Source organism: Pseudomonas sp. B6(2017) (assembly GCF_002112765.1).
In the GTDB taxonomy this organism is placed as follows: Bacteria; Pseudomonadota; Gammaproteobacteria; order Pseudomonadales; family Pseudomonadaceae; genus Aquipseudomonas; species Aquipseudomonas piscis.
Genome location: NZ_NEIQ01000005.1, coordinates 342,257 through 385,156 on the forward strand (window position 1 = coordinate 342,257; position 42,900 = coordinate 385,156).

Genomic DNA, 42,900 nt, shown 5'->3' on the forward strand with positions numbered 1-42,900 from the left:
CCCGCGCACGGCATCGTTGACCGCAGAGTATTCAGCGTTCTGATTCATCATTGGAGCTCGATTGAGAGGGGGGAAAGCATCGAGCCGATCATAGTCGATCGGCTCGCTTTTTCACCTGTCCTGGAGGACACGGCGCCCGGCGCGGATCAGCGGCGGACGGGGCGCTTCTGCAGCTTGCGCTGCAAGGTACGGCGGTGCATGCCCAGGGCCCGGGCAGTGGCGGAGATGTTGCCTTCGTGCTCGGTCAGCACCCGCTGGATGTGCTCCCACTGCAGGCGGTCCACCGACATCGGGTTTTCCGGCACCAGGGTGTCGAGGTCGGCATGCTCGGACAGCAGCGCCGCCAGTACATCGTCGGCGTCCGCCGGCTTGCACAGGTAATTGCAGGCGCCGCGCTTGATCGCCTCCACCGCGGTGGCGATGCTCGAGTAGCCGGTGAGGATCAGCACGCGCATCTCCGGGTCCAGCTCCAGCAGCTTGGGCAGCAGCACCAGGCCGGAATCGCCGTCCATCTTCAGGTCCAGCGCGGCATAGTCCGGCAGGTCCTGCTGGGCCAGCGCCAGGCCCTCTTCGGCGGAACCCGCGGTACTGACGCGAAAGCCTCGACGGCTCATGGCTCGCGCCATCACGCGGGTAAAGGTAGCGTCATCATCCACCAGCAACAGGTGCGGCAGTTCCTCGCCTTCGACTTGGTTCTCTTCACTCATGGTCGTCTCCTCGGGCGGCACGGGGCAGGCGCAGCTCGGTGAGCGTACCGCCTTCCTCATGACTGTAGAGTTTTACTGAGCCACCAGCGCGGGTCACGCTGGCCTTGCTCAAGAACAGGCCCAGGCCGAAACCTTTGCCCTTGGTGGTAAAAAACGGTTTGCCAATCTGCTCGGCGATGGCCAAGGGTACTCCGGCGCCATGGTCGCGGATACTGATGGTCAGGTCGTCCGCATTCCAGTCCAGGCGCACCTCCAGGCCTTCGGGGCAGGCATCGGCGGCATTGTTGAGCAAGTTCAGCAGCGCCTGGGTCAGGTCCGGCGGCGGTGCCAGGCGTGGCATCGGGCCCTGGCCCAGCAGGTGGAAACGATAGCTGGCCTCAGGACGCATCAAGTGCCAACGGTTCAGGGCTTCGTCGAGCCACTGGGTCACATCCTGCATCTCTACCGCCATCCGCCGATTGGCTTCGGCGGCACGTACCAGTTGCTGCAAGGTTTCCTTGCACAGCTTGACCTGGTCCTGGAGCACGCTGAGGTCCTCCTGCAACAACGGATCGGGATGGTCCTGGCGCATTTCCTTGAGCAACACACTCATGGTCGCCAGCGGCGTACCCAGCTCATGGGCGGCGCCGGCGGCCTGGGTGGCCACGGCCAGCAACTGCTGGTCGCGCAGCCCTTCCTCGCGGCGGATCGCCCGCAGTTCTTCCTGGCGCCGCAGCTCCTCGGCCATCCGTGCGGCAAAGAAGGTGATCACCGCCGCGGCCAGGGCAAAGCTCAGCCACATGCCGTAGACCTGCAGGTTCTCGCGGGCGATGGGCAGGGTCTGCAAGGGATAGAACCACGCCAGCAACAGGGTATAGAGGGCCAGGGCAATCCCGGAAAGTGCCACCGAATAGCGCCAGGGCAGGGTCACCGCGGCGATGGTCAGGGGCACCAGGTAATAGGAGACGAAAGGATTGGTGGAGCCGCCGGAGAAATACAGCAGCACGCTGTGGATAAATAGATCGCAAGCCAGTTGCAGGGCATATTCGAGCTCCGTCACCGGCCATGAGGTGCGCAAACGGATGGCGGTGAAGGCACACAGCACCATGGAGAACACCAGGGTGATGCCCAGTTGCAACCAGGGCAGCGGCAGCAGGTCGAGCCAGTAGGCAAGCCCCACCGAACCGGCCTGAGCGGCCAGAACCAGGGTGCGGATGAAGGTCAGGCGCCAGAGGTTCTGGCGAGTTGCAGACAGCAATTTTACGGGGGCGAGCATGAGCTCTCCTGATGAGCGCTCCAGGGCAATCGGCGGGAGTATAACCAAGCAGCCCCCAACGCAGGCAAACTGCGGCAAAGCGCCACAGGAAAAGCAGCGGCAAGCGGCAAGCTTTGAGCTACAAGCACAAGTCCCGGAATAAGGGAGGCCAAGGTGTATCAAAGTTGTAATGGGTGCAACTGGGAATAAAAGCTAGAGTCATATCGCTCACGCAGGCGCGAACTTTCGGCTTGCGGACTGCACTCAAGGAGATCCCATGCAGCCTTTCACTCGCAGCGTCGCCCTTCTGGCCCTTGGCGCCGGCACCCTCACCAGCCTGCCTGCCCTGGCCGCCGATGAATTGCATTACAACCAGGTTTCCCTGCGCGCCGAAGCCAGCCAGGAAGTGGCCCGGGACCTGATGATCGTGACCCTCTACAGCGAGTCGCAGAACTCCGATCCAGCCAAGCTGGCGGCAGAAATCAGCACCACCATGAACAAGGCCCTGGAACAGGCGCGCCAGGTCAAGGAAGTGACCCTGAGCCAGGGTAGCCGCAACAGCTACCCGATCTACGACAGCAAGGGCCAGAAGATCACCGGCTGGCGCGAGCGCGCGGAACTGCGCCTGGAAAGCTCCAACTTCGCCGCCCTGTCCAAGCTGACCGGCGAACTCTTGACCGACCTGAAGATGGACGGCATGGACTTCGCCATCGCCCCTGCGACCCGCAAGGCCAGCGAGGATGCCCTGCTCAAGGACGCGGTCCAGGCATTCAAGGCCCGGGCCCAGCTGGCGACCGAGGCCCTGGGTGGCAAGGGCTACAAGATCGTCAACCTGAACCTCAACAGCAACGGCTATCCACAGCCCTACCTGCGCGCACCGATGATGAAGGCCGCCAGCGCGGACTTCGCTTCCTCTTCCGTCACCCCGGAAGTCGAAGCCGGCACCAGCAAGGTCAACATGACCGCCGACGGCGCCATCGAAGTGCTGATGCAATAAGCCACGCATCAACCACGCAAAACGGCGACCCCGGGCAAACGTGGTCGCCGTTTTGCGTTTCTACCTGTCGTCTGGCGAATTAGAAAAACTCGCGTCGTTGTGTATGAATCCAACCAGCAAGGTGATGTTACAGTGACGCCCCGTCATGGATCTGTCATACGTTGCTGACGTCCGCCAGATACACGCCGGGTATTTTTACTGCAGCTTTCCAATAAGAGTCTCTTCAATGACCGCAGATCGCATCGGCGAACGCCTGCGCCGCTATCGCCGCGCCGCCAAGAAAACCCTGCGTCAGATTGCCAGCGAGTCCGGTCTGACTGCCAGCTTTCTCTCCCAGGCAGAACGCAATCTCACCGGCGTGTCCATTTCATCCCTGGTCAACATCGCCAAGTCCCTGAATGTTCCACTGAACGCCCTGTTCGACCAGCCAATCCAGGCACAGCCCGACTCCCACGACGGCGAACGGGTGCGCTACACCATCGAGGGCCAGCCGCTGGCCTATGAACGACTGTCCAGTTCATTTCCCGGAAACATGATCAACGCGGTGAAGATGAACATCTCAGTGGGATATCAATCAGAACTCATCTCCCATGATGGGTCGGAGTTTTCCTACGTTCTCTCTGGACAGATCGTATACACCATCGAAGGCCGGCAATACCCCCTGGGTCCCGGCGACTCGGTGCACTTCGATGCTACCAAGGCCCACTTCCTGGCCAATGTCGGCGACGGTCCGGCGGAAGTCCTGACCGTCACCACCATGGGCCTGTTCGACGACCTCCCCGCCTCCTGAAACCCATTCCCGCCATGCCTGCCGAGCCTCAAGGACGAGGCTTTGCGCAGGAGAAAAGTTAGTCATGCTTAATTTTCGTTGACCGCAATTTCAGCATGACTTAATTTCGGCATCGGCGAGTGACCACGCAAACACATGACAGGCACTCGCCATCGCCGCAAAGGCTCCATGGGTTCATCCATTCCCCATGGCAAGGCGAGTTGCCACGGCCCACAAGGCCACCCTCAGGTAAGCCCTAGAAAAAGAAAAAATGAGGTTTGCATGTGTAAGTTCCACCCATTCCAGGTTTGGCAAGCCGCCGGTCTGAGCCTCGGCTCCCCGCTGCCCCACGCCGTTGGCAACCATTACCCCGCGTCTTTCCTTCCGGCCGCCATGGCGTTGCAGTTCTCCTGCAGGGCCGCCCGTGCACCGGAAAATCCGCTGCGCAAGTCGCTCGCCGCCCGCCCAAGGCATGCACCATTACGGGGCTCAATCGCCCATGCATGCCCACAAAAAAGGCGGCAAATGCACCATAAAGAACCGACGCAAACGATCAAATGCGTCAAGTTTTATACAAATGCGTCATTCCTGTACGTTCGTTCCACTCTTTGATACCTGCGCCGGCCCCACATCTTGCATTGGGTATGGGGCCTGCATAAGTATCGGCGGGTCGACTCACAAGGTCGCCCTCAACACAAACAATGACAACAAATCATGAGGCCACCATGTTCAAACAAGCAGTCATTCCGTTTTTAGTCAGCGCCGGTCTGCTGGCCAGCGCCCCCATCGCCCAGGCGGCGACTAATCTGGTGTTCTGCTCCGAGGGCAGCCCTGCCGGTTTCGACCCGGGCCAGTACACCACCGGAACCGACTTCGACGCCTCGGCCGAGACCCTGTTCAACCGTCTCAGCCAGTTCGAACGTGGCGGCACCGCGGTCATCCCGGGCCTGGCCACCAGCTGGGACATCTCCGAAGACGGCCTGACCTACACCTTCCACCTGCGTGAAGGCGTCAAGTTCCATACCACGCCCTACTTCACCCCGACCCGCAACTTCAATGCCGACGACGTGGTGTTCACCTTCACCCGGATGATCGACAAGGACATGCCGTTCCGTAAGGCATACCCGACCGAATTCCCGTACTTCACCGACATGGGGATGGACACCAACATCACCAAGATCGAGAAACTCGACGACAAGACCGTGCGTTTCTCGCTGAAGAGCGTCGACGCCGCGTTCATCCAGAACCTGGCCATGAGCTTCGCCTCCATCCAGTCCGCCGAATACGCCGACAAGCTGCTCAAGGAAGGCAAGACCAGCGACATCAACCAGAAGCCGATCGGTACCGGCCCATTCGTGTTCAAGAGCTACCAGAAAGACTCGAACATCCGCTACACCGGCAACAAGGACTACTGGAAACCTGAAGACGTGAAGATCGACAACCTGATCTTCGCCATCACCACCGACCCATCGGTGCGTATCCAGAAGCTGAAGAAGAACGAATGCCAGGTCACCCTCTTCCCACGTCCGGCCGACCTCAAGGCCCTCAAGGAAGACAAGGACCTGAAGATGCCTGAACAGGCCGGCTTCAACCTGGGTTATGTCGCCTACAACGTGATGCCGGTCCTCAAGGGCCGCACCGACGCCAACCCTCTGGCCGACCTCAAGGTACGCCAGGCCCTGGACATGGCGGTGAACAAGCCGCAGATCATCGATTCGGTGTACCAGGGCGCCGGCCAGCTGGCGGTCAACGCCATGCCGCCGACCGAGTGGTCCTACGACACCACCATCAAGGACGCCAAGTACGATCCCGAGAAAGCCCGCCAACTGCTCAAGGAAGCCGGCGTCAAGGAAGGTACCCAGATCACCCTGTGGGCCATGCCGGTACAGCGTCCCTACAACCCCAACGCCAAGCTGATGGCAGAAATGCTGCAGTCAGACTGGGCGAAGATCGGCCTGAAGGTGAACATCGTCAGCTATGAGTGGGGCGAGTACATCAAGCGTTCCAAGGGCGGCGAGAACCAGGCGATGATCATCGGCTGGAGCGGTGACAACGGTGACCCCGACAACTGGCTGGGCACCCTGTTCGGCTGCGACTCCATGAACGGCAACAACTTCTCGAAATGGTGTGACAAGCCTTACGACGCTTTGATCAAGCAAGCCAAGGCCACATCGGATGTCGCTAAACGCACCGAGCTGTACAAGCAGGCGCAGCACATCCTCAAAGACGCAGTCCCGATGACACCTATCGCACACTCGACGGTGTTCCAACCCATGCGCGCCAACGTGCAGGACTTCAAGATCAGCCCGTTCGGCTTGAACTCCTTCTACGGCGTGAGCATCAGCAAGTAACTTGCGACGACGGTGGCGTCCTGACGCCACCGTCGCCTTGCCCCCCGAAAGAGTCCGCCCCGGCATCGACGCAACTGCGCTACCTCGCAGCCGCGCGATCCCGGAGCCGTACCCGAAAAGACTTGCAGAGCCCGCGCCGGATACGGCCCTGGCCTTCAACTTGCAAGGGCGACGGTGGGCATTTTTGCAACCATGGTTTGGCATCAATGGCCTGTACAGGCTCCAGGAAGGAGCCATGGTCCCTTGATCATCACAACAAAAAATGGAGATGGATCGTCATGCGTCACTCCTTGATCATCCCGGTATTGCTGGGCAGCAGCTTGTTGGTCGCCAGTTCGTTGGGCCAGGCTGCCGATCGCAGCCTGGTGTTCTGCTCCGAAGGCAGCCCGGCCGGCTTCGACACCGCGCAATACACCACCGCCACCGACAACGATGCCGCCGAGCCGTTGTACAACCGCCTGGTGGAGTTCGAGCGAGGCGCGACCAACGTCCTGCCCGCCCTCGCCACGCGCTGGGACATCTCCGAGGATGGCCTGAAGTACAGCTTCCACCTGCGCGAGGGCGTGAAGTTCCACGGCACCTCGTACTTCAAGCCAACCCGTGACTTCAATGCCGACGACGTGCTGTTCACCTTCAACCGCATGCTCGACGCCGACCATCCGTTCCGCCGTGCCTACCCGACGGAGTTCCCCTACTTCAACGGCATGAGCCTGAACAAGAACATCGCCAAGGTCGAGAAGACCGACCCGCTGACCGTGGTCATCACCCTGAATACCGTGGATGCGGCGTTCATCCAGAACCTGGCCATGAGCTTCGCCTCGATCCTTTCCGCCGAATACGCCGAGCACCTGCTCAAGGCCGGCACCCCGAGCCAGATCAACCAGAAACCCATCGGCACCGGTCCCTTCGTCTTCCAGCGCTACCAGAAGGATTCGCAGATCCGCTACACCGCCAACCCGCACTACTGGGACCCGAGCCGGGTCAAGCTCGACCGCCTGATCTTCGCCATCAACACCGATGCCTCGGTGCGGGTGCAGAAGCTGCGCGCCGGCGAATGCCAGGTCACCCTGCACCCGCGCCCGGCGGATGTCGAGGCCCTGAAGAGCGATCCGAAACTGCAAGTGATCGAGAAGCCCGGATTCAACCTCGGCTACATCGCCTACAACGTGCAGCACAAGCCGTTCGACCGCCTGGAAGTGCGCCAGGCGCTGGACATGGCGGTGAACAAGCCGGCCATCCTCAATGCCGTGTACCAGGGTGCCGGCCAGTTGGCGGTCAACGCCATGCCGCCGACCCAGTGGTCCTACGACGACAGCATCAAGGATGCCGCCTACAACCCGGACAAGGCCCGCGAGCTGCTCAAGGCCGCCGGAGTCAAGGAAGGCACGGAGATCAACCTGTGGGCCATGCCTGTGCAGCGCCCTTACAACCCCAACGCCAAGCTGATGGCCGAGATGCTGCAAGCGGACTGGGCGAAGATCGGCCTCAAGGTGAAGATCGTCAGCTACGAATGGGGCGAATACATCAAGCGCACCAAGAACGGCGAGCACGACGTCAGCCTGATCGGCTGGACTGGCGACAACGGTGACCCGGACAACTGGCTGGGCACCCTGTACAGCTGCGATGCCATTGGCGGCAACAACTATTCGATGTGGTGCGACCCGCAGTACGACAAGCTGATCAAGCAGGCCAAGATCGTCACCGACCGCGACCAGCGCACCTTGTTGTACAAGCAGGCCCAGCAACTGCTCAAGCAACAGGTGCCGATCACCCCTATCGCCCATTCGACGATCAACCAGCCGTTGAGCGCGAAAGTCGAGGGCTTCAAGGTCAGCCCCTTTGGCCGCAACTCCTTTTCCGGGGTCGGCCTGACCCCATAACCGATGAGCTTAGAACCCTGAGGGCGTTGCTCGCCCTCATGCAGGCGTATTGCCTGGATTCAGAGAATGAGCCCTCTGCAAACGTTTGCGATGCCTTGAATGAGTTCCAAAAAGCCAGCCGGCCGAAAAAAACCGGCAAGTAAAAAAACAAAACAAAGGAGCATCACCCATGAAACTGAGCAGCAGCGCATTGTTAGCCCTGGCCATCAGTAGCATCACTGCTACGGCCTATGCAGAGAGCGTCAGCCAGGACTTCGTCCCGACTGAACTGAACAGCAAGAATGCCCAGGCCGAGTCCAAGGGGTTCATCGAAGGCCAGAGCCTGTCCGGGAGCACCCGTAACTGGTACGCCAACGAGTTGAAGCGTCGTAACGACCGTTTCTCCTACAACCACAACGGCCAGCCGACCTCCACATCACGCCGTATCAACTGGGTGCAGGGCACCATCCTCAACTACACCTCCGGCTTCACCGAAGGCACCGTTGGGGTCAGTACCGAAGTCGCCGCCTACAACGCCATTGCCCTGGATCGTGACCGCAAGGACATCGCCGGCAAGAACAACCGTACCCTGACCCACTCCGACGGCGACGCCGTGGGCCAGTGGAGCAAGCTGGGCCTGGCCAACGTCAAGTTTCGCGTATCCAACACCACCCTGACCGTCGGCCGGCAGAACGTCAGCACGCCGATCGTCGATGTCATCGGCAACCGTCCGCTGCCTTCGAGCTTCGAAGGGGCCAGTATCCACAGCGAAGAATTCAACAACCTGTCGTTCGACGCGGGCACCTATGACCGGGTATCGCCACGGACCGAACAGAGCCTGTCGAAATTCCGCTCCGAATACACCAACAACACCGCCGAGACCGACCGCGTCAGCGTGATCGGCGCCAACTACCAGCCGCTCAAGAGCCTGAAGACCAGCCTCTACGCCTCCAAGGTGGAAGACTTCTGGAACCAGTACTACTTCGGCTTCACCCACGAACTGGGCGACAGCTCGGTGCTGGGCCTGACCACCGGCCTGAACTACTACAAGACCGTCGATACCGGCAAGAAAGAGATGGGCGAGATCGACAACGATACCTACTCGCTGTCCCTGGGCCTGGCCCACCAAGCCCACAGCCTGACCTTCTCCTACCAGGCGGTGAACGGTAACGAGTACTTCGACTACCTGCACGAAACCAACGGCATCTACCTGGCCAACTCCCTGCTCTCGGACTTCAACGGCCCGAACGAGAAGTCGTTCCAGATCGCCTACGGCCTGAACATGGCCGAGTACGGCGTGCCCGGCCTCAAGTTCAACATCTACCAGGCCCGTGGCTGGGGCATCGACGGTACCCACTACAAGGGCACCGCCTACGGTGGCTTGAACTCCGAAGGCAAATTGGTCGGCGTCAGCACCATGGACGGCGAAACCCACTACGAATACGGCATCGGCGCCAGCTACGCGGTGCAGAGCGGCCCGCTCAAGGCCACCGCGATCCGCGCGACCTACACCACCCACCGCGCCAGCAAGTACCAGGCCGACGGCAACATCAACGAGTTCCGCCTGGTCACCACGGTTCCATTCAATATCCTATAACCCACCAGTCGAACGGCGGACTCATGACGAGTCCGCCCTTCAAGCTACGCTGGTTCCATCGTTCGAAAGGGGTTCTCGATGAAAATGCTACCCATGAAAGCGGCCTTGAGCGCCGCATTGCTGAGCGTCGCCCTGGGCGCCGCGGCCAAACCCTTGGTGGTCTGTACCGAAGCCAGCCCGGAAGGCTTCGATATGGTCCAGTACACGACCGCGGTGACTGCCGACGCAGTGGCGGAAACCATTTTCAACCGCCTGGTGGACTTCAAGCCGGGCACCACGGACATCGAGCCGGCCCTGGCCGAGTCCTGGGAAATCAGCCCTGACGGCCTGCAATACACCTTCCACCTGCGCAAGGGCGTCAAGTTCCACAGCACCGACTACTTCACCCCGACCCGCGACATGAACGCCGACGACGTGCTCTGGAGCTTCCAGCGCCAGTTGGACCCGAAACACCCCTGGCATGACAAGTCCAGCGTGGGTTTCCCCTATTTCGAAAGCATGGGCTTCAAGGAACTGCTCAAGAGCGTAGAGAAAGTCGACGACCACACCGTGGTCTTCACACTGACCCGCCGCGAAGCTCCGTTCCTGGCCGACGTGGCCATGGCCTTCTCGTCGATCTTCCCGGCCGAATACGCCGACAAGCTGCTCAAGGAAGGCAAGACCGCCGAGCTCAATAGCAAGCCGATCGGCACCGGCCCGTTCATCTTCATCCGCTATGCCAAGGACGCCCAGGTGCGGTTCAAGGCCAACCCGGACTATTTCCGTGGCAAGCCACCGGCTGAAGCACTGATCCTGGCGATCACCACCGACAACAACGTACGGCTGCAGAAGCTCAAGGCCAACGAGTGCCAGGTCGCCCTGTATCCCAAGCCCGACGACATTCCCAGCATCAAGGCCGACCCGAACCTGCAGGTACATGAACTGGCGGCCATGACCACCGGCTACATCGCCATGAACACCACCCGCAAGTACATGAGCGACGTGCGGGTCCGCAAGGCGATCGATATCGCCTTCGACAAGGAAGCCTACGTCAACAGCCTGTATGGACCGGGCAACGCCCTGGTCGGCACCGGCCCGTACCCACCGACCCTGCTGGGCTTCAACACCAGCCTGAAGAACCCGCCCCGCGACCTGGACAAGGCCCGCGCCCTGCTCAAGGAAGCCGGGGTGCCCGAAGGCACCGTGATCACCCTGTTCACCCGCAACGGCGGCGGCCCGACCAACCCCAACCCGCTGCTGGGCGCACAGATGATGCAGGCCGACCTGGCCAAGATCGGCCTCAAGCTGGATATCCGCGTGATGGAATGGGGCGAAATGCTCAAGCGCGCGAAGAACGGCGAGCACGACATGGTGTCCGCTGGCTGGGCCGGGGATAACGGTGACCCGGACAACTTCCTGACCCCGAACCTGAGTTGTGACGCGGCGAAAAACGGCGAAAACTACGCCCGCTGGTGCAACAAGACCTTCCAGGACCTGATCGACCAGGCCCGCGCCGAGGCTGAACCTGCCAAGCGTGCCGAACTCTATGAAAAGGCCCTGCTGGTCTTTGAGCAGGATCAACCCTGGATTCCCATGGCCTATCCGAAAATGTTCACCGCCATGCGCAAGAACGTCGAGGGGTATCACCAGAGCCCCCTGACCACCAACAACTTCGCTACCACCCAGGTGAAGTAATAAGAAACGCCCACCGCTCCCGACCCGGGAGCGGCGGACACGCCTAACCGGCTGATTGAGGTACTTCAGAAGATGTTTAGTTTTATTGCCCGCCGTGTGGGGTTGTTGATTCCCACATTCTTCGGCATCACCTTGTTGACCTTCGCCTTGATCCGCATGATTCCCGGCGATCCCGTGGAAGTCATGATGGGCGAGCGCCGGGTCGACCCCGAGATGCATGCCCAGGCAATGGAACGCCTTGGATTGAACAAACCGCTGTATGCCCAGTACCTGGACTACATCGGCAAGCTTGCCCATGGCGATCTGGGCGAGTCCCTGCGCACCCGCACCAGCGTTTGGAGCGAGTTTTCCTCGCTGTTCCCCGCGACCCTGGAACTGGCCATGGCCGCCCTGCTCTTCGCCGGCGTCATCGGCCTGCTGGCCGGGGTGATCGCCGCCCTCAGGCGCGGCTCGCTGTTCGACCACGGGGTGATGGGGATTTCCCTCGCCGGCTACTCGATGCCGATCTTCTGGTGGGGCCTGATCCTGATCATGTTCTTCTCGGTGAGCCTGGGCTGGACCCCGGTTTCCGGACGTATCGACCTGCTCTACGACATCGAGCCCAAGACCGGCTTCATGCTGATCGATACCTTGCTGGCCGGCGACACCGGCGCCTTCGTCGATGCCCTGGAACACCTGATCCTGCCCGCCATCGTGCTGGGCACCATTCCCTTGGCGGTGATCGCGCGGATGACCCGCTCCTCGATGCTCGAAGTGCTGCGTGAGGACTACATCCGTACCGCCAAGGCCAAGGGTCTGTCGCCCAACCGGGTGGTCTTCGTCCACGGCCTGCGCAACGCGCTGATCCCGGTACTGACCGTGGTCGGCCTGCAAGTCGGCACCCTGCTGGCCGGCGCGGTCCTGACCGAAACCATCTTTTCCTGGCCCGGCATCGGTAAATGGCTGATCGAAGCCATCGGCGCCCGGGACTATCCCGTGGTGCAGAACGGCATCCTGTTGATCGCCTGCCTGGTGATCATGGTCAACTTCGTGGTGGACATCCTCTACGGCTTTGCCAACCCACGCATCCGTCATCAGCGCTGAGGCCAAGACTCATGAGCACTCCAACTTCCTCGGTAGCAGTCGATCAAAGCCTGCTTTACCCGTCCGTCTACAAAGAATTCTGGCAGCACTTCTCCCGCAACAAGGGCGCCGTGGCCGGCTTGCTGTTCATGCTGCTGGTGGTGTTCTGCGCACTGTTCGCCCCCTGGGTAGCCCCGCATAACCCCAGCGAGCAGTACCGCGACTTCCTGCTGACCCCACCCGCCTGGCTCGAAGGCGGGCAGATGCAGTTCCTGCTGGGTACCGACGAACTGGGCCGCGACCTGCTCTCGCGCCTGATCCAGGGTTCGCGCCTGTCGCTGCTGATCGGCCTGTCGTCGGTGGTGATGTCGCTGATCCCGGGGATCCTGCTGGGCCTGTTCGCCGGCTTCTTCCCGCGCTTGCTGGGCCCGAGCATCATGCGCCTGATGGACATCATGCTGGCCCTGCCTTCGCTGCTGCTGGCCGTGGCCATCGTCGCCATCCTCGGCCCAGGCCTGATCAACACCGTGATCGCCATCGCCGTGGTCTCGCTGCCGTCCTACGTGCGCCTGACCCGAGCCGCCGTCATGGGCGAGCTCAACCGCGACTACGTGACCGCCGCACGCCTGGCCGGTGCCGGCCTGCCGCGCCTGATGTTCATCACCGTGCTGCCCAACTGCATGGCGCCGCTGATCGTCCAGGCCACCCTGAGCTTCTCCTCGGCGATCCTCGACGCCGCCGCCCTGGGCTTCCTCGGCCTCGGCGTCCAGCCGCCTACCCCCGAGTGGGGCACCATGCTGGCCTCGGCCCGCGACTACATCGAACGCGCCTGGTGGGTAGTGAGCCTGCCTGGCCTGACCATTTTGCTCAGCGTGCTGGCAATCAACCTGATGGGCGACGGCCTGCGCGATGCGCTGGATCCGAAGCTCAAGAATGCCGCCTGAGGAGATTCCCATGTCACTGTTAGAAATCAAGAATCTCAATGTCCGTTTCGGCGACGCCAAGGCAGTTCCCGTGGTGGACGGCCTGGACCTCAAGGTCGACAAGGGCGAAGTACTGGCCATCGTCGGCGAGTCCGGCTCCGGCAAATCGGTGACCATGATGGCCCTGATGGGCCTGATCGAGCATCCCGGCATCGTCACCGCCGACGCCCTGACCTTCGACGGCAAGGACATGCTCAAGCTCAGCGCCCGCCAGCGCCGGCAGATCGTCGGCAAGGACCTGGCCATGGTCTTCCAGGACCCGATGACCGCGCTGAACCCCAGCTACACCGTGGGTTTCCAGATCGAGGAAGTGCTGCGCCTGCACCTGAAGATGTCCGGCAAGGCCGCCCGCAAGCGCGCCATCGAACTGCTGGAGAAGGTCGAGATCCCCGGCGCCGCCAGCCGCATGGACGCCTACCCGCACCAGCTGTCCGGTGGCATGAGCCAACGCGTGGCGATCGCCATGGCCATCGCCGGCGAACCCAAGCTGCTGATCGCCGACGAACCGACCACCGCCCTGGACGTGACCATCCAGGCACAGATCATGGACCTGCTGCTGAGCTTGCAGAAAGAGCAGAACATGGGCCTGGTGCTGATCACCCACGACCTGGCCGTGGTGGCCGAGACCGCCCAGCGCGTCTGCGTGATGTACGCCGGCCAGGCCGTGGAAGTAGGCAAGGTGCCGGAGCTGTTCGACATCCCCGCACACCCCTACAGCGAAGCCCTGCTGGCGGCGATTCCCGAGCACAGCCTCGGTGCCTCGCGGCTCTCCACCCTGCCGGGCATCGTTCCCGGTCGTTATGACCGACCCCAGGGCTGCCTGCTGTCGCCACGCTGCCCCTACGTCCAGGAAAACTGCCGCCAGCAACGCCCCGGCCTCGATCCGCAAGCCGCCAGCCTGGTGCGCTGCTTCTACCCGCTCAACCAGGAGGTGGCGTGATGGCCGTCGTTCTAACCGCCCGCGACCTGACCCGTCACTACGAAGTGTCCCGGGGCCTGTTCAAGGGCCACGCCACCGTCCGCGCGCTCAATGGCGTGTCCTTCGAACTGGAGGCCGGCAAGACCCTGGCCGTGGTGGGCGAATCCGGGTGTGGCAAGTCCACCCTGGCCCGGGCCCTGACCCTGATCGAAGAGCCATCCTCGGGCTCGCTGCAGATCGCCGGCCATGAGGTCAAGGGCGCCACCAAGGAGCAGCGCAAGCAACTGCGCCGCGACGTGCAGATGGTGTTCCAGAGCCCCTATGCCTCGCTCAACCCACGGCAGAAGATCGGTGACCAGCTGGCCGAGCCGCTGCTGATCAACACCAAGCTGTCGGCCACCGAGCGCCGCGAGAAAGTCCAGGCGATGATGAAGCAGGTGGGCCTGCGCCCCGAGCATTACCAGCGCTATCCACACATGTTCTCCGGCGGCCAGCGCCAGCGCATCGCCCTGGCCCGGGCGATGATGCTGCAACCCAAGGTACTGGTGGCGGACGAACCGACCTCGGCCCTGGACGTGTCGATCCAGGCCCAGGTGCTGAACCTGTTCATGGACCTGCAGCAGGAATTCAACACCGCCTACGTCTTCATCTCGCACAACCTGGCGGTGGTGCGCCACGTCGCCGACCAGGTACTGGTGATGTACCTGGGCAGGCCGGTGGAAATGGGGCCCAAGGAGGACATCTACAACCGTCCCCTGCACCCTTACACCCAGGCCCTGCTCTCGGCGACCCCGGCCATCCACCCGGACCCGGACAAACCGAAGATCAAGATCGCCGGCGAACTGCCCAACCCGCTGAACCCGCCGCCCGGCTGCGCCTTCCACAAGCGCTGCCCGTACGCCACCGAGCGTTGCAGCACTGAAGAGCCGGCCCTGCGCCAGCTCGACACACGCCAAGTGGCTTGCCACTACGCCGAGCAGTTCTTGTAGACGAGCATGAAAAAGGCGCCTGCGGGACCACCGCAGACGCCTTGACCTTGTTGCACCGGCCCCTTGCGACGGATTGCGCATCGATCCGCCGCGAGGGGTTTTTTTCACCCCTGATCGGGCTCCCCGCCATCGTCGGTGGTCTGGTCGTCATCCCCCGAACTGCCGCCCTGCCCCTCATCCCCCGGCTCCGACTCGGACTTGGCCAGCATCTGCACCGGCGTGCTCTGCTCCGACGAGTAACCCGGCTCCTTGACCTGCAACAGGTTGTGGGCCCAGGCCCCGGAGGTTCCCAGGCTCAGCAGCACCAGCACCTTGATCAGCAGCACCACGCGTTGAAAAATTCTCATAGCCGATTCCATCCCTTCATAGGTGAATCATCGATGGCTGCAAACCCTGACGTGCAGCGGCCACAGCACCACCTGAAACCTAGTCGCGATACCCGAGACTTTCCAGATAGCCAGCTATCGATCCCCATGCCAGGAGCCCCCGTCCGACTAACGGGCGTGCCACCCTGGGCTTGCCAACAGGCACAAAAAAGCCCCGCAGCCTGCACTGCGGGGCTTGGGATGTTGCCGGCGAACTTAGTGGTGTTCGCGGGTCGCGCGGAATTTCACGTCCGGCCAGCGCTCTTCCATCAACGCCAGGTTGACCCGGGTCGGCGCCAGGTAGGTCAGGTGACCGCCGCCGTCCAGTGCCAGGTTCTCCACCGCCTTGTTGGAAAACTCCTCCAGCTTCTTCTTGTCGTCGCAGCTGATCCAGCGCGCGGACCACACGGTGATCGGCTCGTAGGCGCATTCGACCTTGTATTCTTCCTTCAGGCGGCTGGCCACCACATCGAACTGCAGCACACCGACGGCGCCGAGGATGATGTCGTTGCTGCGCTCGGGGAAGAACACCTGGGTCGCGCCCTCTTCGGCCAGCTGTTGCAGGCCCTGGCGCAGTTGCTTGGACTTCAGCGGGTCCTTGAGGCGCACGCGACGGAACAGTTCCGGGGCGAAGTGCGGGATACCGGTGAAGCCCAGGGCCTCGCCTTCGGTGAAGGTGTCGCCGATCTGGATGGTGCCGTGGTTGTGCAGGCCGATGATGTCGCCGGCATAGGCTTCTTCCAGTTGCTCACGCTCGGAGGAGAAGAAGGTCAGGGCGTCGCCGATGCGCACGTCCTTGCCGGTGCGCACGTGGCGCATCTTCATGCCCTTCTCGTACTTGCCCGAGCAGATGCGCATGAAGGCGATGCGGTCGCGGTGCTTGGGGTCCATGTTCGCCTGGATCTTGAACACGAAGCCCGAGAACTTCTCTTCCTGGGGCGCCACGCTGCGCTCGTTGGCCGCCCGTGGCAGCGGCAGCGGCGCCCAGTCGACCACGGCGTCGAGCACGTGGTCGACACCGAAGTTGCCCAGGGCGGTGCCGAAGAACACCGGAGTCAGGTGGCCGTCGAGGAACTCCTGCTGGTCGAACTCATGGCAGGCGCCCTGCACCAGCTCCAGCTGCTCGAGGAAACGCTCGTACTCGTCGCCCAGGTGGGCACGGGCTTCGGCGGAGTCGAGCTTCTCGATGATCTTGGTCTCGGTACGCTCGTGGCCATGGCCCGGGGTGTAGACGATGATGTAGTCACCCGCCAGGTGGTACACGCCCTTGAAATCGCGGTAGCAACCGATCGGCCAGGTGATCGGCGCGGCCTTGATCTTAAGTACCGCCTCGATTTCGTCCAGCAGCTCGATCGGGTCGCGGATGTCGCGGTCCAGCTTGTTGATGAAGCTGACGATCGGCGTATCCCGCAGGCGGCAGACGTCCATCAGGGCGATGGTCCGCGGCTCTACACCCTTACCACCGTCGAGCACCATCAGCGCCGAGTCCACCGCGGTCAGGGTGCGGTAGGTATCTTCCGAGAAGTCTTCGTGGCCGGGGGTGTCGAGCAGGTTGATCATGTGCTCGCGATAGGGGAACTGCATCACCGAGGTGGTGATGGAGATACCGCGCTGCTTCTCCATCTCCATCCAGTCGGAGGTGGCATGGCGGTCGGACTTACGCGACTTGACGGTACCCGCCACCGCAATGGCCTTGCCCATCAGCAACAGCTTCTCGGTGATGGTGGTCTTACCGGCATCCGGGTGGGAAATGATGGCGAAGGTGCGGCGTTTCGCGACTTCGGCGGCCTGTTGGGTCATGGGAAATCGCCTGGCGGTGATCAAAAAAGGGCGGCGAGTATAGCGCAAAGCTGCCTTCCCGGACCACCGTCCGGCCCCGCCATCCCCCTGTAGCCGCTGTCGGGCGCCAGCGACGGCCGCGACCGGGCGCGCAGCATCCGCAACCCGGCCATCGCCCTAGAACCCGTTGGATTCCCCGCCTCGATCACCACCTCGCGCCACGAGGTCGCGGCCACAAGGGTGGCCAAACGCCGCCGACTATGGAACCTTTTAAAAGGTGGAGACGTCCATTTCCCTGCCAGGCGCTCATCAGATGCCTGGAATTTCAGCAAGTTAGCTTGACGAAGCTGCGCTCATGGTTCGTTCACCGCCGCCCTGCCGGCACTCGACGAACTGCTTTTCGCGGGGACTTTCCCGGCAGTCGGCCACGGCCCTGCCACAGGGGAAAGCGCCCGCCGACCGATAAGAAAAAAGGAGTCCGCCCGTGGCTATTCGCTATGGCAAAGGGCTGATAGGAGGGGCTGCGGTCATTGCCCTCCTGGCCCTGCTGGTCCACTGGATCGGCATCAAGACGATCGAACACTACCGCGACGATCTACTGTTCTACCTGCAAGCTCATCTGTTCCTGGTCCTGGCGTCCATGTGCGCCGCCCTGCTGGTCGGCATTCCCGCCGGCATCCTCCTCAGCCGCCCCGCCATGGCCAGGCGCGCCGAACGCTTCATGCAAGTGTTCAACATCGGTAACACCATTCCTCCCCTAGCCGTCCTGGCCATTGCCCTCGGGGTCCTCGGCATCGGCAGCGGGCCGGCGATCTTCGCCCTGTTCCTGGCCTCCCTGCTGCCCATCGTGCGCAATACCTATGAAGGCCTGAAGAACGTCCAGGGCTCGCTCAAGGAAGCCGCCACCGGCATCGGCATGACCCCGCGCCAGGTGCTGTGGAAAGTCGAATTGCCCAATGCCGTGCCGATCATCGTCGGCGGCGTGCGGGTGGCCCTGGCGATCAACGTCGGCACCGCGCCCCTGGCCTTCCTGATCGGCGCCAACAGCCTGGGCAGCCTGATCTTCCCCGGCATCGCCCTGAACAATCAGCCGCAACTGCTGCTCGGCGCCGCCTGCACCGCCCTGCTGGCGCTGCTTCTGGACGGCCTGGTGACCCTGGCCAGCCGCCTCTGGCTGGAACGTGGCCTGCGCCCGTCCTAAGCCCGTCAGAGACAAGGAACCGACATGAAGAAATTGAGCCTGATACTCGGCTGCGTCCTGCTTTTCAGCGCACTGGCCCACGCCGCGGAAAAACCGCTGATCCGCATCGGCGCCCGGGTCTTCACCGAGCAGACCCTGTTGGCGGAAATCACCTCCCAGTACCTGCGCAGCAAGGGCTACGACACCCGGGTCACCGGCGGCCTGGGCAGCAACCTGGCGCGCAGTGCCCAGGAAAGCGGCCAACTGGACCTGATCTGGGAATACACCGGGGTGTCGCTGGTGGCCTACAACCACATCGACGAGAAGCTCGACAAGCAGCAGTCCTACGCCCGGGTGAAAGAACTCGACGCGAAAAAAGGCCTGGTCTGGTTGTCGCCGTCCAAGTTCAGCAACACCTATGCCCTGGCGCTGCCGGAAAACGTGGCCAAGGAACATCCACGGATCAACAGCATCAGCGACCTGACCCGGGCCCTGGACGAAAATACCCGGGAAAACCGCCTGGTGGCCCTGGACACCGAGTTCGCCAACCGTTCCGACGGCATGGCCGGGATGGTCAAGCTGTATGACATGGCCCTGACCCGCAAGAACACTCGGCAGATGGACGCCGGCCTGGTCTATACCGCCCTGCGCAATGGCCAGGTGTTTGCCGGCCTGGTCTACACCACCGACGGACGCCTCAGCGCCTTCAAGCTCAAATTGCTGGAAGACGACAAGCACTACTTCCCGGACTACACCGCCGCTCCCGTGGTGCGCCAGGCCTACCTCGACGCTCACCCGCAACTGGCCGCCGAACTCGAGCCGCTGGCGGCGCTGTTCGACGACGAAACCATGCGCCAGCTGAACGCGCGGGTCGACGTCGACCATGAAAGCCCCTCCGCCGTGGCCGCAGATTTCCTGCGCCAGCACCCGATCAACTAAAGAGGAGAAGACATGGAATTCTTGAACGCCTTTTCCCATCTCGATTGGGCCCAGGTCCTGCACCTGACCTGGCAGCACATCACCCTGGTGGGCATCGCCGTCACCCTGGCCATCGTCTTTGGCGTGCCCCTGGGCGTGCTGATGACCCGCTTCCCCAGCCTCGCCGGGCCATTGCAGGCCAGCGCCACGGTGTTGCTGACCATCCCCTCCATCGCCCTGTTCGGCCTGCTGCTGCCGTTCTACTCCAAGTTCGGCCAGGGCCTGGGGCCGCTGCCGGCGATCACCGCCGTGTTCCTTTATTCCCTGTTGCCGATCATGCGCAACACCTACCTGGCGCTGACCGGCGTCGAACCGGGCATCCGCGAGGCCGCCCGGGGCATCGGCATGACCTTCGGCCAGCGCCTGCGCATGGTCGAGCTGCCGATCGCGGTGCCGGTGATCCTCGCCGGAGTACGCACCGCGGTGGTGATGAACATCGGCGTCATGACCATCGCCGCCACCATCGGCGCCGGCGGCCTGGGGGTGCTGATCCTGGCCTCCATCAGCCGCAGCGACATGTCGATGCTGATCGTCGGCGCCGTGCTGGTCAGCCTGCTGGCCATCTTTGCCGACCTGCTTCTGCAATGGCTGCAACGTTCGCTGACGCCAAAAGGACTGAGCCCAATAGGAGCCCTGAAATGATCGAACTACAGAACCTGAGCAAGACCTTTCGCAGCAACGGCAAGGATGTCAAAGCCGTCGACTCGGTCAGCCTGACCGTCAACGAAGGCGAGATCTGCGTATTCCTCGGCCCCTCCGGCTGCGGCAAGAGCACCACGCTGAAGATGATCAACCGCCTGATCATGCCCACCTCGGGCAAGGTGCTGATCAACGGCGAGGACACCACCGGCCTGGACGAAGTGACCCTGCGCCGCAACATCGGCTACGTGATCCAGCAGATCGGCCTGTTTCCCAACATGACCATCGAGGAAAACATCACCGTGGTGCCGCGCCTGCTGGGCTGGGACAAGCAGAAGTGCCACGACCGCGCCCGCGAGCTGATGAGCATGATCAAGCTCGAACCCAAGCACTACCTGCATCGCTACCCGCGCGAGCTGTCCGGCGGCCAGCAACAGCGGATCGGGGTGATCCGCGCCCTGGCCGCCGAGGCCCCGCTGCTGCTGATGGACGAACCCTTCGGCGCGGTGGACCCGATCAACCGCGAGATGATCCAGAACGAGTTCTTCGAGATGCAGCGGGCGCTGAACAAGACCGTGATCATGGTCAGCCACGACATCGACGAGGCCATCAAGCTGGGAGACAAGATCGCCATCTTCCGCGCCGGCAAACTGCTGCAGATCGACCACCCGGACACCCTGCTGGCCCATCCGGCGGACGATTTCGTCAGCAACTTCGTCGGCCAGGACAGCACCCTCAAGCGCCTGCTGCTGGTCAAGGCCGAGGACGCGGCCGACAACGCGCCGTCGGTGAGCCCGGACACCCCGGTGGCCGAGGCCCTGGAACTGATGGACGAGCACGACCGGCGCTACGTGGTGGTGACCTGCACCGAGAACAAAGCCTTGGGTTATGTACGGCGCCGCGACCTGCACCGCCAGGGCGGCACCTGCGGCCAGTTCCTGCGCCAGTTCAACGCCACCGCCGCCTACGACGAGCACCTGCGCATCCTGCTGTCGCGCATGTACGAGTTCAACCGCTCGTGGCTGCCGGTGCTGGACGCCGAAAGGGTGTTCCTCGGCGAGGTGACCCAGGAGTCCATCGCCGCCTATCTCAGCTCGGGACGCTCCCGTGGGATGAAGACCAACATCGTCTCCCCGGCCGAGGCCGTGAGTGCCTGATCAATAAATAATCAAAAGCCAACCCGTGGCGAGCAAGCACGCTTGCTCGCCAGCGTTTTTTTACCCACCCGGGCGGCGAAAAGAAATATCAACAGCCGCCCCGGCAAAAGCTCCCCGCCGGAACCTGACGCAACAGGCAAAATCCCCCTCTGGCCACCCTCTCGCCGCTAACGTCGCCGATGTTGGCGACTTCGGCAGTTCACCACCACTTGGCGCGCAAAAGCCGCGAACGTGCAGGTATTTTTAACACTCGGAAATTCTTCGGGAACATCTGCCGGTCATCTGTGTCGGCTACAAAAGGACATGCCGATAACGCACGTCAGACAAGTGCAAAAACGCGACATTTTTTGTTGATCTCAGCCCCCTCACCGCCTAAAGTTCGCGCCGAACGTCCATGCTGGAAACGATCCATCCGGCTCAAGTACTGACGACGAGACAGCAAGGCCAAGGGCAGATTTCCCATGGCCTTTTTGCTTTCGGCGACATGCCTTGGGAAGTAGGCGAACCAAAGTGGGGATACGGAGGACGTTCACAAGGCGGTGTCGACCCTGGCATTGCCTGCCACCCATTGATTACCAACGTTTGCCATCAGGAGCTTCCACGCATGTCGATTAACGTCGAAGACTATTTCGCGCGCGAAACCTTTCAGAAAATGAAGGCGTTCGCCGACCAGAAAGAAACCCCGTTCGTGATGATCGATACCCAGATGATCGCCCAGGCCTACGACGACCTGCGCGCCGGGTTCGAATTCGCCAAGGTCTACTACGCGGTCAAGGCCAACCCGGCCGTGGAAATCATCGACCTGCTGCACGAAAAAGGCTCGAGCTTCGACATCGCCTCGATCTACGAGCTGGACAAGGTGCTGGGGCGCGGCGTCAACCCGGCCAACATCAGCTACGGCAACACCATCAAGAAGTCCAAGGACATCCGCTACTTCTACGAGAAGGGCGTGCGCCTGTATGCCACCGACTCCGAAGCCGACCTGCGCAATATCGCCAAGGCCGCCCCGGGTTCCAAGGTCTACGTGCGCATCCTCACCGAAGGCTCCACCACCGCCGACTGGCCGCTGTCGCGCAAGTTCGGCTGCCAGACCGACATGGCCATGGACCTCTTGATCCTGGCCCGCGACCTGGGCCTGGTGCCTTACGGCGTGTCGTTCCACGTCGGCTCCCAGCAGCGCGACATCAGCGTCTGGGACGCCGCCATCGCCAAGGTCAAGGTGATCTTCGAGCGCCTCAAAGAAGAAGACGGCATCGAACTGAAGCTCATCAACATGGGCGGTGGCTTCCCGGCCAACTACATCACCCGCACCAACAGCCTGGAAACCTACGCCGAGGAAATCATCCGTTTCCTCAAGGAAGACTTCGGCGATGACCTGCCGGAAATCATCCTCGAGCCGGGCCGTTCGCTGATCGCCAACGCCGGCATCCTGGTCAGCGAGGTGGTGCTGGTGGCACGCAAGTCGCGCACCGCCGTGGAGCGCTGGGTATACACCGACGTGGGCAAGTTCTCCGGCCTGATCGAAACCATGGACGAGTCCATCAAGTTCCCGATCTGGACCGAGAAGAAAGGCGAAGTGGAAGAAGTGGTGATTGCCGGCCCAACCTGCGACAGCGCCGACATCATGTACGAGAACTACAAGTACGGCCTGCCGCTGAACCTGGCCATCGGCGACCGCCTGTACTGGCTGTCCACCGGCGCCTACACCACCAGCTATAGCGCCGTGGAGTTCAACGGCTTCCCACCGCTGAAGTCGTATTACGTATAAAGGCAGCGGCAAGCGGTTAGCTTCAAGCTGCAAGTAAAAAGCCCATGAGCAGTCATGGGCTTTTTAATGGCGCTGCGCTTACCGATCTTCCCTGACATGCCAGATACGCAGGATGAACAAGGTCATGCCTTGAATCTCGTAACGCATCTCATAGCGCCCCACCAGCAGACGTCGCACATCCCGGGGCAGGAACTCTTCCAACTGCTCTCCCAATCGAGGGTTATTTAGAAGAGTCTCAGGGGCCTGTACCAGGGATTGGACAGTCAGGGCGGCAGCGGAGCGATTGACCTGGGCAAGAAACTCGAAAAGACGGGCCAGGTCGGAAAGCGCCTTGCTCGTCCAATCCAGCTGTCTCATTTCGGCAGTGGCAGAGGACTGTCGCCCGACAAGCTCTGCGCCCAGGCCTGCACAGCCTGGTGATCGATAACCCTACCGGCATCCACATCAGCCAGGGCCTCAAGAGTCAGGCGCCGACGCTCCTCCTCCTGGTCCACCCAGGCAACCAGCGCCTGCTTGACGATCCAAGCACGCGAACGCTCCAGGCGCGAGGCCAACTGGTCAACCTTGTTGGCCAGATCCAAAGGAATATGTGCAGTCAGCACTTTTGTCGCGGGCATGAGGCAAGACCTGCATCAGAATGATTGAAAGCGATTAGCTTTGAATCATAGTGATTTATATCAAGGCAGCAAGCCGCTCGGCATCCCGCTCATCCCCCAGTTGCGCCGCACGCTGGTGATAGGCCAGGGCCAACTGGCGGATCTCGGGATGGCGGGCCTCGAGCAAGGCAGCACGGGCAACCCGGAGGAAATTCAGGTTGCCGCCGACCAGGGCCCGCTGCAGCCAGTCCAGGGCTTCGTCGATGCGCCCGGCATCGGCGAGGATCGCCCCATGGCTGAACTGCCCGCGAAAGTCACCGCCCTCGGCCGAGCGACGATACCAATCCCGGGCCGCCTGGGGGTCGGCCGGGCAAACCAGCCCCTCTTCCAGGTAACGCCCCAGCAGGTTCATCGACTTGGCATGGCCCAGTTGCGCGGCGCGCTGGTAGCAGGCCAGGGCCTGGGCATGGTTCTGCTCCACGCCACGGCCGGTGGCCAGCAGGTTGGCGTAGTTGTACAGGCCCCAGTCCAGGCCGGCAGCCGCGGCCTGGCGGTAATGCTCGGCAGCGACGGCTGGGTCCGCCGGGCAGCCCCAGCCGTGTTCATGACAACGGCCGAGCATGTTGCGCGCCATCAGGTGCCCGCGCTGGGCGGCGATGCCGAACCAGCGCAGGGCCAGGGCCTGGTCCTGCTCGATGCCGCGACCATCGAGCAGGATCTGCCCCAGCAGCGCCTGGGCGTCCACCAGGCCTTCGCCGGCGGCCAGCAGGATCGCCTGGGCGGCGCGGCCCGGGCTCTCTTCGAGCATGGCGCTCAGTTGCCCGCCATCGAGGCTTTCCTCGCGGCGCAGTCGAAAAGCCATGGCCTAGACCTCGACCCAGCGGCGCAGCAGGTTGTGATAGGTCCCGGTCAGGCGGATCAGCGAAGGATGTTCGGGCATGTCCCGGGTCAGCTCCTGGATCGCCCCGTCCATCTCGAACAACAGCGCCCGCTGGCTGTCTTCGCGCACCAGGCTCTGGGTCCAGAAGAACGAAGCGTAGCGGGCACCACGGGTCACCGGATTGACCTTGTGCAGGCTGGTGCCCGGGTACAGCACCAGGTCGCCAGCCGGCAGCTTGATCCGCTGCACGCCGTAGGTGTCCTGGATCTCCAGTTCACCGCCGTCGTAGTCCTCGGGGTCGCTGAAGAACAGGGTCGAGGACAGGTCGGTGCGCACCCGCTCGGCGCTGCCCTTGGGCTGGCGCACGGCATTGTCGATATGGAAGTCGAAACTGCCACCTGCGGTGTAGCAGTTGAACAGTGGCGGGAAAACCTTGTGCGGCAAGGCGGCGGACATGAACAGCGGGTTCTGCCAGAGGCGTTCGAGCATCGCCTCGCCGATCTCCCGGGCCAGCGGATGGCCCTCGGGCAGTTGCAGGTTGTGCTTGGCCTTGGCCGACTGGTAGCCGGCGGTGATCTTGCCGTCCGCCCAGTCCGCCTGCTCCAGGGCTTGGCGGATGCGCCCTACTTCATCACGGGTGAACACGCCGGGGATGTGCAGCAACATGGCCAGGTACCTGGAAGCCGAAAGTGCGGCAATGGTATTGATTCTTATTGACTGTGTAAAACGCCCGGGACGGATGGGAATGCAAAAACCGTAAAGATAAATTGTAAAGAATGTAAATTCAGTGCGAATAGCAATATTTCGCAATTGATAACGAATGCTCGCATCCCCTATATTCCGCGACCTCAAAACCTCGGGGAGGGGACAAGACATGACACGCCAACAACCATTATCCGCTGTCAGTTCGCCACGTTTGCTGGCATCGGCCATCGGCGTCGCCATCACCGCCGGCTCTGCCGCGCACATGGTCCAGGCCGCCGAGGACACCGGCAAGAAAGCCTCGGGAGCGATTGCCCTGGAAGCCACCAGCATCACCGGTGAAGCCCAGGATGCGACGTCCTACAAGGTCGACAGCTCCTCCTCGAAGAAGTACACGGCACCGCTGGTCAACACCCCGCGCTCGGTAACTGTAGTACCGCAGCAAGTCCTCAAGGACACGGCGGCGACCTCGCTGCAAGACGCACTGCGCACCGTTCCAGGTATCACCTTCGGCGCTGGTGAAGGTGGCAACCCACAAGGTGACCGCCCCTTCATTCGTGGTTTCGATGCACAAAGCGACACCTACCTGGATGGCGTACGCGATACCGGCGCTCAAAGCCGGGAAGTCTTCGCCGTGGAAAATATCGAGGTCAGCAAAGGCCCGAACTCGGCCATGGGTGGTCGTGGCGCAGCAGGGGGCAGCATCAACCTGGTCAGCAAGAAAGCTCACCTGGGCAACTCCCTCGACGGTGGTTTCACCTGGGGCTCCGACCAGACTCAACGCTACACCCTGGACGGCAACTATCAGTTCAGTGACACCGTTGCGGGCCGCCTGAACCTGATGAGCCATGAAAGCAATGTCGCTGGACGGGACAAGGTCAACTACGACCGTTGGGGCGTCGCGCCGTCCCTGGCCTTCGGCCTGGGTACCGACACCCGGGTATTCCTCGACTACTACCATCTGGAAAGCGACGACCTGCCGGATTCGGGCATTCCCTACGGCTACTCCATGGGCACGGCCCACACCGCCGCGCATCCGGACAAACCAGTCAACGGTGGCGATAGCAGCAACTTCTACGGCCTGACCGATCGCGACTTCCGCAAGTCCCGGGTGGACACGGCGACCTTTGCCTTCGAGCACGACCTGAACGACTCGTTGACCCTCAAGAACACCTTCCGCCACGGCACCAGCATGCAGGACTACATCCTGACCCAGCCGGACGATAGCCAGGGCAACGTACGCAGCGGCACGGTATGGCGCCGGGCCAACACCCGGGTCTCGAATACCGAGACCACCACCAACCAGACCGATCTCTATGGTGAGTTCGTCCTGGGTGGCTTCAAGAACAACTTCTCCACCGGTATCGAACTGTCCGACGAGTCCTCGAAGAAGAGCGGCTACAACGTTTCCAATAACTCGAGTATCAAGTGCAACGTGCCGCAGCCATCGGGCGTCTGTACCTCGCTGTCGAATCCGACGCCGGACGACATCTACGCCGGCACTATCAGTCGTAACTACGCGGGTACCGATACCGAGGGCACCACTCGTGCCATCTACTTCGCAGATACCCTGGAGCTGACCCCGCAGTGGCTGGTCAACATGGGCCTGCGCTACGACCATTTCGAAACCCAAGCCAAGACCAAGAACGGCGCTCGTACCACCACCTTCAAGGCTGAGGACACCAGTGAGTTCGTGACCGGCCAGCTGGGGTTGATCTGGAAGCCCCAGGACAACGGTAGCGTCTACATTTCCTATGCCACTTCTGCAACACCGGTGGGCAGCACCTTGGATAACGGGGCTGAAACCAACCCCTTCGCGACCACCTCCGGGACGCCGACCAGCATCGTCAGCGACATGAAGCCCGAGGAAACCACCAACTACGAAATCGGTACCAAATGGGATCTGTTCAGCGAGCGGCTATCGCTGACCGGAGCGATCTTCCGCACCGAGAAAGAAAACACCCGAGTCTTGAGTAGCAACTACACCTACGAAAACGCCGGCAAGACCCGCGTCGACGGCCTCGAGCTGACAGCCAGCGGAAAGTTGACCGACAAATGGCAAGTGTTCGCCGGCTACAGCTATCTGGACAGCACCATCGTCGATCCAGGTGCCGCTGGTGATCGCAGCGGCAAGATCACTAACCTGAACAACCCGGCCAAAGGCAACGAGCTGCCCAACACGCCGAAGAACAGCTTCAGCCTCTGGACCACCTACAACCTGACCCAGAAGCTGACCATCGGTGGTGGTGCCTTCTACGTCGACAAGGTCTGGGGTGATAACAACAACACTCTGTATGTACCGTCCTACACCCGCTACGACGCCATGGCCAGCTACAAGCTGACCAAGAACGTCGACCTGCAACTGAACGTGCAGAACCTGACGGACAAGACCTACTACGACAAGGCCTACGCGGCGCACTTCGCCAACCAGGCCCCAGGCCGTACCGCCCTGATGAGTGCCAACTTCCACTTCTGATCGGTAACGACACCCTGTGGCCCCGGCCACAGGTGCCCAAGCCCCATGCACCCGCTGCCTGGGGCTTTTGCATGTAAAGAAGAATGCTTCTCGCTCACACACGGCATAATGCGCGCCGTGTTTCACCTCTTCGGACGAACAAGGCGGTCGATGTGTTGAAGAAAACCCTGTTCCAGCTGCACTGGTTCTTCGGCATCAGCGCCGGGCTGGTCCTGGCCTTGATGGGCATCACCGGGGCCACGGTATCGTTCGAGGATGAGATCCTGCGGGCGCTCAACCCCTCGGTGCTGCAGGTCGACAAGCTGCCCGCCGGCACCCTGCCGCCGGCCGAGCTGGTGGCCAAGCTCCAGGCGGCCGAGGGCAAGGACGTGTCCATGCTCTGGGTCGAGACCGACAGCGGCAATGCCGCGCGGGTGTTCTACACCCCGCCGCCCGGGGAACGTCGTGGGCAGATGCGCTACTTCGACCCCTACACCGGGCAGTTCACCGGCGAGGCCGTGGGCCAGGGCTTCTTCGGCTTCATGCTGCAACTGCACCGGTTCCTGGCCATGGGCGACAGCGGCCGGCAGATCACCGGCGCCTGCACCCTGATCCTGATCTTCTTCTGCCTGTCCGGGTTGTACCTGCGCTGGCCGCGCCAGGTCGCCAGCTGGCGCGCCTGGCTGACCCTGGACTGGGCCAAGAAAGGCCGGGCCTTCAACTGGGACCTGCACGCGGTGTTCGGCACCTGGTGCTTGTTGTTCTACCTCTTGTTCGCCCTCACCGGCCTGTACTGGTCGTACGAGTGGTACAGCAAGGGCCTGACCCGCCTGCTGTCCGACTCGCCACACAGCGAGCGCGCCCGGGGCGGGCGCGGCGGCCCGCCGGCCAAGGGCCCGGCCCCGGTGGCCGACTACAACGCCATGTGGAGCAGCATCTACAGCGCCGCCGGCAAGGACCTTAGCGCCTACAACGTGCGCATGCCGCCCGTGGCCGGGCAGCCGGCAACGGTGTTCTACCTGCTCAAGGACTCGCCCCACGAGCGCGCCCTGAACCAGATCACCCTGGACCCGGCCACCGGCGTCATCAGCCGGCACGAGCGCTACGCCGACAAGAGCTTCAAGGCGCAATTGCTGACCAGCGTCTACGCCCTGCACGTGGGCAGCTACTTCGGCCTGGTGGGGCGCATCGTGCTGACCCTGGCCTCGCTGTGCATGCCGCTGTTCTTCATCACCGGCTGGTTGCTGTACCTGGATCGCCGGCGCAAGAAGCGCCAGATCAGGGACGCCCGCAAGGGCCTGGAACAGGCCACCGACGATACCAACGGCTGGCTGATCGGCTTTGCCAGCCAGAGCGGTTTCGCCGAACAACTGGCCTGGCAGACCGCCGGGCAATTGCAGGCCGCCGGCATCGGCGCCCGGGTCCGCCCGCTGGCCAGCCTTGGCGAGCAGGAGCTGCGCAGTGCCCAGCGGGCGTTGTTCGTGGTCAGCACCTTCGGCGATGGCGAGGCCCCGGACAGCGCCCGGGGCTTCGAGCGCAAGCTGCTGGGCCGCGAGCTGGCCCTCGACGGCCTGGAGTACGCAGTGCTGGGCCTGGGCGACCGCCAATACCCGCAGTTCTGCGGTTTCGCCCGGCGCCTGCACACCTGGCTGTCGAGCCAGGGCGCCAGCAGCCTGTTCACCCCGGTGGAAGTCGACAATGGCGACAGCTACGCCCTGCGCCACTGGCAACAACAACTGGGCCAGCTCACCGGCCATGCCCCGGTGGACCTGTGGCAGGCCCCGGCTTTCGCCAACTGGACCCTGAGCCAGCGCCACCTGCTGAACCCCGAGAGCAGCGGCTCCGGGGTCTATTTGCTGCAATTGCAACCGCCCGGCACCAGCAGCTGGCTGGCCGGCGACCTGGTGGAAGTCATGCCGCGCAACTGCCCGTGGCTGGTGGACCACTTCCTCGAGGGCCTGGGGCTTTCCGGCGAGAGCCCGGTGCAGCTCGACGGCCTGGAAGAGAGCCTGGAGCAGGCCCTGGGCAGCCGCCAGCTACCGGAGAACCGCGCCCACCTGGTGGGCCTGCATGCCCAGGCCCTGGTGGATGCGCTGGTGCCGCTGACCCAGCGCGAATACTCCATCGCCTCGATCGCCGCCGACGGCTGCCTGGAACTGTTGGTGCGCCAGGAACGCCACGCCGACGGCAGCCTGGGCATCGGCTCCGGCTGGCTCACCGAGCACGTCCAAGTAGGCGCGAGCATCAGCCTGCGGGTGCGCCGCAACAGCGGTTTCCACCTGCCGGCCGAGCCCTGCCCACTGATCTTGCTGGGTAACGGCACCGGCCTGGCTGGGCTGCGCAGCCTGCTCAAGGCGCGGATCGCCGAGGGCCAGCAACGCAACTGGCTGCTCTTTGGCGAGCGCAATGCCGAGCATGATTTCTACTGCAAGGACGAGCTGCAGGAATGGCTGGCCCGGGGCGACCTGAGTCGCCTGGACCTGGCCTTCTCCCGCGATCAGGAACACAAGATCTACGTCCAGGATCGCCTGCGCGAAGCCGCCAAGACCTTGCAACAGTGGCTCGACGACGGCGCCGCGCTCTACATCTGCGGCAGCCTGCAAGGCATGGCCTCGGGGGTGGACCAGGTGCTCAACGAGCTGCTGGGCGCCGAACAGGTCGAGCGCCTGATCGAACAAGGCCGCTACCGCCGCGACGTCTACTGACCCGCAGGAGCGAGGCTCGCCCGCGATAAGCGCGATACGGTGTGTCCAGGACACCGCGTTAGCATTCATCGCGGGCGAGCTGCGCTCCTGCCCCATGGGCCATAGGCGCGCATCAGGCCGGTTGCAGCTTGCGCTCGAACACCGCCACGCCATCGAGATCACGCAGGATCACGCTCATCTGCGCCGTCTGGCCATCGATCTGCACCTCGCCAAAGAACTGGAACCCGGCGAACGGCGAGGCGTTCTGGGTCGGCGGCGCCTTCTGGAACACCACCTCGGGGCCGAAAGTCTTGTCCAGCACGTTGGGCCCGAAGCTGCCGGCATTCAACGGGCCGGCGACGAACTCCCAGAACGGCTCGAAATCCTGGAACGCCGCCCGGTCGGGGTGGTAGTGGTGGGCCGCGCAGTAATGCACGTCGGCGGTCAGCCACACATGGTTGCGCACCCGGTGCTTGCGCAGGTAGGCCAGCAACTCGGCGATCTCCAGCTCGCGACCCTGGGCCTGGCCCGGGTCGCCGTTGGCGATGGCCTCCCAGCGCGCCACGCCGGGGCTGACCTCGCCGTCGGGCACGCCCAGGCCGATGGGCATGTCCGCCGCCACCACCTTCCACTGCGCCTGGGAATCCTTGAGCTCGCGCTTGAGCCAGTCCAGTTGCTCACGGCCGAGGAACGGCTTCTCGCCGCCGAGGTTGTCGTCGTTGGGCCCGCGATAGCTGCGCATGTCCAGCACGAACACATCCAGCAGCGGCCCGTAGCTGAGCTTGCGATAGATGCGCCCGCCACCGTCGGCGCTCTGCCGGCGCATCGGCGCGTACTCCAGCCAGGCCTGGCGCGCACGGCCCACCAGGGTCTGGATGTCCTTGACCATGTAACGCTCGTCCAGCTGCTTGCTCGGCGACCAGTTGTTGACCACCTCGTGGTCGTCCCACTGCCAGATCTGCGGCACCTCGGCGTTGAACCGGCGCAGGTTCTCGTCCAGCAGGTTGTAGCGGTAGTTGCCGCGATACTCGTCCAGGGTCTCGGCCACCTTGCTCTTGGCCTCGGTGGTGATATTGCGCCAGATGCGCCCACCCTCGGTGGTCAATTGAGCCGGCACCGGGCCATCGGCGTAGATGGTGTCGCCGCTGTGGATAAAAAAGTCCGGCAGGCGCAGGCGCATCGCCTCGTAGATGCGCATGCCGCCGATGTCAGGGTTGATGCCGAAACCCTGGCCGACGGTGTCGCCGCTCCAGACGAAACGGATATCCCGGCGCTGGCTCGGGGCACTGCGCAAATGGCCGAACCAGGGTTCGCTGGCCACCCCGGTGCGGGCGTCCTCGAAGGTCACTCGATAAAAAATCGCCTGGTTGACCGGCAGCCCGCTCAGGTCCACCCGGGCGGTGAAGTCGGTGCGGGCATCGGCCAGCGGCGAGACCAGGCGCCGCGGGTTGGTGAACATGCTGCGGGTGTCCCACTCCACCACCATCCGCGCCGGGCGGTCGCTGCGGCTCCAGATGATCGCCCGATCGCCCTGCAAGTCCCCGGACTGCACGCCATCGGTGAGCTTGGGCCGATCCTTGACCGAGGCGATCACCGCCGGCGCCAGGCTGGGCAGCAACATCCCCGCCCCGGCGATTTGCATGATCCGTCGACGGCCGAGGTTGAACTCGCTCATGGTGACTCCCTGACATGGTCAAAAGAGGCCACCTTAGCCAGCGCCGATGAAGGGGATGTGACAAAGACGCGCCTGGCCCGGGAGCCCCAGGCCAGCCAGCGATTAGTGCATCAAGTCTCTCAAGCTGCCTCTACGGCAGTAACGGGTGCCGATGGATTGATGATGGATTGTGTTTTGCCTGCCTGTTCGGCAATCGAGATGAACAGCACCGATGGACGCTGAAGGACTGGTTTCTTAGCTGCCTGTGCGGCAGTGAACATGGCCAAACCTCCAAAGCAGCAAGTACTCCTTTTCTTAGCTGCTTATACGGCAGTGAACTACACCGGATTGCGGACCTGTAGGAATTTTATTTTCTTAGCCGCCTATAGGGCAGTGAACCGCGGCATCCTGGCCCTGCGTGCTGCCGGCAATTTCTTAGCTGCCTATACGGCAGTGAACTCATGAGGTTCCTCCGGGCAGCCGATGGCCGTTTTCTTAGCTGCCTAGACGGCAGTGAACGAGCAGGCGTAGCGCCCAGCCGCTCACTTCAATTTCTTAGCTGCCTATACGGCAGTGAACCTATGTCCTGGCGCTGTTAGCCGACTGTTTCATTTCTTAGCTGCCTATACGGCAGTGAACGTCGCACTCTCGGTTCCGCTTGCGGGAGTTGTTTTCTTAGCTGCCTATACGGCAGTGAACCTTGTTGAGCCATATTGGCTGGTGCTGTTGACTTTCTTAGCTGCCTATACGGCAGTGAACAGGTCGCCGAAGTAGTTGCGTAGGGTGCCTGTTTTCTTAGCTGCCTATACGGCAGTGAACATGATGGGGCAAGTTGCAGGAGGGAATAAGTTTTTCTTAGCTGCCTATACGGCAGTGAACCAGGGGGCCAACGCCATGAACAGCCAAGCGCCTTTCTTAGCTGCCTATACGGCAGTGAACTTGTGTCTCCGGAAAAAAGACCGGGGCCAACATTTCTTAGCTGCCTATACGGCAGTGAACTGGTCTACCCCCTGCCTGGCATCAGCCAGTTCTTTCTTAGCTGCCTATACGGCAGTGAACAACGAAAAGCTCTCCCCTCTCGAGCTGGCCGATTTCTTAGCTGCCTATACGGCAGTGAACCGCCATGCGCTTCTCGGGCACTTTGTCGAATGTTTCTTAGCTGCCTATACGGCAGTGAACACTGTTCTCGGCGCCGATGGTGCGCGCCATCCTTTTCTTAGCTGCCTATACGGCAGTGAACTGGGGGGCCTATCAGCACGGGCTGTCCGTAAATTTCTTAGCTACCTATACGGCAGTGAACGGTTCCATCCTTGAGACATGCCGGTAGGCTTTTTTCTTAGCTGCCTATACGGCAGTGAACTAGAGCACTTTCTCTATAACCTCCTGAATTTCAAAAGAAAGACCGTTAAAGGTTGCTGCACACCCTTTTTCTGAAGCGCTTTGTAAGTCATTGATTTTACGAAGCGCTCCACGGCACCCGGAAAAAAGGGTCAGAACCAGGGCACTGTCGCACTGGAGCTCAGGCCATAGCCGTTGAACGTGCCGGGCTGTGGTTGTTCAAGCAGCGGGCCGTGGCGGATGAACAGGTTGAACAGCTGATGGCTGGTATGGCTGCGCATTACCGCGAACGGCAGGTCGCAACGTTTCGCCGCGCTGTCGGGCAGGCGCTGGCGGGCTTGGTCCTCGGTCAACCCATGGCGCTTGATCAGGCGGCGACGCAGGCGTGCCGGGCTGCTATCGACCTGTACCCGGCTGACATGGCGATGCTGCACCGGCGTCGGCACCGAGCAGGGCTGGCCGATCTGTACATGGTCACGCATGCCGGCCAGCCAATCGATGGCCAGCAACTGGCCCAGGGCCTGGCGATTGCCGTGGATGCGCAGGTGCGAGCCCAGGTGCCTGATCGGCCGCCGGGTATCGGGAAAGCTGATGCCGATATCGTTGCGCCGCAGGTCATGCAGGGCCCGATGGAATTTATTGAGCAAGGCGCTCATCAACTGCGGCTCGGGAAACTCAGGGTCCGGCAGCAGTTTCAAATCCAGGTAATGGTCCATGGCTCAACCTGCCTCGCCGAACACGCCGCCGCGAATCAGGGTGGCGATCACGAAGTGCTGCTGGTCCAGCGCGGGTACTCGATCCTTGAGCACCCAACTGTCCAGCAGGGTGTAGAAATCGTCCTGGCTGCCGCGGGGCTGGCGATAGGCCTTGCCCTGGGTGGTCACCGAACCATAGGGCTCCACGGCGATCGGCCCGTTGCTGTCGGCGCCCTGGTACCAGGTGTCGATGCTGCGCAAGGCATTGCCGACTTTCTGCGAGTGAATGCCGGCGATGTTGCCCACGCTGTACAGCGTCTTGCTCTTGTCTCCGCGCCCACGGTCCAGGATCAGCTCCTGGGACGGGAACACCTCCTGCCCGGCGCCCATGCGTGCGTAGGCAGTGATGCGCAATAACACATGCTGTTCGCCGGCCAGGCCCCGGGCAATCAAGCCAGCCAACGACTGCAAGGCCTCGCCCTGCTCACCGGCAGCGTCGAATTGGCGCAAGGACAGGCTCAGGCTGTCGAAGCGCCATTGCGTCGCCGCCTGGCCCTCCACCAGATGCTCGACCTCCACCTCGACCTGCTCGGCGCCAATGCGGTTGCGCCACAGGAAGCGGCCGTTAGCCAGGTTATGGGCATAACGGCGGGCCAATTCGCCAAAGCCATTGGCCTGGACATACCCCTGTACAGTCTCCAGCAGTTTTTGCCGGTAGGCGAAATCGTTACAGGCCGAAGGCTGGCCAGTACCGGCCAGCACCCGCAGGGTGAAGCTGACCCGCAGGGTGTCGGCATCGTGCGGCAGGGTGGCCACGTCCACGGTTTGCAGGTTGGGATGCTCGATGGCGGCATCCAGCTTGGCGGGGTCCAGCTCCTTGGCCTTGAGTCGGTTGGAAATGGTTCCGCGTACGGATTTTTCCCGCACCACCACTGGCTCCCACTGACTGCGCGACTGCCAGTCGCCGGCATGGAACAGCGCATCGGAAGGGTCCAGCTTGCGCTCGAAGGCCAGGACCGAAGCGGTTTTCAGGGCGTCATTGCTCATGTTCGAACTCCTTTGAAGTCAGTCGAAGTGCGCCAGCGATGGCACGCGGTAGTCGTTGCGACAGCGGTACAGGCCCTGGTCGCTGCGAGAGTCGGCGTACCAGAGCAATTGTTGTGGCGATTGCAAACGGTGTGGGCTGATCCACTGCCCGATGCCATAGAGGTTTTCCACGAAGCGAAAGGCCGTTTGCGAGTCGCGGGCCCGGGCCACCGTGCCCGGCGCCTGCAAGGCGGTGAGCGCGCCATAACCCACGGGGATCGGCACCAGCCAGCCGAGGTCGGTGCGGTCGTTGCGCCACTGCACCGGCCCTGAAACCTCCCCGTCTGCACCGGGGGCCACGCTGGACCAGTTGATCCGCGCCAGCGACAACCAGGCGTCCAACACCGAAGCCCCGGGTTGCCTGGTTTGCAGATCGCGATGGCGCTGCTCCAGCAGATCCTGGCGCTCCACCAGGGTGAAACCCGGCAGCAGGCGCAACTTGGCCTGGTAGAACAACGCGTCCCGTGCCTCTTCATCCCCCGTCATGGGGATCGAATAGGGCTGTTGCTGGCCCTGGGGGGCACGGGAGGGAATCAGGCTGCCGCCGGCAATACGCATCTGCAGCAAGAGCTCCCGCACTTGGCGGGCGACGGTGCTTCGCTGGTCGTCAAGGGCCTGGCTCTGGACCGCGAATACCAGGCTGATGCGCAGATGGACCCGCCCTTCCTCGACAATCGCGGCGGTGCTGCCATCGCGATTGAGGGGATTGCGAGTCAGGCGCAGGGTGTTGACGAAATCACCAGCGGTGACCTGTTCTTCGTGATCGTGGACCACCACGCCCACCGCGTTGAATTGCAGATCCAGGCCCGCATCGACCGTCTTGCGTTCCAGGGCCCACATCAGCCCGAGAAAGGCGGTGATCGACGGAAAGCCATGGGTCAGCGGGCTGGAAAGGCTGTTGGCGTTCTGTACTTGCAGGTGAGGGATGACCAGCAGGTGCTCGAAATGTGGGCACTCAGCCATGGCGCACCTCCTGCTCCACCACCTCACGGGTAGCGCATGAGATCTCGGCATCGACCACCGCCTGCCGCGCCCAATGCGCCTGTTCGGTATCGCCCACCGGCAGGCCCCGTTGCAGCAGGATGGCATTCAACCAGTGGCCGAAACGCTGGGCGATCTCGTCCGGCCAACGGCGTTGGGCGAAGGCCGCAGCGAAGGCTTGGTCCGCGTCCTGGTGGTCATCAGCCGATGCCAACTGCGCGCGTTGCGGGTCGAGCCAGAGTTGTTCGCACAGCGGCAGCTGGCAGTGCCGGTCACGGCTCCAACCAGGAGGTAAAGAGGCCCGCAAGCTCAGGCCAAAGGCCGCCAACGCCCGGCCCAGGGCGCGCTCTATACGTTCACGTTGAGCCCGAGTGCGCAGGCTGCGCGCCGGATCGGCTTGCAGCAGGAGGCAGAGGGCCTCGATCAGCTCGCCCATGTCTTCGAAACGCCGCAGGCGACTGAACACCGACTCCAGGTGCAGCAGGTTGCCCGGATGCTGCTGGCGCCATTTAGGGGGCAAGGACGCCAGCAAGTAATTCACTCCGCCACGCTCACTGTTGAGCTGGCTGATGTTTTGCGGCTTGGTCCCGCCGAGCTTGCGTATCACCAGTTGTGGATAGTCGCGATAGATTCCGTCGTGGGCTTGACGCTGGCGCCGGGCCTGGCGCGCCGCCTGGTTGCGCTCCCCAAAACGTGCATCGTTGATATCGGCATGGACCGCATGGACCAGGCTGCTGGGAAACATCGGTTGCAACAGTTCGAAACCGGCATCGTCGCCAGGCTCGCCCGACACACACCAGAACACCTGCTTGGCCATGGCGTGGGAACTCAAGGTCTGATGGGGGCGAACCAGGCCCTTGAAGGCTTCGGCCCAACTTTGCGCCAGGGCCGGGTCCGGGCTCAGGGCGGCCAACAGGTCGGCATCGTCCTCCAGCAGCCAGTCCAGTAGCCGACGTTGCTCCACCTCCAGCTTGAGGAACTTGTAGACATCCAGCGCGGCGGCGTTGCCGACGATGTCCTGCGCGTAATCGCTGCCCAGCATGTGGCTGCCGACTTCCCGGTGCCGCGGCAATGTTTGCGGAGCGACATGCAGGCTGCTGCCGCGAGCGTCGGGATGGGTGGCCTTGAGCACATGGGTGACGGCCTGGATCTGCCCTACTCGACGGGCCGCGTCGGCGAGCCAGGTGGCGTATTCATATTTTGCGGCGCTGAGTGCATCACTGGCCTCAGCGCCTTTCGGTTTTGCGTCTCGCCGTTCCTGGATGAAAGCGTTGATGGTGTGGCGAAACAGCCTGGAGCGTATTGCCGGGTTCGTTCCTTGATTCATGTCCCTTCCCTGTAGAGCGCTTGTCGATGACAAGTCCGTGACAATCCTTGATGGCTCTTGGCCACCAAGGGTTTTAGCAACCTGCGATTGTGCCTTCAAGAGACCGATGCCCCTGAACAGAGGCAGTGGCTCAAGCTCTTGAGGCAAACCCCAGCACCGGATGAAAGCGCCAACCCTGGGGACTGACGCTCAGCTTGACCGTGGTGAAGCGCTCGGCGCAGGTCCGCAACGGCAGGCCTTGGATCGCCGCCTGTTCGTTCAGCAATGACAACAGGTCATGCTGGCCCCAGGGGCTGATACCTGGGGCGGACACCCCTTGCAGGTCGATGTTCTCCAGCAACCGCTGGGCCGGCAGGTACAGCTCCGCCGCGCCGGGCTGCTCATGAATGCGGTGCAGGACCAAGCGTTCTTCATCGTCATCGGGCAACCACAGCAACTCTGTCTCCCTGATGGTGTTTTCACGAAAAGGCTGTTGCTGGGGCAAGGCCCAGGTCAGGGCCGCCCTGGGGTATTGCCAGGCACAGGCCGCGTCCAGATCGAAAGCCACAGGCTTGACCCCGCGTGGGGTCGGTTGGCCTGCGCGGCTGCGATCCTTGGGCAACATCTGTGCGCTGAGCCGCGCCTGCTCCAGGTCCACCAGGTTGTGCCGCGGGCGCCACGCCTGGCTGGCCCTGGGCTGGATGCGCGGGCGCGCGCTGAGCTCCTGGAAGTCGGCCGGATCCAGCAGCTGCCCAAGGCGATGGCTGACCAGGCGCATGGGGTGATCCGCTTGGCGGCTGTCATGCTCGAAACCCGGGCGGATGAACGCTGCGGCTCCAGGTTGTTCGAAATGCCGCAGGTTGCTATCGAAGATAAACATGTTGGCGTGCCGGCATGGCTGCTGGCGGTGGCGCTGTACCCGCCCGGCCAGTTGGATCAGCGAGCGCATCGATGAGGGTTCGACCACTGCCCAGTCGTAGTCATGGTCGCGCCCGACTTCAGTGACCGGCGACCCCAGCACCACGAACAGATGTTCCTCTTCGGGGTACTGGTCGAGCAGCTGGCGGATCTGTGGTTGGTCATAAACCGCACCCGGCTGGCGACGGTCCAGACAGGTGTCCAACTGCGCCTCGATGGCCGAGCGCAGCAGCAGGGGGAACCGCGAGTGGTAGACGCACAGATGAATGCGCTGGCCGGCAGGTGCACCGAGAGCGAACAGGGCCAGGGCGACATCGAACAGCGGTTCGATATTGGCCATGCGCACCAGGCCAAAACTGACGCGCTTGCCACTGCGCGGACACACCTCGGCATGCCGGGCATGGGCCTGCAACATCGTGGCTCGCACCTGCTCGGCGAACGCCCGGCGCATGTCCGCCACTGGCTGCGCGCCAATGCTCAAGGCGACCAGTTCGCCACGCCGCCTGGGCTCGATACGCCCGAGCGCCTGCACCCGCTGGTCGACGAAGGCCCGATGCTGTTGGCTGAAGGTCTCGGCGTCGTGGCAGTTGAAAGGCTGGGCCGTGAACTCATCGACCCACAGGCAAGGGATCTCATCAGGCGTGTCGAGTTCTCCACGATTGCGCCGATAGTGCCGGCGCCCGGCGCCATAGGCCTGGAACATCCCCTGCACCAGGGCCGCCGGCAGGGTCGCCGACGACAACAGCACCCGCGTGCCCAGCAAACCCGCCCAGTACACCAGGCGCGTCAGGGCCGGCAGGTCGGCGAGGTCGAAATCATCCAGTTCATCGAGCACCAGATCGCTGCTGAGCAAGCGCAACATCGGCGCAATCTGCCGCCCGGCCCTTTGCGCCTCGGTGGCGGGCATCAAGTGATCGATGGTGCAGACCAGCATGGGCGCATTGAGCAATACGGAGATCTGGGGCTGGTTCACCACCTTGGACAACAGGCCGTGGACGGCCAGCGAGCCCTCGTAGCGCACATGGCTGTCTTCTTCGATCAGCGCCTGGGCCGAAGCCGAACCGCTGGCTTCGGCCCGGGCCTGGTAATGCTCGAACAACGCCCGGCTGGCGCAGCCGCCAACCCGGATGGCCAGGTCGTCGTCCCCCAGGTTCAGCAGCTGGCGGTAGCTGTTGCCGGTCTGCAAGGTCAGGCTGCGCAGCCCCAGGGCGAAGGTACAACGCATGCCGGCCTGGGGGTCGGCCAGGGCATGCATGATCCGTGCGTTGGCCAGGGTCTTGCCGCATCCGGTAGAGGCCATGTTGACGATAAAGGCCCCTTGTCGCTGCGACTGACTACGCAGACCGGTGGCCGCATCCACCGCCTGATCCTGCCAAGCAAAACGCCCGGAGCCACTGCGTTTGCACAAGCCTGCATGACGCGCCAAACGCGGCAGGTGCCGCTCGAAATCGGGCAAGCCATGGACGATGCTGCGGGTCATGCGAGCAACCCCGAGCAAGTGTTCATCCAGGGGCTGCTTGAGCTGGCCGTCGCTATGGGTATTGGCGAACACCAGGCCCTGGTCATCGCCCCTGACTCGCTGATTGGACTCCGGCGGCAGGCTGGAATAGTGATGATCACCCAGCATCAGGCTCATGCGTGCCAGGTGCATCACATAAGGGTTGTCCAGCCAATCGCCATGCCCGGGTTTGGCCTGCAGCACCAACAATCGCTGGGCGATCTTGGCCGCCTGGGCCCCCCACTGGGGATAGACCACGGGCAGGCCGTGCTCGAACTGCCAGAACGCCTCGACCTCGTTGAGCGGCGCCGAACGACTGCACTCGTTCCACTCGTGGGTGATGCCCTCGATCAGGTTGTCCAGCATCGCGGGATTGAAGCGGGCGGACTTCTTGCCCAGCCATGACTGCTCACCATCACCGGCCTCGTTCCAGCTGGGCAGCGTCGGCAAGCGATGATGGCTGACCACCAGCCAAGCCACGGCAGCCGCCAAGGGCGCGAGCTGCTTGAATGGCGGCGTCGTGGCATCGAGCCCATCCCGCTGAAAACGCCCGGCAGCCAGCCAAGCCTGATCATCCTCGGCACTGGGCGAGGCCAAGCGCCGGAGCCAGGTGGAGTCATCGTCCGTCCCGACAAAAGCCAGGAACAGCCGCAGCGATACCCACTCATGGCGATACAGGTTGTGTTCCAGGCTGCGCCGCCGCAGCTTCTGCTGGAAGGCCCGGCTGGCCTTGCCCAAGTCATGCAGCAGCGCCGCCAACTGCGCCAGCAGCGAGATGTCTTGGGCGGTGTGCCAGCCCTTGTTCGCGACACGACGCGACAAGCCTGGAGTTCGAGCGCGTTTGCAATGAAGTGTTGTTTCTAGAGTCGCGGAGTTGATGTCTTCCATGAAATACAACCGCCTGCTGCATCATCCATTGAGCGCTAGCGGTTATAAGCAATGTCCGATTGTTCGTCCATGGCGTATTGGAAGTTCAAATAGAGGGCATGAAGGCACGCCCCAAACCCCGGCAAACAGCAAGCAGCCCCTGCTGGCGCCAGGGTTTGCGGGCACAAGGCCAAGGTAAAACAAACGTTATGGCCAGCTGCGCACGGGCCCATAACTGAAGATCCTGGCCGGCAGATTCCGGGCTCTCCAAGGCGTCCCGCTGATGAAGTCGAACACCGGGTACTGGGGCGAGAAAGCGCCCCAGCGGGAGCAAGCTCCCTCGCCACAGGTGGTGCGTATTCAGTCAGAGGAAAGACGATGGCCATCGAGCAAGGCATCCACCACGCCGCGAGCCATCTCCACCGAATGCACCAGGGACCAGATCAACCCACGCTCGACGCCGCTGGCCTGCTCGGTGATCTCATCGGACACCTCCTCGGCGGCCTTGAGCAGCATGGACACATGGACCAGGGCCTCCTCGGCGCTGATGCCGGAGCGGACGTTGAACAATGAATCGCGCCCCACCGCTGCGGCGACCGTGGGTTTAAGCGTCCGGATCAGCGAACCGGTACGGGTGTTCACCAGCGCATGGAGAATCACCTCGTTGGCCCGGTCATGCTCCGGGTTGCGACGTGAAACAGAAGAGAAAACGGGTGGATCGGGAACGAGCTTTTTCATGGTGGCACTCCTGACTATGGAGCTTTCACCCATCGCTGCTAAACGGAGGGTGGCAGCTGGACGCGGGTTAGCAGACCAGGCAGTCAGGCAAGCCCAGCGCACCCGAAGGTGCCCCGCGTACAGCTGCCATAACGCATTGACCAGCATTCGCATGCTGGTCGGATGGAGATGGAGCTTGGCGTGCCTGAGTTTGGTCGGGCTGCTAAACCCGGTCACTGATGATCAGTGACGACCGGAGACTAGCCAGCAGATTCTTCAGGCACAAGCGCACTGGAGTCTCTCGGAAACCCCTTACAAAAGAAAGAGATTTGGATGGGTTTTGAGCCTGTCGAAGGTTATGAAAAGGCCACAAAATCTTCGACGGATTCAAGATCCAGGCGGCCGCTACGCGCCCGTGCGCAGCCTTCGGCAGCGGCTACACAAAGCGAGTCTGTAGCCGCTGTCGAGCCGGGGCGAGGCTGCGACAAGGACCGCAAGGCCTTCAGCGGATTCAAGAACCAGGCGGCCGCTGCGTGCCCGTACGCAGCCTCCGGCAGCGGCTACACAAAGCGGGGCCAAACACGCACACCCCACCCCGCGATGCGCCGCCCGGTAGGGCGCGCCGTGGGGCTGGTGATCTTGACCCACCCGCCCCCTGGGGAGGCCGAGTGCAGGTGCTTATCAGGGGAATGGCGCGCAGCGCCCCTCGACGCAGTCGAGGACATCGCTGGAAGCGATGCCCCCTGAGAAGTACCGGAACGAGGGAACCCGAGCGCAGCGAGCGGCCGGACGTGGGGCAAGACCTTTTGGTTCCTTTTGTGTCGACTGACAAAAGGGACTCGCCGTAAGGGCGAAACCGCCAGCCGCCACACCCGCAGCGCCGGATATACATGCAACCCCCAGGACACCTGGCCGGCTACCAGGCCGCCAAGCCCCAAGGCCGATCCTACAAAACTTGCAGAACCGTCTAGCTTGCCACCCACACCCCCTCCCCCCATGCTCCCCATTCGCCCAAACGGCGACCGGGTTTGGCGACCTGGAACTCAGCTACGAACAGATACGCTTGCACCGCTTATCTACGACGGAGCCTTCGCCATGACTCATCAATACATCCCCATCACCGGCATCGACTGCACCATCCCCTGCCTGTTCATCGACAAAACCGCCCCACTGGACGTCCTCCACGCCAACGGCACCACCCGCCTGCTGGCCATCACCCAGCTGTTCGAAAGCCTCTCGCGCACCGAGCTGAAACACGCCGACCACACCGACCTGCAACACATCGCCCATGTCGCCGCTATCCTCCTGCGCGACAGTTGCGACCTGCTAGGCGTGATGGGCTGGCGGCTCCAGGCCTGAACCGAATACGCTCCGCCCCCGACAGGGTGCGGAGCATCCTCATGGCGCAACGCCCTCCAACACCTGCCTCACCCCCAACAACAAAAAAAAATGCCCCGGATACAACCAATAGGCCCACCGCCGCATCGCCGGCACCCACCCTCCACCACGCATCCCC

At 62.8% G+C, this 42,900-nt stretch carries 34 protein-coding genes and 1 CRISPR repeat array (1 of these 35 running past the window's edge); of the genes, 18 read left to right on the forward strand and 16 right to left on the reverse strand.

All coding sequences use genetic code 11. From position 1 onward, the window contains the following. The 3 genes from CAG11_RS11085 to CAG11_RS11095 form a co-directional block, all read right to left on the reverse strand. A protein-coding gene (locus CAG11_RS11085) for an ABC transporter ATP-binding protein/permease (protein WP_085596329.1) crosses the window boundary here: on the reverse strand, positions 1-48 show its 5' portion. Its footprint begins 1,680 nt before the window's first position; only the first 48 of its 1,728 coding nucleotides appear in the window; its start codon is at positions 46-48; the stop codon falls past the left edge of the window. A gap of 98 nt (positions 49-146) precedes the next feature. Continuing rightward, positions 147-707, reverse strand: a complete 561-nt coding sequence (locus tag CAG11_RS11090) for a response regulator transcription factor (RefSeq protein WP_053138573.1) — start codon at positions 705-707, stop codon at positions 147-149. Then, a complete protein-coding gene (locus CAG11_RS11095; protein WP_085596330.1) occupies positions 700-1,962 on the reverse strand; it encodes an ATP-binding protein in 1,263 nt (420 codons plus the stop codon). The genes CAG11_RS11090 and CAG11_RS11095 overlap by 8 nt, the downstream gene beginning before the upstream one ends. Before the next feature lie 256 nt (positions 1,963-2,218). On the opposite strand from CAG11_RS11095, the gene CAG11_RS11100 reads away from it, so the two are divergent. The 10 genes from CAG11_RS11100 to CAG11_RS11150 all read left to right on the forward strand — a co-directional run bounded on the left by CAG11_RS11100 (position 2,219) and on the right by CAG11_RS11150 (position 15,141). Then, positions 2,219-2,938 carry an SIMPL domain-containing protein gene (locus CAG11_RS11100; protein WP_085596331.1) on the forward strand — a complete coding sequence of 240 codons (720 nt, stop codon included), beginning with the start codon at positions 2,219-2,221 and terminating at the stop codon, positions 2,936-2,938. Between the two features lie 226 nt (positions 2,939-3,164). Continuing rightward, positions 3,165-3,728, forward strand: coding sequence for a helix-turn-helix domain-containing protein (locus CAG11_RS11105; protein WP_022642296.1), 564 nt, complete (start codon positions 3,165-3,167; stop codon positions 3,726-3,728). A gap of 704 nt (positions 3,729-4,432) precedes the next feature. Then, positions 4,433-6,058 carry an ABC transporter substrate-binding protein gene (locus CAG11_RS11115; protein ID WP_053138570.1) on the forward strand — a complete coding sequence of 542 codons (1,626 nt, stop codon included), beginning with the start codon at positions 4,433-4,435 and terminating at the stop codon, positions 6,056-6,058. Positions 6,059-6,336: 278 nt separating this feature from the next. After that, positions 6,337-7,938: an ABC transporter substrate-binding protein gene (locus tag CAG11_RS11120; protein WP_085596333.1), complete on the forward strand. Its 1,602-nt coding sequence runs from the start codon at positions 6,337-6,339 to the stop codon at positions 7,936-7,938. A 169-nt stretch (positions 7,939-8,107) separates the two neighbouring features. After that, complete coding sequence (locus CAG11_RS11125; protein ID WP_085596334.1) at positions 8,108-9,514, forward strand: OprD family porin; 1,407 nt, start codon at positions 8,108-8,110, stop codon at positions 9,512-9,514. 78 nt (positions 9,515-9,592) lie between these two features. Next, positions 9,593-11,188, forward strand: coding sequence for an ABC transporter substrate-binding protein (locus tag CAG11_RS11130; RefSeq protein ID WP_085596335.1), 1,596 nt, complete (start codon positions 9,593-9,595; stop codon positions 11,186-11,188). Between the two features lie 72 nt (positions 11,189-11,260). Beyond that, complete coding sequence (locus tag CAG11_RS11135; RefSeq protein WP_053138564.1) at positions 11,261-12,271, forward strand: ABC transporter permease subunit; 1,011 nt, start codon at positions 11,261-11,263, stop codon at positions 12,269-12,271. An 11-nt stretch (positions 12,272-12,282) separates the two neighbouring features. After that, positions 12,283-13,194: an ABC transporter permease subunit gene (locus CAG11_RS11140; protein WP_022642292.1), complete on the forward strand. Its 912-nt coding sequence runs from the start codon at positions 12,283-12,285 to the stop codon at positions 13,192-13,194. Positions 13,195-13,204: 10 nt separating this feature from the next. Then, the gene (locus CAG11_RS11145) at positions 13,205-14,173 is read left to right on the forward strand and encodes an ABC transporter ATP-binding protein (RefSeq protein ID WP_085596336.1); all 969 of its coding nucleotides are present in this window, start codon (positions 13,205-13,207) and stop codon (positions 14,171-14,173) included. Continuing rightward, complete coding sequence (locus tag CAG11_RS11150; protein WP_022642290.1) at positions 14,173-15,141, forward strand: peptide ABC transporter ATP-binding protein; 969 nt, start codon at positions 14,173-14,175, stop codon at positions 15,139-15,141. Before CAG11_RS11145 ends, CAG11_RS11150 begins: the two co-directional genes overlap by 1 nt. A gap of 104 nt (positions 15,142-15,245) precedes the next feature. Here the strand turns inward: CAG11_RS11150 and CAG11_RS11155 are convergent, their stop codons facing one another. Both CAG11_RS11155 and CAG11_RS11160 read right to left on the reverse strand, forming a co-directional pair. Then, entirely contained in the window at positions 15,246-15,488 is a 243-nt protein-coding gene (locus CAG11_RS11155; protein WP_022642289.1) for a hypothetical protein, read from the reverse strand. A gap of 234 nt (positions 15,489-15,722) precedes the next feature. Next, positions 15,723-17,306, reverse strand: a complete 1,584-nt coding sequence (locus tag CAG11_RS11160) for a peptide chain release factor 3 (protein WP_022642288.1) — start codon at positions 17,304-17,306, stop codon at positions 15,723-15,725. 463 nt (positions 17,307-17,769) lie between these two features. Here CAG11_RS11160 and CAG11_RS11165 point away from each other — a divergent pair, with 463 nt between their 5' ends. The 5 genes from CAG11_RS11165 (at position 17,770) to CAG11_RS11185 (ending at position 23,007) form a co-directional block, all read left to right on the forward strand. Continuing rightward, entirely contained in the window at positions 17,770-18,486 is a 717-nt protein-coding gene (locus tag CAG11_RS11165; protein ID WP_053138556.1) for an ABC transporter permease, read from the forward strand. A gap of 24 nt (positions 18,487-18,510) precedes the next feature. Continuing rightward, positions 18,511-19,404, forward strand: a complete 894-nt coding sequence (locus CAG11_RS11170) for a glycine betaine ABC transporter substrate-binding protein (RefSeq protein WP_022642286.1) — start codon at positions 18,511-18,513, stop codon at positions 19,402-19,404. 12 nt (positions 19,405-19,416) lie between these two features. Next, complete coding sequence (locus tag CAG11_RS11175; RefSeq protein WP_022642285.1) at positions 19,417-20,085, forward strand: ABC transporter permease; 669 nt, start codon at positions 19,417-19,419, stop codon at positions 20,083-20,085. Next, complete coding sequence (locus CAG11_RS11180) at positions 20,082-21,239, forward strand: betaine/proline/choline family ABC transporter ATP-binding protein (protein ID WP_085596337.1); 1,158 nt, start codon at positions 20,082-20,084, stop codon at positions 21,237-21,239. The genes CAG11_RS11175 and CAG11_RS11180 overlap by 4 nt, the downstream gene beginning before the upstream one ends. A gap of 604 nt (positions 21,240-21,843) precedes the next feature. Beyond that, positions 21,844-23,007 (forward strand): type III PLP-dependent enzyme, encoded by a 1,164-nt coding sequence (locus CAG11_RS11185; protein ID WP_085596338.1) that lies wholly within the window; start codon positions 21,844-21,846, stop codon positions 23,005-23,007. A 78-nt stretch (positions 23,008-23,085) separates the two neighbouring features. On the opposite strand, the gene CAG11_RS11190 is transcribed toward CAG11_RS11185, so the two are convergent. Genes CAG11_RS11190 through CAG11_RS11205 form a run of 4 tightly spaced genes read right to left on the reverse strand, consistent with a single transcriptional unit; the run spans position 23,086 to position 25,149 of the window. Then, a complete protein-coding gene (locus tag CAG11_RS11190) occupies positions 23,086-23,364 on the reverse strand; it encodes a type II toxin-antitoxin system RelE/ParE family toxin (RefSeq protein WP_085596339.1) in 279 nt (92 codons plus the stop codon). After that, positions 23,361-23,624, reverse strand: a complete 264-nt coding sequence (locus CAG11_RS11195; protein ID WP_085596340.1) for a CopG family ribbon-helix-helix protein — start codon at positions 23,622-23,624, stop codon at positions 23,361-23,363. The genes CAG11_RS11190 and CAG11_RS11195 overlap by 4 nt, the downstream gene beginning before the upstream one ends. Before the next feature lie 55 nt (positions 23,625-23,679). Next, on the reverse strand, positions 23,680-24,465 hold the full coding sequence (locus tag CAG11_RS11200; protein WP_085596341.1) for a tetratricopeptide repeat protein: 786 nt from the start codon (positions 24,463-24,465) through the stop codon (positions 23,680-23,682). Positions 24,466-24,468: 3 nt separating this feature from the next. Beyond that, positions 24,469-25,149, reverse strand: coding sequence for a Fe2+-dependent dioxygenase (locus CAG11_RS11205; RefSeq protein ID WP_085596342.1), 681 nt, complete (start codon positions 25,147-25,149; stop codon positions 24,469-24,471). A gap of 208 nt (positions 25,150-25,357) precedes the next feature. Between CAG11_RS11205 and CAG11_RS11210 the strand changes: the two genes are divergently transcribed. Together CAG11_RS11210 and CAG11_RS11215 are read left to right on the forward strand one after the other, a co-directional pair. Next, positions 25,358-27,661, forward strand: coding sequence for a TonB-dependent siderophore receptor (locus CAG11_RS11210; RefSeq protein WP_085596343.1), 2,304 nt, complete (start codon positions 25,358-25,360; stop codon positions 27,659-27,661). Positions 27,662-27,813: 152 nt separating this feature from the next. Beyond that, a complete protein-coding gene (locus CAG11_RS11215; RefSeq protein ID WP_085596344.1) occupies positions 27,814-30,345 on the forward strand; it encodes a sulfite reductase flavoprotein subunit alpha in 2,532 nt (843 codons plus the stop codon). 112 nt (positions 30,346-30,457) lie between these two features. On the opposite strand, the gene CAG11_RS11220 is transcribed toward CAG11_RS11215, so the two are convergent. The 7 genes from CAG11_RS11220 to CAG11_RS11250 all read right to left on the reverse strand — a co-directional run bounded on the left by CAG11_RS11220 (position 30,458) and on the right by CAG11_RS11250 (position 41,405). Beyond that, positions 30,458-31,999, reverse strand: a complete 1,542-nt coding sequence (locus CAG11_RS11220; protein WP_085596345.1) for an alkaline phosphatase — start codon at positions 31,997-31,999, stop codon at positions 30,458-30,460. A 230-nt stretch (positions 32,000-32,229) separates the two neighbouring features. Further along, positions 32,230-33,338: direct repeats of the CRISPR family, unit length 28 nt; unit sequence TTTCTTAGCTGCCTATACGGCAGTGAAC. Between the two features lie 130 nt (positions 33,339-33,468). Further along, on the reverse strand, positions 33,469-34,032 hold the full coding sequence (gene cas6f / locus CAG11_RS11225; protein WP_085596346.1) for a type I-F CRISPR-associated endoribonuclease Cas6/Csy4: 564 nt from the start codon (positions 34,030-34,032) through the stop codon (positions 33,469-33,471). Between the two features lie 3 nt (positions 34,033-34,035). Continuing rightward, a complete protein-coding gene (gene csy3, locus CAG11_RS11230; protein ID WP_085596347.1) occupies positions 34,036-35,058 on the reverse strand; it encodes a type I-F CRISPR-associated protein Csy3 in 1,023 nt (340 codons plus the stop codon). A gap of 18 nt (positions 35,059-35,076) precedes the next feature. Then, the gene (gene csy2, locus CAG11_RS11235) at positions 35,077-36,060 is read right to left on the reverse strand and encodes a type I-F CRISPR-associated protein Csy2 (RefSeq protein WP_085596348.1); all 984 of its coding nucleotides are present in this window, start codon (positions 36,058-36,060) and stop codon (positions 35,077-35,079) included. Then, positions 36,053-37,405, reverse strand: coding sequence for a type I-F CRISPR-associated protein Csy1 (gene csy1, locus CAG11_RS11240; RefSeq protein ID WP_085596349.1), 1,353 nt, complete (start codon positions 37,403-37,405; stop codon positions 36,053-36,055). The genes csy2 and csy1 overlap by 8 nt, the downstream gene beginning before the upstream one ends. A 130-nt stretch (positions 37,406-37,535) precedes the next feature. Continuing rightward, positions 37,536-40,622 (reverse strand): type I-F CRISPR-associated helicase Cas3f, encoded by a 3,087-nt coding sequence (cas3f, locus tag CAG11_RS11245; RefSeq protein WP_158091412.1) that lies wholly within the window; start codon positions 40,620-40,622, stop codon positions 37,536-37,538. Positions 40,623-41,027: 405 nt separating this feature from the next. Continuing rightward, complete coding sequence (locus CAG11_RS11250) at positions 41,028-41,405, reverse strand: hypothetical protein (protein ID WP_085596351.1); 378 nt, start codon at positions 41,403-41,405, stop codon at positions 41,028-41,030. A 1,074-nt stretch (positions 41,406-42,479) separates the two neighbouring features. On the opposite strand from CAG11_RS11250, the gene CAG11_RS11255 reads away from it, so the two are divergent. Then, a complete protein-coding gene (locus CAG11_RS11255) occupies positions 42,480-42,743 on the forward strand; it encodes a hypothetical protein (RefSeq protein WP_053134083.1) in 264 nt (87 codons plus the stop codon). Positions 42,744-42,900 lie beyond the last annotated feature (157 nt).

Coding starts and splice junctions, on each gene's coding strand:
- CAG11_RS11090 (WP_053138573.1), bottom strand. CDS start 707: ATGAGTGAAGAGAACCAAGTCGAAGGCGAGGAACTGCCGCACCTGTTG.
- CAG11_RS11095 (WP_085596330.1), bottom strand. CDS start 1,962: ATGCTCGCCCCCGTAAAATTGCTGTCTGCAACTCGCCAGAACCTCTGG.
- CAG11_RS11100 (WP_085596331.1), top strand. CDS start 2,219: ATGCAGCCTTTCACTCGCAGCGTCGCCCTTCTGGCCCTTGGCGCCGGC.
- CAG11_RS11105 (WP_022642296.1), top strand. CDS start 3,165: ATGACCGCAGATCGCATCGGCGAACGCCTGCGCCGCTATCGCCGCGCC.
- CAG11_RS11115 (WP_053138570.1), top strand. CDS start 4,433: ATGTTCAAACAAGCAGTCATTCCGTTTTTAGTCAGCGCCGGTCTGCTG.
- CAG11_RS11120 (WP_085596333.1), top strand. CDS start 6,337: ATGCGTCACTCCTTGATCATCCCGGTATTGCTGGGCAGCAGCTTGTTG.
- CAG11_RS11125 (WP_085596334.1), top strand. CDS start 8,108: ATGAAACTGAGCAGCAGCGCATTGTTAGCCCTGGCCATCAGTAGCATC.
- CAG11_RS11130 (WP_085596335.1), top strand. CDS start 9,593: ATGAAAATGCTACCCATGAAAGCGGCCTTGAGCGCCGCATTGCTGAGC.
- CAG11_RS11135 (WP_053138564.1), top strand. CDS start 11,261: ATGTTTAGTTTTATTGCCCGCCGTGTGGGGTTGTTGATTCCCACATTC.
- CAG11_RS11140 (WP_022642292.1), top strand. CDS start 12,283: ATGAGCACTCCAACTTCCTCGGTAGCAGTCGATCAAAGCCTGCTTTAC.
- CAG11_RS11145 (WP_085596336.1), top strand. CDS start 13,205: ATGTCACTGTTAGAAATCAAGAATCTCAATGTCCGTTTCGGCGACGCC.
- CAG11_RS11150 (WP_022642290.1), top strand. CDS start 14,173: ATGGCCGTCGTTCTAACCGCCCGCGACCTGACCCGTCACTACGAAGTG.
- CAG11_RS11155 (WP_022642289.1), bottom strand. CDS start 15,488: ATGAGAATTTTTCAACGCGTGGTGCTGCTGATCAAGGTGCTGGTGCTG.
- CAG11_RS11160 (WP_022642288.1), bottom strand. CDS start 17,306: ATGACCCAACAGGCCGCCGAAGTCGCGAAACGCCGCACCTTCGCCATC.
- CAG11_RS11170 (WP_022642286.1), top strand. CDS start 18,511: ATGAAGAAATTGAGCCTGATACTCGGCTGCGTCCTGCTTTTCAGCGCA.
- CAG11_RS11175 (WP_022642285.1), top strand. CDS start 19,417: ATGGAATTCTTGAACGCCTTTTCCCATCTCGATTGGGCCCAGGTCCTG.
- CAG11_RS11180 (WP_085596337.1), top strand. CDS start 20,082: ATGATCGAACTACAGAACCTGAGCAAGACCTTTCGCAGCAACGGCAAG.
- CAG11_RS11185 (WP_085596338.1), top strand. CDS start 21,844: ATGTCGATTAACGTCGAAGACTATTTCGCGCGCGAAACCTTTCAGAAA.
- CAG11_RS11190 (WP_085596339.1), bottom strand. CDS start 23,364: ATGAGACAGCTGGATTGGACGAGCAAGGCGCTTTCCGACCTGGCCCGT.
- CAG11_RS11195 (WP_085596340.1), bottom strand. CDS start 23,624: ATGCCCGCGACAAAAGTGCTGACTGCACATATTCCTTTGGATCTGGCC.
- CAG11_RS11200 (WP_085596341.1), bottom strand. CDS start 24,465: ATGGCTTTTCGACTGCGCCGCGAGGAAAGCCTCGATGGCGGGCAACTG.
- CAG11_RS11205 (WP_085596342.1), bottom strand. CDS start 25,149: ATGTTGCTGCACATCCCCGGCGTGTTCACCCGTGATGAAGTAGGGCGC.
- CAG11_RS11210 (WP_085596343.1), top strand. CDS start 25,358: ATGACACGCCAACAACCATTATCCGCTGTCAGTTCGCCACGTTTGCTG.
- CAG11_RS11220 (WP_085596345.1), bottom strand. CDS start 31,999: ATGAGCGAGTTCAACCTCGGCCGTCGACGGATCATGCAAATCGCCGGG.
- cas6f (WP_085596346.1), bottom strand. CDS start 34,032: ATGGACCATTACCTGGATTTGAAACTGCTGCCGGACCCTGAGTTTCCC.
- csy3 (WP_085596347.1), bottom strand. CDS start 35,058: ATGAGCAATGACGCCCTGAAAACCGCTTCGGTCCTGGCCTTCGAGCGC.
- csy2 (WP_085596348.1), bottom strand. CDS start 36,060: ATGGCTGAGTGCCCACATTTCGAGCACCTGCTGGTCATCCCTCACCTG.
- csy1 (WP_085596349.1), bottom strand. CDS start 37,405: ATGAATCAAGGAACGAACCCGGCAATACGCTCCAGGCTGTTTCGCCAC.
- CAG11_RS11250 (WP_085596351.1), bottom strand. CDS start 41,405: ATGAAAAAGCTCGTTCCCGATCCACCCGTTTTCTCTTCTGTTTCACGT.
- CAG11_RS11255 (WP_053134083.1), top strand. CDS start 42,480: ATGACTCATCAATACATCCCCATCACCGGCATCGACTGCACCATCCCC.